Source organism: Amycolatopsis sp. NPDC004772 (assembly GCF_053601215.1).
On the sequence record NZ_JBSGBK010000069.1, the window covers coordinates 1 to 48,424 of the forward strand.

47 protein-coding genes and 1 tRNA gene are annotated in these 48,424 nt (G+C 71.5%); 20 read left to right on the forward strand and 28 right to left on the reverse strand.

Annotated elements, in window-relative coordinates:
• Positions 1 to 375 precede the first annotated feature (375 nt).
• Together ACWEF6_RS31480 and ACWEF6_RS31485 are read right to left on the reverse strand one after the other, a co-directional pair.
• Positions 376 to 1,851, reverse strand: coding sequence for a cytochrome ubiquinol oxidase subunit I (locus ACWEF6_RS31480; protein ID WP_449686269.1), 1,476 nt, complete (start codon positions 1,849 to 1,851; stop codon positions 376 to 378).
• Positions 1,852 to 1,922: 71 nt separating this feature from the next.
• Complete coding sequence (locus ACWEF6_RS31485) at positions 1,923 to 2,882, reverse strand: S41 family peptidase (RefSeq protein WP_449686270.1); 960 nt, start codon at positions 2,880 to 2,882, stop codon at positions 1,923 to 1,925.
• A gap of 187 nt (positions 2,883 to 3,069) precedes the next feature.
• Here ACWEF6_RS31485 and ACWEF6_RS31490 point away from each other — a divergent pair, with 187 nt between their 5' ends.
• Positions 3,070 to 3,657: a TMEM165/GDT1 family protein gene (locus tag ACWEF6_RS31490; protein ID WP_449686308.1), complete on the forward strand. Its 588-nt coding sequence runs from the start codon at positions 3,070 to 3,072 to the stop codon at positions 3,655 to 3,657.
• Positions 3,658 to 3,713: 56 nt separating this feature from the next.
• Positions 3,714 to 4,376: a DUF998 domain-containing protein gene (locus ACWEF6_RS31495; protein WP_449686271.1), complete on the forward strand. Its 663-nt coding sequence runs from the start codon at positions 3,714 to 3,716 to the stop codon at positions 4,374 to 4,376.
• Here ACWEF6_RS31495 and ACWEF6_RS31500 read toward each other — a convergent pair.
• Complete coding sequence (locus ACWEF6_RS31500) at positions 4,360 to 5,001, reverse strand: IclR family transcriptional regulator (protein ID WP_449686272.1); 642 nt, start codon at positions 4,999 to 5,001, stop codon at positions 4,360 to 4,362. The two genes, ACWEF6_RS31495 and ACWEF6_RS31500, sit on opposite strands and share 17 nt — an antisense overlap.
• Positions 4,998 to 5,852 (reverse strand): hypothetical protein, encoded by an 855-nt coding sequence (locus ACWEF6_RS31505; protein WP_449686309.1) that lies wholly within the window; start codon positions 5,850 to 5,852, stop codon positions 4,998 to 5,000. The genes ACWEF6_RS31500 and ACWEF6_RS31505 overlap by 4 nt, the downstream gene beginning before the upstream one ends.
• A gap of 85 nt (positions 5,853 to 5,937) precedes the next feature.
• Here ACWEF6_RS31505 and ACWEF6_RS31510 point away from each other — a divergent pair, with 85 nt between their 5' ends.
• The 3 genes from ACWEF6_RS31510 (at position 5,938) to ACWEF6_RS31520 (ending at position 9,738) form a co-directional block, all read left to right on the forward strand.
• Positions 5,938 to 7,110 carry a homogentisate 1,2-dioxygenase domain-containing protein gene (locus ACWEF6_RS31510; protein ID WP_449686273.1) on the forward strand — a complete coding sequence of 391 codons (1,173 nt, stop codon included), beginning with the start codon at positions 5,938 to 5,940 and terminating at the stop codon, positions 7,108 to 7,110.
• A gap of 80 nt (positions 7,111 to 7,190) precedes the next feature.
• Positions 7,191 to 8,999 (forward strand): substrate-binding and vWA domain-containing protein, encoded by a 1,809-nt coding sequence (locus tag ACWEF6_RS31515; RefSeq protein ID WP_449686274.1) that lies wholly within the window; start codon positions 7,191 to 7,193, stop codon positions 8,997 to 8,999.
• Position 9,000: 1 nt separating this feature from the next.
• On the forward strand, positions 9,001 to 9,738 hold the full coding sequence (locus tag ACWEF6_RS31520; protein WP_449686275.1) for a hypothetical protein: 738 nt from the start codon (positions 9,001 to 9,003) through the stop codon (positions 9,736 to 9,738).
• On the opposite strand, the gene ACWEF6_RS31525 is transcribed toward ACWEF6_RS31520, so the two are convergent.
• A complete protein-coding gene (locus tag ACWEF6_RS31525) occupies positions 9,735 to 10,949 on the reverse strand; it encodes an MFS transporter (RefSeq protein WP_449686276.1) in 1,215 nt (404 codons plus the stop codon). The genes ACWEF6_RS31520 and ACWEF6_RS31525 overlap by 4 nt on opposite strands.
• Positions 10,950 to 11,164: 215 nt before the next feature.
• Between ACWEF6_RS31525 and ACWEF6_RS31530 the strand changes: the two genes are divergently transcribed.
• Both ACWEF6_RS31530 and ACWEF6_RS31535 read left to right on the forward strand, forming a co-directional pair.
• Positions 11,165 to 11,332, forward strand: a complete 168-nt coding sequence (locus ACWEF6_RS31530) for a hypothetical protein (protein WP_449686277.1) — start codon at positions 11,165 to 11,167, stop codon at positions 11,330 to 11,332.
• Entirely contained in the window at positions 11,284 to 11,868 is a 585-nt protein-coding gene (locus tag ACWEF6_RS31535; RefSeq protein WP_449686278.1) for a LysR family transcriptional regulator substrate-binding protein, read from the forward strand. The genes ACWEF6_RS31530 and ACWEF6_RS31535 overlap by 49 nt, the downstream gene beginning before the upstream one ends.
• On the opposite strand, the gene ACWEF6_RS31540 is transcribed toward ACWEF6_RS31535, so the two are convergent.
• On the reverse strand, positions 11,865 to 12,893 hold the full coding sequence (locus ACWEF6_RS31540) for a hypothetical protein (RefSeq protein WP_449686279.1): 1,029 nt from the start codon (positions 12,891 to 12,893) through the stop codon (positions 11,865 to 11,867). The genes ACWEF6_RS31535 and ACWEF6_RS31540 overlap by 4 nt on opposite strands.
• A gap of 151 nt (positions 12,894 to 13,044) precedes the next feature.
• Here ACWEF6_RS31540 and ACWEF6_RS31545 point away from each other — a divergent pair, with 151 nt between their 5' ends.
• A complete protein-coding gene (locus ACWEF6_RS31545; RefSeq protein ID WP_449686280.1) occupies positions 13,045 to 13,839 on the forward strand; it encodes a DUF2470 domain-containing protein in 795 nt (264 codons plus the stop codon).
• Here the strand turns inward: ACWEF6_RS31545 and ACWEF6_RS31550 are convergent.
• Positions 13,831 to 14,292: a PPOX class F420-dependent oxidoreductase gene (locus tag ACWEF6_RS31550; RefSeq protein WP_449686281.1), complete on the reverse strand. Its 462-nt coding sequence runs from the start codon at positions 14,290 to 14,292 to the stop codon at positions 13,831 to 13,833. The genes ACWEF6_RS31545 and ACWEF6_RS31550 overlap by 9 nt on opposite strands.
• A gap of 22 nt (positions 14,293 to 14,314) precedes the next feature.
• Here ACWEF6_RS31550 and ACWEF6_RS31555 point away from each other — a divergent pair, with 22 nt between their 5' ends.
• From ACWEF6_RS31555 to ACWEF6_RS31565, 3 genes are all read left to right on the forward strand, one after another.
• A complete protein-coding gene (locus ACWEF6_RS31555; protein ID WP_449686282.1) occupies positions 14,315 to 15,127 on the forward strand; it encodes a CPBP family intramembrane glutamic endopeptidase in 813 nt (270 codons plus the stop codon).
• Between the two features lie 41 nt (positions 15,128 to 15,168).
• Entirely contained in the window at positions 15,169 to 16,353 is a 1,185-nt protein-coding gene (locus tag ACWEF6_RS31560) for an arginine deiminase (protein ID WP_206784521.1), read from the forward strand.
• Positions 16,354 to 16,498: 145 nt separating this feature from the next.
• On the forward strand, positions 16,499 to 17,053 hold the full coding sequence (locus tag ACWEF6_RS31565; RefSeq protein ID WP_449686283.1) for a ferritin: 555 nt from the start codon (positions 16,499 to 16,501) through the stop codon (positions 17,051 to 17,053).
• Between the two features lie 66 nt (positions 17,054 to 17,119).
• On the opposite strand, the gene ACWEF6_RS31570 is transcribed toward ACWEF6_RS31565, so the two are convergent.
• The 4 genes from ACWEF6_RS31570 to ACWEF6_RS31585 all read right to left on the reverse strand — a co-directional run bounded on the left by ACWEF6_RS31570 (position 17,120) and on the right by ACWEF6_RS31585 (position 20,050).
• On the reverse strand, positions 17,120 to 17,944 hold the full coding sequence (locus ACWEF6_RS31570; RefSeq protein ID WP_449686284.1) for a hypothetical protein: 825 nt from the start codon (positions 17,942 to 17,944) through the stop codon (positions 17,120 to 17,122).
• Entirely contained in the window at positions 17,941 to 18,453 is a 513-nt protein-coding gene (locus ACWEF6_RS31575) for a SigE family RNA polymerase sigma factor (RefSeq protein WP_449686285.1), read from the reverse strand. Before ACWEF6_RS31575 ends, ACWEF6_RS31570 begins: the two co-directional genes overlap by 4 nt.
• 210 nt (positions 18,454 to 18,663) lie before the next feature.
• On the reverse strand, positions 18,664 to 19,017 hold the full coding sequence (locus ACWEF6_RS31580) for a DUF952 domain-containing protein (protein ID WP_449686286.1): 354 nt from the start codon (positions 19,015 to 19,017) through the stop codon (positions 18,664 to 18,666).
• Between the two features lie 151 nt (positions 19,018 to 19,168).
• The gene (locus ACWEF6_RS31585; RefSeq protein ID WP_449686287.1) at positions 19,169 to 20,050 is read right to left on the reverse strand and encodes a DUF5926 family protein; all 882 of its coding nucleotides are present in this window, start codon (positions 20,048 to 20,050) and stop codon (positions 19,169 to 19,171) included.
• Positions 20,051 to 20,103: 53 nt separating this feature from the next.
• Between ACWEF6_RS31585 and ACWEF6_RS31590 the strand changes: the two genes are divergently transcribed.
• Positions 20,104 to 21,270: a cytochrome P450 gene (locus tag ACWEF6_RS31590; RefSeq protein WP_449686288.1), complete on the forward strand. Its 1,167-nt coding sequence runs from the start codon at positions 20,104 to 20,106 to the stop codon at positions 21,268 to 21,270.
• 133 nt (positions 21,271 to 21,403) lie between these two features.
• Here ACWEF6_RS31590 and mca read toward each other — a convergent pair whose 3' ends face one another.
• Both mca and ACWEF6_RS31600 read right to left on the reverse strand, forming a co-directional pair.
• Positions 21,404 to 22,246, reverse strand: coding sequence for a mycothiol conjugate amidase Mca (mca, locus tag ACWEF6_RS31595; RefSeq protein ID WP_449686289.1), 843 nt, complete (start codon positions 22,244 to 22,246; stop codon positions 21,404 to 21,406).
• Positions 22,243 to 23,595, reverse strand: coding sequence for a DHA2 family efflux MFS transporter permease subunit (locus ACWEF6_RS31600; RefSeq protein ID WP_449686290.1), 1,353 nt, complete (start codon positions 23,593 to 23,595; stop codon positions 22,243 to 22,245). Before ACWEF6_RS31600 ends, mca begins: the two co-directional genes overlap by 4 nt.
• 95 nt (positions 23,596 to 23,690) lie before the next feature.
• Between ACWEF6_RS31600 and ACWEF6_RS31605 the strand changes: the two genes are divergently transcribed.
• On the forward strand, positions 23,691 to 24,281 hold the full coding sequence (locus ACWEF6_RS31605; RefSeq protein WP_449686291.1) for a TetR/AcrR family transcriptional regulator: 591 nt from the start codon (positions 23,691 to 23,693) through the stop codon (positions 24,279 to 24,281).
• Here the strand turns inward: ACWEF6_RS31605 and ACWEF6_RS31610 are convergent.
• From ACWEF6_RS31610 to ACWEF6_RS31665, 12 genes are all read right to left on the reverse strand, one after another.
• The gene (locus tag ACWEF6_RS31610; protein ID WP_449686292.1) at positions 24,278 to 25,315 is read right to left on the reverse strand and encodes a DUF4328 domain-containing protein; all 1,038 of its coding nucleotides are present in this window, start codon (positions 25,313 to 25,315) and stop codon (positions 24,278 to 24,280) included. The genes ACWEF6_RS31605 and ACWEF6_RS31610 overlap by 4 nt on opposite strands.
• Before the next feature lie 2 nt (positions 25,316 to 25,317).
• Complete coding sequence (locus tag ACWEF6_RS31615) at positions 25,318 to 25,677, reverse strand: rhodanese-like domain-containing protein (protein WP_310968227.1); 360 nt, start codon at positions 25,675 to 25,677, stop codon at positions 25,318 to 25,320.
• A gap of 41 nt (positions 25,678 to 25,718) precedes the next feature.
• Complete coding sequence (locus ACWEF6_RS31620; protein WP_449686293.1) at positions 25,719 to 27,509, reverse strand: sodium/solute symporter; 1,791 nt, start codon at positions 27,507 to 27,509, stop codon at positions 25,719 to 25,721.
• Between the two features lie 31 nt (positions 27,510 to 27,540).
• Entirely contained in the window at positions 27,541 to 28,071 is a 531-nt protein-coding gene (locus ACWEF6_RS31625) for a hypothetical protein (protein WP_449686294.1), read from the reverse strand.
• Between the two features lie 15 nt (positions 28,072 to 28,086).
• Positions 28,087 to 28,920, reverse strand: a complete 834-nt coding sequence (locus ACWEF6_RS31630; RefSeq protein ID WP_310968230.1) for a LytR/AlgR family response regulator transcription factor — start codon at positions 28,918 to 28,920, stop codon at positions 28,087 to 28,089.
• Between the two features lie 82 nt (positions 28,921 to 29,002).
• Positions 29,003 to 30,391, reverse strand: coding sequence for a glycoside hydrolase family 16 protein (locus ACWEF6_RS31635; protein ID WP_449686295.1), 1,389 nt, complete (start codon positions 30,389 to 30,391; stop codon positions 29,003 to 29,005).
• Between the two features lie 293 nt (positions 30,392 to 30,684).
• Positions 30,685 to 31,146 (reverse strand): hypothetical protein, encoded by a 462-nt coding sequence (locus ACWEF6_RS31640; protein WP_449686296.1) that lies wholly within the window; start codon positions 31,144 to 31,146, stop codon positions 30,685 to 30,687.
• 43 nt (positions 31,147 to 31,189) lie between these two features.
• Positions 31,190 to 32,035 carry a S49 family peptidase gene (locus ACWEF6_RS31645; RefSeq protein ID WP_449686297.1) on the reverse strand — a complete coding sequence of 282 codons (846 nt, stop codon included), beginning with the start codon at positions 32,033 to 32,035 and terminating at the stop codon, positions 31,190 to 31,192.
• A gap of 19 nt (positions 32,036 to 32,054) precedes the next feature.
• Positions 32,055 to 33,371 (reverse strand): histidine kinase, encoded by a 1,317-nt coding sequence (locus tag ACWEF6_RS31650; RefSeq protein WP_449686298.1) that lies wholly within the window; start codon positions 33,369 to 33,371, stop codon positions 32,055 to 32,057.
• A 99-nt stretch (positions 33,372 to 33,470) separates the two neighbouring features.
• A complete protein-coding gene (locus tag ACWEF6_RS31655) occupies positions 33,471 to 34,331 on the reverse strand; it encodes an Fpg/Nei family DNA glycosylase (protein WP_449674154.1) in 861 nt (286 codons plus the stop codon).
• Positions 34,332 to 34,343: 12 nt separating this feature from the next.
• Positions 34,344 to 34,784 (reverse strand): DUF983 domain-containing protein, encoded by a 441-nt coding sequence (locus ACWEF6_RS31660; protein WP_086842855.1) that lies wholly within the window; start codon positions 34,782 to 34,784, stop codon positions 34,344 to 34,346.
• 114 nt (positions 34,785 to 34,898) lie between these two features.
• Positions 34,899 to 36,458 carry a sigma-70 family RNA polymerase sigma factor gene (locus tag ACWEF6_RS31665; protein WP_449686299.1) on the reverse strand — a complete coding sequence of 520 codons (1,560 nt, stop codon included), beginning with the start codon at positions 36,456 to 36,458 and terminating at the stop codon, positions 34,899 to 34,901.
• A 187-nt stretch (positions 36,459 to 36,645) separates the two neighbouring features.
• On the opposite strand from ACWEF6_RS31665, the gene ACWEF6_RS31670 reads away from it, so the two are divergent.
• A tRNA-Gly gene (locus ACWEF6_RS31670) sits at positions 36,646 to 36,718 on the forward strand.
• 112 nt (positions 36,719 to 36,830) lie between these two features.
• Here ACWEF6_RS31670 and ACWEF6_RS31675 read toward each other — a convergent pair.
• From ACWEF6_RS31675 to ACWEF6_RS31685, 3 genes are all read right to left on the reverse strand, one after another.
• Positions 36,831 to 37,229, reverse strand: coding sequence for an immunity 7 family protein (locus tag ACWEF6_RS31675; RefSeq protein ID WP_449674158.1), 399 nt, complete (start codon positions 37,227 to 37,229; stop codon positions 36,831 to 36,833).
• Positions 37,230 to 37,249: 20 nt separating this feature from the next.
• Positions 37,250 to 37,789, reverse strand: a complete 540-nt coding sequence (locus ACWEF6_RS31680; RefSeq protein ID WP_449686300.1) for a DUF2716 domain-containing protein — start codon at positions 37,787 to 37,789, stop codon at positions 37,250 to 37,252.
• 171 nt (positions 37,790 to 37,960) lie between these two features.
• A complete protein-coding gene (locus ACWEF6_RS31685; RefSeq protein ID WP_449686301.1) occupies positions 37,961 to 38,584 on the reverse strand; it encodes a hypothetical protein in 624 nt (207 codons plus the stop codon).
• Between the two features lie 257 nt (positions 38,585 to 38,841).
• Between ACWEF6_RS31685 and ACWEF6_RS31690 the strand changes: the two genes are divergently transcribed.
• From ACWEF6_RS31690 to ACWEF6_RS31715, 6 genes are all read left to right on the forward strand, one after another.
• Positions 38,842 to 39,975, forward strand: coding sequence for a hypothetical protein (locus tag ACWEF6_RS31690; RefSeq protein WP_449686302.1), 1,134 nt, complete (start codon positions 38,842 to 38,844; stop codon positions 39,973 to 39,975).
• 97 nt (positions 39,976 to 40,072) lie between these two features.
• Positions 40,073 to 41,284, forward strand: coding sequence for a hypothetical protein (locus tag ACWEF6_RS31695; RefSeq protein WP_449686303.1), 1,212 nt, complete (start codon positions 40,073 to 40,075; stop codon positions 41,282 to 41,284).
• 1 nt (position 41,285) lies between these two features.
• On the forward strand, positions 41,286 to 43,619 hold the full coding sequence (locus ACWEF6_RS31700) for a glycosyltransferase (protein ID WP_449686304.1): 2,334 nt from the start codon (positions 41,286 to 41,288) through the stop codon (positions 43,617 to 43,619).
• Entirely contained in the window at positions 43,616 to 44,884 is a 1,269-nt protein-coding gene (locus ACWEF6_RS31705; protein ID WP_449686305.1) for an alginate O-acetyltransferase AlgX-related protein, read from the forward strand. Before ACWEF6_RS31700 ends, ACWEF6_RS31705 begins: the two co-directional genes overlap by 4 nt.
• 24 nt (positions 44,885 to 44,908) lie before the next feature.
• Positions 44,909 to 46,027 (forward strand): hypothetical protein, encoded by a 1,119-nt coding sequence (locus ACWEF6_RS31710; RefSeq protein ID WP_449686306.1) that lies wholly within the window; start codon positions 44,909 to 44,911, stop codon positions 46,025 to 46,027.
• Positions 46,024 to 48,360, forward strand: a complete 2,337-nt coding sequence (locus ACWEF6_RS31715; protein WP_449686307.1) for a glycosyltransferase family 4 protein — start codon at positions 46,024 to 46,026, stop codon at positions 48,358 to 48,360. The genes ACWEF6_RS31710 and ACWEF6_RS31715 overlap by 4 nt, the downstream gene beginning before the upstream one ends.
• The last annotated feature ends 64 nt before the right edge of the window (positions 48,361 to 48,424 follow it).

Genomic DNA, 48,424 nt, shown 5'->3' on the forward strand with positions numbered 1-48,424 from the left:
ACGGCTCTCTCACAGATCATGGGCTTCGACAACCACATGATCACCAGAGCGGGCCGTGCCTGCCTGCAACGACACGACTTTGCCGGAACCCTGCCGGGAAGGGCGGGGGCTGCTTTTGGTTGGCGAGAGGCTGCTGCACAGCCGCTGAGCTGGGGATTTGGCATCTTCGGCCGCCTGACCGGAGCGGCGGTGAGACGCCGGAGCGGCGCCGAACCAGACCCTCGAGTGGGGCGAGATGTGCCGGGAAGGGCTCGCCTGATGCGTTGAAGACGTCCGGTCGGCCGCGCTGGTCGGTTGTTCCGACCGGCACTCGGTCGGCTTCCTGGGAGAGCTGCTGCACAGCCGCTGGTCTGGGAATTGGGCATCTCGGCCGCCTCAGTACGCGAAGGCGAGCGTGTCCTCGCCCGGTTTGTCGGAATCCTTGGGGTTCTCCGGGGGCATCACCGCTTCGACGCCGCCGCGGATGTACTTGCGCATCAGGTAGACCTCCACCACGCCGAGGGCCGCATACACCGTGGTCAGGGCGATCAACGATGTCCAGACCTCGCCCGTGGTCAGCCTCGACACCGCCTGGGCGGTGAACATCCACACGCCGTCGACGCCGGTGGGGTTGGGGGCCACCACGAACGGCTGACGGCCCATCTCGGTGAAGATCCAGCCCGCGCTGTTGCCGAGGAACGGGGTTGCGATGCCGCCGAGGACCAGCAGCGGGAACCAGCGGCCGCTGGGGATGCGGCCTCGGCGGGTCAGCCAGAGGGCCAGGAGGCCGATGCCCGCCGAGATCGCGCCGAAGCCGATCATCGTGCGGAAGCCCCAGTACGTCACCGGGAGGTTGGGGACGTAGTCGATCGGCTTGCCCGCCAGCGAACCCAGGGCCGGGTCGTCCGGATAGTTGGTGCCGTACTTCGCCTGGTACTCCGTCACCAGGTTCTCGACGCCCTTGACCTCGGTCGAGAAGTCGTTGTGCGCCAGGAACGACAGCAGCGCGGGCACGTTGAACGTCTTCACGTCCTCGCAGTTCGCGCCCGAGACGTCGCCGATCGCGATGATCGAGAAGCTGGCCGGCTTTTCCGTGTGGCACAGGGCTTCCGCCGATGCCATCTTCATCGGCTGCTGCTCGAACATCAGCTTGCCCTGCGCGTCACCGGTGATCGCCAGGACCGCGAACGCCGCCACGCCGACCCAGCCGCCGAGGCGCAGCGACGAGCGCCAGACGTCCTCATTGGCGCGACGCCGCCAGAGGTGCCAGCCCGCGACGCCCACCAGGAACGCCGCCGCCACCGAGAACGCGCCGGCCAGGGTGTGCGGGATCGCGGCCAGTGCCGTGTTGTTCGTCAGCACCGCCCAGATCGAGTTCATGGTCGGCTTGCCGTTCTCGAACGTCACGCCCACCGGGTGCTGCATCCACGAGTTCGCGGCCAGGATGAAGTACGCCGACGCCATCGTGGCCAGCGAAAACGCCCACGCGCACGCCAGGTGCACCTTCTTCGGCAGCCGGTCCCAGCCGAAGATCCACAAGCCGAGGAACGTCGACTCGACGAAGAACGCGACGAGCCCTTCCATCGCCAGTGGCGCGCCGAAGACGTCGCCGACGAAGCGGGAGTACGCGCTCCAGTTCATCCCGAACTGGAACTCCTGCACGATCCCGGTCACCACGCCCATGGCGAAGTTGACCAGCAGCAGCTTGCCCCAGAACTTGGTCATCTTCAGGTGCCGCAGCTCGCCGGTGCGGACCCAAGCGGTCTGCATCGCCGCGACCAGGATCGACAGCCCGATGGTCAGCGGGACCATCAGGAAGTGGTAGACGGTGGTGATGCCGAACTGCCACCGCGCTAGCTCAAGGACCTCCACGTGGTCCAGCCTGCTCCGGGGGGCCTGACCCGGCCAGATCAACTGGTCCCGTTCGCGGCGGGACCAACGTCCTACCGCTGGTCGAGGGCCTTCCGCGCCTCCTCGGCCACGACCCGCCGCGGCCCCTCGTCGCCCAGCTCGAGGACGTGCCGCAGCGCCAGCGCGTACGCGGTGTCGAACGCTTTGCCCGCCTCGACCGGGATGTTCGGCGCCACGCCGACGCCCTCCCAGTTCTCCCCCGAGTCCGGGTCGTACGAGCGGGCGATCGGCACGGTCACGTCCAGGTAGGTGTCCACTTTGTACCGATCGCAGGGGTGCGCGCCGCCTCGCGTCGTTTCGCCGACGGTTTTCGCGCGGCCCTGCCGCTGCAGCGAGAAGGCGAGGTCCTCGCCGCCGGAGAACGTCACCGGGCCGGTGAGCACCCAGATCGGCTTGGTGCCGCCGAACTTCGGGCCCGGGACGTACGGCAACGTCCACATCTGGGTGACGCGGTCGCCGTCGCGCTCGTAGAAGTCTAGGTAGTGGGTGCGCTCGTCGACGAGGTAGCTCTGCAGGAACGCGCTGGTCTCCGGGTCGCCGCCGCGGTTGTGCCGGACGTCGAGCAGCAGCGCGTCAGCCGAGGCGATCAACGTCATCGCCGCCGCGACCGACGGCGCGGCGAGGTCGATCGGGTAGAGCATGGTCGTGTCGAGGTAGCCGACGTTGCCCGCGAGCCGCCGTACCGACGCGATCCCGAAGTTCTCCAGCTCGCCGGCGCGCCGGAAGTGCTCAGACGCGTGCTCCGCGGCACCGTCCACGGCGACGGGGTCGAGGTGGTGACGCAGCCGGAGGTGCTTGTCGTCGTTCACCGACTGGAGGTCGGTTGTGACGGCCGTCGCGAATTCCGCTTCGCCGAGGTCCGCGTACGCGCCTTCGTCGAGACGCGCGCGAAGCACCTTCGCGAGCTTCGCGGCGACGTCCGGGAAGACGTAGTGCGTTTCCACCCGGCGGATGACCTCTTCGACCTGCGCAGCACGCGCCTGTGACCCCATGCCGGTGAACCTACCGCAGGCCGCAACCAAAAATTCGGCACACCGAAAAAAATTGTGTGACACCCCGGGATGTCAAATTCATGGCCGCCGATCGGGCAATTTCGCGATCGCCATCAGCTTGCAGCTTTCCTAACCTCCCCTTTATCGTTGCAGTGAAAGGGGCGAAAAAATACTCATGACTGCCGCTATGGTGGCGCTGATCAGCGCGTTCGGCCTGGTCCTCGCCGTGGAGCTGCCGGACAAGACGCTCGTCGCGACCCTGGTGCTGACCACCCGTTTCCGCGGCTGGCCGGTTTTCGCCGGGGTGTGCGCCGCGTTCGCCGTGCAATGCGTCATAGCGGTCGCGTTCGGCAGCGTGTTGACGCTGTTACCGGACGTCGTCCTTTCCCTGGTCGTCGCCGCGATGTTCGGCCTCGGCTCTTTCATGCTCCTTCGCGAGGGCTTCAGCGAAGCCGACGAAGCAGGCGAAGACGCTTCGCGCACCGGCCCCTCCGCGGCGTCCTTCACTCGCTCGGCGATGACGTCGTTCGGCGTGCTCTTCGCCGCCGAGTGGGGTGACGCCTCCCAGCTCGCGACGGCCAGCCTCGCCGCCCGCATCGGCAACCCGTTCGCCGTCGGCGTCGGCGCCTTCACCGCCCTCGTGGTGGTCGCCGGGCTCGCCGTGTTCATCGGCGCGAAGATCCGCAGCCGGATCAAGCCGAAGCTGATCCAGCGCTGCGCCGGGTTCGCCTTCGCCGGGTTCGCGGCGTTCGCCCTGCTCCAGCTCGCCTTCTGACGGCTGCCTCACAGGTTCGCCCGGTAACCTTTCGGGAACGAAAGGGGGAGCACCGGGTGAACTCGCCGAAGACGCACGCGGTCTCGCCGCTGCACGGCCGGATCGCGATCGGCGGCATCGGCCTCGCCGTGGTCATCTCGATCGACCTGCACCTGCGGCTGTCCGGGCAGGTCAGCCCGATCTGGCAGACGCTGTCGGAGTACGTCTACGGCAAGCTCGGCACCTCGTCGGCCGCTCCCCTGTTCAGCGTCATGTGCCTGGCCCTCTCGCTCGGCTCGGTTGCCCTGCTGGCCGGGATCGCCAAGGCCCACCGCCCCGGCACCACCGCCGTCTGCGTGCTGCTCGGCGTCTGGTCGGCCGGGCTGCTGGTCTGCGGCCTCGTCCCCGTCGACCCGGACGGCCAGGCGCGTTCGCTGGCCGGACAGGTCCACAACATCGCCGCGCTGACGGCGTTCGTCGCGCTGCCCGCGGCCGCGTTCGTGCTCACGCGGAAGGGCCGCGAGCGCTGCCCGTGGGAGCCCCGCCGGACGACGATCCGGCGCCTGGCCACGGCGAGCTTCGCCAGCGTCGGCGTGGTGCTCGGCGGCTTCGTCCTGACGCTCGTCCTCGGCCCGGCCCAGCAGGACGTCACGCTCGGCCTCTTCGAGCGGCTGCTGTTCACCGTCGACGTCGCCCTGCTGCTGACGATGGTCCGGCCGCTGCTCAGCCGTCCGTCTTGAGGATGTCGGCCAGCCGGGTGGCGGCCGCGACGACCTGCGGGCCCACTTCGGCCGCCTTCAGCGGCTCCATCGAGACGACGCCGACGCTCGCCCGCAGCCCCGGCACCCCGCGCACCGGCGCCGCGACGCCGGACGCGCCCGCCTCCAGCTCACCGGTCGACGTCACCCAGCCGTCACCGCCCGGCCGCAGGCTCATCGCCTTACCGGCCGCGCCGGCGGTCAGCGAGTGCCGGCTGCCCACCCGGTAGGCGACGTGGAAGTTGGTCCAGGACGGCTCGACGACGGCGACCGCAAGCGCTTGCGCCCCCTGCGCGACCGACAAGTGCGCGGTCGCGCCGACCTTCTCGGCCAGTTCGCGCAGCACCGGGCCGGCCGCGTCCCGCAGCTGCGGCAGCACCTGCCCGGCCAGCCGGAGCAGCCCGACGCCGAGCCGGACCTTGGTGCCGTCGCGCCAGACCAGCCCGCGCTCCGACAGCGGCACGAGCAGCCGGTAGACGGCCGCGCGGCTGGCCCCGATGGCCACCGCCAGCTCGGAGATGGTCGCCGCGTCGCCCCCGGCGTCGGCGACTGCCTGCAGCAGCGCCAAGCCCCGGTCGAGCGTCAGCGACCCCTCCCGGCCGGTCACAGCAAGCCGAGTTCGCCCAGGTCGGCGACCGGCTCCTCGAACGACGCCGCCGCATAGGACGCGAAGAGCGCCCGCACGGCCTTCGCGGCCGGCTCGGACAGCGCACGGGCCTCCTCGGCCAGCGCCTGGGCGTCGGTCGACTCCAGCGCGCCCCGAACGTCTCCGCCGGCCAGGCTGCGCGCGGAGGCCACGAGCAGGTTCAGGAAGCCGTGGTGCACGAACCCGGTGTCCGGGTCGGTGTGCCGGACCGCGCGGTGCAGGCTGTTCGTCGCCTTGAACGACGCCCCGGTGGCCCCGCTGACGACGGCGAGGAAGTCGGCCACCTCGTCGACGCTGGGGAAGTTCTCGCCCGCCTGCCCGCCGCAGCGGATCTTCGGCCAGCTGCCGTGCTCGATCACCTTCCGGACGCCGTCGAGCCAGCCGACGCCGCGCCGCGGCTCGACCACCCGGATGACGTCCTCCGGCACGAACTCCGAGACGCGCTCGAGCCACACCTCGTCGACGTCCGACGGCGCGGGCATCTCGACCATCCGCAGCGCGAGCAGCTCACTGCGCGATTCGACGATCGAGATGGCCTTCGGGACCCCGCCGAGGCCGGTGTCGATGATCAGCGAAAGCGGCAGCGGCTGCTTCGGCTTGATCTTGATCAGCTCGGTGATGAGCTCGGGCAGCCGCGACGCCTGGCAGAGGAAAACCCCCAGGACACCGGCGTGTTCGGAGCCCCGGCTGGCGAAGTGCGCACGGAGTGCTTCGGGCATGGCCGCATCGCCCGGAGGGAACAGCGCCGAGTCGTCGACGAGCCTCGCGAACAGGGGAGGAATTCCACGGGGGCCGGGGGGCGTGAGTTCCACAGCGCTTGACACGACTGACACGCTAGTAGCGTACGACATCAGGACAAAATCGTTCGCACAACGAACACGTCAGAAGGGGACGTCGATGCCTTACTACCGGCGAGTAGGCGAGATCCCGCACAAGCGGCACACCGCGTTCCGGAAGCCGGACGGCGGGCTCTACGCCGAAGAGCTGATGGGCGTCGAGGGCTTCTCCGCCGACTCGGCGCTGCTCTACCACCGCGGCCTGCCGACGGCGATCGTCGACGCCGTCGCAGTCGCGGAGGACCGCGGGTCGCTCACCCCGAACCACCCGCTCAAGCCGCGGTCGTTCCGGACCCGGGACCTCAAGTTCGGCGGCGAGGCCGACGCGGTGACCGACCGGCGGCGGCTGTTCGGCAACAACGACGTCACCATCGGGTTCGTCACCGCGACCGCACCCAGCCCGCTGTACCGCAACGCGGCCGGTGACGAGCTCTTCTACGTCCACGGCGGCTCGGCGACCTTCGAGACGATCTACGGCCGCCTCGAGGTCGGCGACGGCGACTACGTCGTGATCCCGACGTCGTGCACCTACCGGGTCGTCCCCGACGGCGAGGTCAACCTCTTCACCCTCGAGGCGCGCGGCCACATCGGGCCGCCGAAGCGCTACCTGTCCGCGAAGGGGCAGTTCCTGGAGCACTCGCCGTACTGCGAGCGCGACATCCGCGGGCCGGAGGAGCCGCTGCTGGAGGACGGCGAGGACGTCGAGGTGCTCGTGCGGCACCGCGCCGGGCTGACCCGCTACACCTACGCGACGCACCCCTTCGACGTCGTCGGCTGGGACGGCTGCCTCTACCCGTGGGTGTTCAACATCGACGACTTCGAGCCGATCACCGGCCGCGTGCACCAGCCGCCGCCCGTGCACCAGACGTTCGAGGGCCCGAACTTCGTCGTCTGCTCCTTCTGCCCGCGGAAGGTCGACTACCACGAGGGCGCGATCCCGGTGCCGTACAACCACGCGAACGTCGACTCCGACGAGCTGATGTTCTACGTGCGCGGCAACTACGAGGCCCGGAAGGGCTCGGGGATCGGCATCGGCTCGCTCTCGCTGCACCCGTCCGGGTTCACGCACGGCCCGCAGCCGGGCGCGGCGGAGGCGTCGATCGGCGCGGAGTTCTTCGACGAGACGGCGGTCATGGTCGACACGTTCGCGCCGCTGGAGCTCGGCGAAGCGGCCGAGGCGTCCGAAGACCCCGGTTACGCCTGGACGTGGTCCCGCCGCGGCCCTAAGTCATAGTCAAGATTCGGAAATACCGTCCCCTCCCCGTTCCGCCGGCCGGATAATGGAAATCCGGGTGGCGGAACGGGGAGGTTTTGATGATCAATTCCCAGCCAGCGCGTCGAAAGAGAAAAGTTCTCCCGTTCCTGGCCGCGATCGTGGTCGCGATCGCCTTGATCATCGGAATCCGGTACTGGACCAGCGATTCGAGCGACGAGGCCGACGCGCCGAAGTGCTCAGGCGCGGACGCGATCGCGCTCAACGTCGCTTCGTCACCGGAAAAGGTCGGCATCGTCCAAGAGGCCGCGAAGGCCTACTCCGGACGGACGGTCGCCGGGCACTGCGTCGACGTCGTCGTGAAGTCGAAGTCGTCCGGCGTCGCGATGCAGGCGCTGGCCAACGGCTGGAACGAAGCCGTCGACGGGCCGCGCCCGGACGTCTGGACACCGGCCGCCAGCGGCTGGGTCAACCTGCTGCGCGTCAACGCGAAGGGCGACACCGGTTCGCTCGTGCCGGACGGTGATCCGCCGTCGATCGCGAACGCGCCGCTGGTCGTGGCGATGCCGAAGCCGATGGCCGAGGCGCTCGGCTGGCCCGGTAAGGCGATCGGCTGGAAGGACCTCGCCGGCCTGGCCACCGACCCGGCGGGCTGGGCGAAGTACGGCCACCCGGAGTGGGGCAAGTTCCGGCTGGGCAAGACGAACCCGAACATCTCGACGTCCGGGCTGAACGCGACGATCGGTGCCTACTACGCCGCCACCGGCACGTCGTCCGACCTCACCGCGGCCGCGCTCGAGAAGCCCGACGCGAAGCGGTTCGTCACGAACATCGAGCAGGCGATCGTGCACTACGGCGACACCACGCTCACCTTCCTGACCAACCTGCAGAAGGCCGACGACAAGGGCGCGGCGCTGTCGTACATCTCGGCGGTCACCGTCGAGGAGAACTCGCTGATCGGCTACAACCAGGGCAACCCGACGAACGACCCGGCCAAGGTCGGGCAACACGGGCCGCCGAAGGTGCCGCTGGTGGCGATCTACCCGGGTGACGGGACGCTCAACTCCGACCACCCGTTCGTCACGCTGAACTGGGCGGACCCGGTGCGCAAGCAGATCGCCGCGGACTTCCTCGGCTACCTGCGCCTCGCCGAGACGCAGGCGAAGTTCGCCGCGCTCGGCTTCCGGTCGTTCGAGGGCAAGCCGGGCCCGCAGGCGACGCCCGCCAACGGCGTCCAGCCGGACGCGAAGATCAGCTTCCTGCGGCCGCCGTCGCCGTCGGTGCTGTCGAAGCTGCTGGCGTCCTGGACCGACCTGCGGAAGAAGGCGAACGTGCTGCTCGTCGTGGACGTCTCGGGCTCGATGGGCGACGAGGTGAAGGGCACCGGCAAGAGCAAGATCGACCTGGCGAAGCAGGCCGCGATCGACTCGCTCGGCCAGTTCGTGCCGCGCGACCAGGTCGGGCTCTGGCAGTTTGCGACCCACCTCGACGGCGACAAGGACTACCAGGAGCTGCTCCCGGTCCAGGCGCTCGGGAACAGCGGCAAGGAGACCCTGGCCATGCGGCTGAGCGGGCTGACTCCCCAGTCCGGCACGGGGTTGTACGACTCGTCGCTGGCCGCGTACGAGTACATGAAGGCCCACCTGGACCCGGCGGCGATCAACGCGGTCGTGGTGCTGACCGACGGCCGCAACGAGGACTCCGGCGGCATCGACCTCGAGCACCTGGTGCCGCAGCTGCGACCGGAGGGCAACGCGGAGTCGGTCCGGCTGTTCACCATCGCCTACGGCTCGGACGCCGACCAGGACGTGCTGAAGCAGATCGCCGAGGCGACCGCGGGTTCGGAGTACGATTCGTCCAAACCGGACTCGATCAACCAGGTGTTCACCTCCGTGATATCCAATTTCTGACATGAAGTTCGCCCGTGAGCTCGCCGAACCGTGGGGGCTGCTGCTCGCCGCCACGTCGGCCGGGGTGGCCTGGGCCGTGCAGCTGCCGGTCGTCGCCGCCCTCGGGGTCGGGGTGGCGGTGCTCGCCGCCCGGGCGGGCGTGGCGGTGGCAACCCGCGAGAAGGAGCCGCCACCGCGGGAAGCCCGCGTGCTGGACGTGGCACCCGGATCGGCCGAGGAGAACTGGCTGCATCGCGCGTCGGCCGCGGCGGAGGGCTTCGCCTCGCTGAGCGGCTCGCTCGAGTCCGGTCCGCTCGCCGACCGCGTGGCGGACATGGAGCCGGTGGTCCGGGAAACGCTGGCGACGCTCGAACGCCTGGCCGGCCGCGCGTCGGCGACGGGTCAGGCGCTGGCCAGGGTCGATCCGGACGCCGTCGCGCACGAACGGCGTCGGCTGCAGCGCGAGTTGCGCACGGCCCGGGCGGACGTGCGCGGCGACCTGGAGCAGGCCCTGACGGCGGTCCAGGCTCAGGCGGACGTGCACGCGCGGCTGTCCGGCGCCCGGGACAAACTGCTGGCGCAGCTGCAGTCCGGCGCACTCGGCCTGGACAGCCTGGTGGCCCGGGTCGCCGAGCTCACGGCGACGACGACGGACATCGCCGTCGACACCGGCGCGGTGCGCGAGCTGAGCGACCAGCTGGAGGGCATCCGCCAGGGCGTGCTGGAGACCGAGCAGGCGACGCGGAAGTCGCTGAGTTAGGCGGCCACCAGCGTCCGATCGCGGCGGGGCAGCAGCAACGGCGTCGCCAGCACCAGTACCCCGGCGATCCCGATGGCCCAGCGCGGCCCGACCAGACCGGCGAGCAGGCCCCAGAGCGCGGTCAGCGTGGCGATGGACGCCTTCGTGCTGATCGACCACGCCGACAGCGTCCGCGCGGTGCGGTCCGCCGGGAGCTGCTCGAGCCGGTAGGTCGCGAGCACCGGGTTGAAGACGCTGCAGCTGACGATCAGGCCGAGTTCGACGACCATGACGTAGGCGAGCCCGCCGGCGCCCGCCGGGATGAAGGCCAGGGCGAGCAGCCAGCACGCCCTGATCGCGCCGGACGTCACCAGGACCGGGTGGCGCCCGAACTTCGCGACCAGCCGCGGCGTCAGCCGTGAGCCGGCGAGCCCACCGAGGCACGGGACGGCGAACGCGAGCCCGTACTGCCACGGCGGGAACCCGAGCTGGTTGAGCATCAGCACGGCGAGCAGCGGCTCGGTGCCCATGACCAGGCCGTTGAACACCATCGCGTTGAACAGCAGCGGCCGCAGTCCCCGGTGCGCCAGCAGGAAGCGCCAGCCGTCGGCGAGGTCGCGCGGGCGCAGCCGGGCGGCGGTGCGCGGGCGCGGTTCGTCCCCGCCGATCGCGCGGATCCCGAGCGCGGAGAGCAGGAAGCTGACGGCGTTGGCGACCACCGACGTCACCGGCCCGAACAGCGCGAACGCCGCCCCGCCCAACGGCGGCCCGAGCGCGGTGGCGGTCCAGTTCGTCGACTCGAACCGGCCGTTCGCGAGGAGGAGGTCTTCGGGCGGCACCAGGCCCTTGAGGAAGGCCCCGCTCGCGGAGGTGAAGGTGATGTCCGCCGCGGCGACGACCACCGAGACGGCCAGCAGCTGACCGAAACTCAGCACGCCGAGGGCATAGGCGGCCGGAACGCTGACCAGCGCGCCGAACCGCACCAGGTCCATGGCCACCAGCACCGGCTGCTTCCGCCGGCGATCGACCCACGGCCCCAGCGGAACGGCGACGAGCGCCCCGACGGCCGGCCCGACCGCGGCCAGCGCCGAGACGGCCGCGGGCCCGGCGTGGAGGACGAGGATCGCGAGCATGGGGAAGGCGCCGAAGCCGAGCCACGTCCCGAAGGCGCTCACCGCATAGGCCGACCAGAGCCACCTGAACCGCGGCCCCAGCGACCGCCCGCGCATCACGTCGGAAATCAAAGCGGGGAACGGCCGTGCGCGGCAACCGACATGCCGTGACGCCACAAGTTGTCCACATCTGGCGCCGAGTGTGGACGACTTCGCTTGCGGTGTCGGCTTTCCGGCCTGTTGTCGGTTCCCGCCGATAGAATGGACCTGGGGACGCCCCCCTGGGAGCGGCGGGGGATGTTTGGTTCCGCTGGGGCGCCTAGCACACCACTCTGGTGTCGCCGAGCTGTGAGGTGTTCCTGCCGCACGCCCGCGAGCTGCTGTCGGGCGAGCTGCGCGCGCTGGCGTCGGTGCGCAGCGGCCCGCTCCGCGTCGACGTCATCGGCAGGCGGCTGTGCCCGGCCACGTTGCTGCGCGAGTTCCACCAGGCGCACCCGAGGTAGCGCTCGAGGTCGCGGCGATCCGGGATGGCTCGATCGACGCGTCCTTCCGCGCGGTCGTCGCGCTGCCCGAGGACCTCGACGCCCAATGGGTGCTCGACGAGCCGATCGAGCTGTTGTGTGGCCCCACGCACCCGCTGGCGAACTCGGCTGCGGTGACTCCCGCCGAGCTGGCCGGGCACCGGATCCGGTTGCCCGGCGTGGTGCCCGGGACCGAGTGGGGCGCGTACTACGCCGAGTTCGCGGCGGCGTTCGACCTGTGGATCGACGCCGCCGGGCCGAACTTCGGCATCGAGGTGGTATTGGACACGATCGCGGAATCGAGCGAGGTGGCGACGTTGCTCGGCGCGGGGAGCCGGGTGTTGTGGCCGCCGGGGCATGACCTGCGGCGCGTGCCGATCGAAGCTCCCGTGCCGGTGTACCCGCATTCGCTGGTGTGGCGGCGGGGCAACGCGCACCCCGGACTCGCGGCGCTTCGGCGTCACCTCGCGAAGGGCGAACGGGCGGCCGGTGGGTGGCGGCCGAGCTGGGCCGCCTAACCGAGCCAGACCGTGCCCAGCACCGGGTAGCCCGGGAGGCCGGTCTTGGCCGCGCCCGGGTGGGGGGCGCCCGCGATCCACAGGCGGCCCGTCGCCGCGATGTTGGCCGCCATCGAGGGGTCGACCTTGGGAAGGCGGAAGCGGACCACGCGGCCGTCGGCCAGCATCGTCAGGCCGCTCAGCCTGGCCGCGCCGTGGCGGGTCATGCGGACCGGGCCGTCGAGGACCGCGCGCAGCTCCGTCCAATGGTCCGCCGGGAGGGGCCTGCGGTAGGTGATCGCTCGCCACACGGCCGCGAGGGCGCCCAGGAGCGCGCCGGCGCCGCACGGCCACGCGAGCCATCCCACCACCGGGAAGTCGAGCGCGACCCAGACCGCGAATCCGGCCAGTACCAGCAGGAACGCCGCCGTCGTGCGCAGGTCGCGAGCCAGCTGGCGGCGGTGTGCGGCCAGCACGGGGTCGAGCCTCGGCGAGCGGGACCCGGCCGGTTCCGGCACCGGTACGGCACCCGGCGGCGGGCTGCCGTGGATCCGGGCGCGGCGGACCCGCACCACGCCGGAGAACCCGACGAACACCTTCGGGCCCCGGCCCAGCAGCCAGACCCGGCGGTGCCCGGCGACCAGCAACCGGTGGGCTTCGTCGAGCCGGACGCGCAGCCACCGGCCGTCCGGCAGGCGCACGCCCACCGTCCGGCCGGCCGCGACCAGGCCGCCGGCGGCGATGTCCACCTGCCGGAACGCTTCCCGCTTCAACCGCGTCTCGGGCAGGTGGGCGCGCGCGCGGTGGAGCCACCACGCCTCGATCGCGCCGGCCAGCGCGAACGTGCCGACCGGCAGCGCCACCCCCGCGCCGGCGAAGAACTGGGCGAACCCGAACACCACGAAGAACGCGGCCACGAGCCGCTGGTTCGCGGTGTCGCGGCCGAGGCGGTCGAGGTACTCGCCGAAGATCGGGAGGGCCCCGGACGGCATGGCGGGGTCGAGTTCGAACGCGCGGACGCGCTCGGGGACCGGGACGATCGGCACGCGGAACCCCCACGGGGTCGGGTTGTTAACCGCTTTTCGGCAAAGTGGGCACCGGCGTTACCGGATGCACCGATCAGCGGGTGGGACGTGAGCGCCGCGACTACCCAGACCGTCGAATTCAGGTTAGGCTCACCTAAGTAGGAGGTGAGCCGTGACCGAGGCACCCACAACCGTCCGCCGCCCGCCGGCGCCGAACCCCGCCGAGCGCGCCAAGACGATCGCGACCCGCAACGGCCCCGCGTCGTTGCTGCCGACCTGCGATCGCACGGACCTCGACGGCCGGCGGGTCGTGCCGGTGCTGCACCACGTGCACCACAGCGGCAGCGTCAGCGTGCTGCTGCCCGACGACCACCCGATGGTCGGCGCGGCGAAGCAGACCCAGCGCGGGGAGCTGGCCGTGATGGTCGAGCTCGCCGACCAGGCCCCGGTCGACCTGCGGGAACCGATCCGCGGGCTGCTGTGGATCACCGGCTGGCTGCGGCCGCTCTCGCCGGTTTCGGCCCGCGCGCGGGCGGTGGCGATCGCCGAGACGCGGCCGGACGAACGGCTCCTCGACGTCGGCCACGGCGTCACGCTGCTGCGGCTCACCCCGGCGTCGCTCGTGCTCGCCGACGCCGAGGGCACGCACTCGCTGCGCCCGCACATGTTCAGCGCCGCGCCGCCGGACCCGTTCCACGACTACGAGGCCCAGTGGCTGCGGCACCTGGAGAGCGACCACTCCGACGTCGTCGAGCAGCTGGCGAAGCACCTGCCGGCCTCGCTGCGCGGCGGCCGGATCCGCCCGCTCGGGCTCGACCGGTTCGGGCTGCGGCTGCGCGTCGAGTCCGACAGCGGCGACCACGACGTGCGGCTGGCGTTCTCGAAGTCCGTCGACAGCCCGGCGCAGCTCGCGGCGGAGCTGCGCCGGCTGGTCGGCTGCCCGTTCCTGCGCGGGCGGTCAGGCTAGTTCGGCCGGGAAGCCGCCCTTCGCGATCGGCCCCCAGCTCTCGATCGTCACGCGGATGATGCTCTTGCCCTGCTTGACCATGGCCTCGCGGTATTCGTCCCAGTCCGGGTGTTCGCCGGAGATGGCGCGGAAGTACTCGACGAGCGGCTCGACCGAATCCGGGATGTCCAGCACCTCGGCGGTGCCGTTCACCTGCACCCACCGGTCGTTCCACTCGTCGGACAGGATGCAAGCCGAAACCTTCGGGTTGCGCTTGACGTTCACGACCTTCGCGCGCTTCGGGTAGGTCGAGACGACCAGCCGGCCCTCGGCGTCGACGCCGCAGGTCACCGGCGAGAGCTGCGGGCCGCCGTCGGCCTTCGTGGTCAGCAGGATGGCGCGGTGGCGGGTCGACAGGAACTCGACCAGCGCGGCACGGTCGACGGTTTCGTTGGTGGCGATGCTCCTCGGCATACCCCGAAGGTAGCGTGCGTCCATGACGTTCACCGCGCGATCGTGGCTGGCCCCGGCCCGGCCGTCGTTCCCGGAGCCGATCGACGACCCGCGCGAGCGCCGCGCGATCAAGCTCGAGCTGCTGATCGTCTTCGGGATCACGCTGGGCATGTCCGGCGTGCGCAGCCTGCTGTCCCTTGTGGACTCGCTGCTGCAGCCGGTGCCGCTGGCCCAGCAGCAGACCCAGCTGAACGTGCCGCAGGCCGCGGCGAGCCTGATCGACCTGCTCAAGCAGCTGCTGTCGGCGGCGCAGCTGGTCGGCTGGGGCGCGCTCGGGCTGTACCTGCTGTGGCGCGCGGGCGTCAAGGTCGCGCAGATCGGCCTCGACCGGCGATCACCGGGCCGGGACGCGCTGCTGACCGTCGTGCTCGCCGCGCTGATCGGCATCCCGGGCCTGGCGCTGTACTTCATCTCGTACCACCTCGGCTTCAGCCTGGCCGTGCAACCGTCCACTTTGGGCGATACGTGGTGGCGGCCGATCACGCTGACGCTCTCGGCGTTCGGCAACGCCTTCGCCGAGGAAGTCCTGGTCATCGGCTACCTGCTGACGCGGCTGCGGCAGCTCGGCGTCCGGGAGAACGCCGCGGTGTTCGGCGCCGCGGTGCTGCGCGGGTCGTACCACCTGTACCAGGGGTTCGGCGGGTTCGTCGGAAACCTGATCATGGGCCTGGTGTTCGGGCGGCTGTGGCAGAAGACGAACCGGCTGTGGCCGCTGGTCGCCGCGCACACGCTGTTCGACTTCGTGTCGTTCGTCGGATACTCGCTGCTCAAGGGGCACGTTTCCTGGCTGCCCTGACTAGGATCTGGGGGGTGATCGACGAAACGGCACCTCCCCGGGTGGACAGCGAAGTCGGACCCCTGCGCGCGGTGCTGCTGCACCGGCCCGGCAACGAGCTCAAAAGGCTGACGCCCCGCAACAACGACCAGCTCCTGTTCGACTCCATCCCGTGGGTCGACCGGGCCCAGGACGAGCACGACGCGTTCGCCGAGGTGCTGCGCGGCCGCGGGGTGGACGTCCTGCTGCTGGCCGACGCCCTCCGGACGGCCCTGGAAGACGACCGGGCGCACGCGGCGGGCGTGCACGCGGCGGTCGACGACCGGCGGCTCGGCGGCGACCTGGCCGATTCGCTGCGTTCGCACCTGTCGGGCGTCGACGCGGCCGGCCTCGCCGAGGTGCTGATGGCCGGCATGACGTTCGAGGAGCTGCCGTCCGCGGAGGGCGCGTCGCTGGTGCGGATGATGAACCACCCGCACGACTTCGCCGTCGACCCGCTGCCGAACCTGCTGTTCACGCGCGACTCGTCGGTGTGGATCGCCGACCGGGTGGCGATTTCGTCCCTGAACATGCCTGCGCGCCGCCGCGAGACCGCGGTGCTCGACCTGATCTACGCCTACCACCCGCAGTTCCGCCACGCGGCCCGCGCCTACGGCGCCCATTCGGCGCCGATCGAAGGCGGCGACGTGATGCTGCTGGCGCCGGGCGTGCTCGCCATCGGCGTCGGCGAGCGGACGACGGCGGCCGGCGCGGAGTCCCTGGCCCGGTCGGTGTTCGCCGACGGCATCGCGCACACCGTGCTGGCGGTGCCGATCGAGCAGTCCCGCGCGACCATGCACCTGGACACGGTGTGCACGATGGTCGACGCGGACGCGGTGGTGATGTACCCGCTGGCGCGCGACTCGCTGACGGCGTTCACGCTGCGCCCGACCGGCGACGGCGGGGTGAAGGTGGCCGGCCCGGCGCCGTTCCTGGTGGCCGCGGCCGAGGCGATGGAGATCGACCGGCTGCGCGTCATCGACACCGGCCTCGACCCCGTGACGGCCGAACGCGAGCAGTGGGACGACGGCAACAACACGCTCGCCCTGGCGCCGGGTGTCGTCGTCGGCTACGAGCGCAATGTCGAGACGAACGAACGGCTGGAGGCGGCCGGCATCGAGGTGCTGCCGATCGCGGGCTCCGAACTGGGCTCCGGCCGGGGCGGGCCGCGGTGCATGTCCTGCCCGGTCCGGCGCGATCCGCTGTGATGGCAAGCCTTCCCTAAATTGCCGCGGCTTTTAGGGAAGGCTTACTTAAATTAGGCAAGTCTTCTTTAGGAATGGTAACCCTAATAGGGGCCGGATCACCAGTCCCGAGTGGAATTCCCGCCAATCTTGATCTATTCTGGTCTGCATGGCCCTCACCAAGAAGAAAGAGCCGCGCTCGAAGTTCTACGAACTGCTGCAGGCGCAGATCCACAACGAGTTCAACGCGTCCCAGCAGTACATCGCGCTCGCGGTGTGGTTCGACGCCGAGGACCTCCCGCAGCTGGCGAAGCACTTCTACAAGCAGTCCGTCGAGGAGCGCAACCACGCGATGGCGCTGGTGCAGTACATGCTCGACCGCGACCACCACGTCGAGATCCCCGGCACCGGGGAGGTGCGCAACGACTTCTCCGGCGTCACCGAGCTCATCGAGCTCGCGCTCGAGCAGGAGAAGGAGGTGGCCGTCGACATCTCCGCGATGGCGAAGGCCGCGCGCGCCGAAGAGGACTACATCAGCGAGCAGTTCACGCAGTGGTTCCTCAAGGAGCAGGTCGAAGAGATCTCGCAGATGAGCACGCTGCTGAACGTCGTCAAGCGCGCGAACGGCAACCTGTTCGAGGTCGAGAACCACCTGCACCGCGAGTCCGTCGGCGACGGCGGCGCCGACTCGCAGATGCCGCCGGTGGCCGGCGGGGCGCTGTAGTCCCGAAAACGGGAAACCCGGGCTCTCCCCCTGTGGACAGCCCGGGTTTCCGCATGCGCCCGGCCCTCAGCCGGCGCAGTCCTGGGCGCGGCTCGAAAGGCTCGTCTGCACGACCCCGGTCTCGCCGAGCCGGAAGCGGTATTCGGCGGCGGTGCCGGCCGGGGCGACGACGTCGCCGGACTCCTCCTTGGCCGCCGGGTAGGTGGCGAGGATCTGGTCCTTGGTGGCGCCGGCGCCGATGCCTTCGGCGGTGTGCGCGGCCACGTCGGGGGTGACGACGACCAGCCCGGCCGCCTTCGAAATGACGACGCTCGCGGCCACCGGCACCCCGCTGCCCTGTGCCTTGTAGACGGTGCAGCTCGCGCCGACCTGCGGTTCGCTGAGCGTCACGGCCTGCGCCGTCACGTCGGCCTCGGACATGCCGAGCTTGAGCTTGCCGAAGCCGTCGGCCGCGAGCAGCGGCCCGGTGGCCACACCGGGGAGCGTGGACGGCCGCGGGGTCGACGGCGGCCGCGGCGGCCGCGACGTCGACGCGCCCGGCGGCGCGGAAGCCTGGATGCTCTGGGTGCCGGTCGGCCCGGGCGTCGACGGCTCCGGTGACCGGCCCGCCGTGAGGTTCTCCGGCGGCTTGCCACTGGTTCCGGTGCCGTCGGCGGACATCACCGCGGTGCCGTCCTCGGCGTGGAACCGGATCATGGTCAGCCCGCCCGCCACGGCGACCACGGCGGCCGCGACCCCGGCCACGGCCTGCACGACGTGCCGGCGACGGCGGCGGCGGCGCGCCCCGGTGACGATGACGGTGCCGGCGTCCGGCGGCGGAGGCAGGTCCAGCCGCTCGTCGGCGAACAGGGCGCGCAGGCGCTGCTCCAGTTCGTCCTCGGAGATGTTCAACCCGCACCACTCCCTTCGCCTTCGCCGTCGACCGACTTCAGCTTCATCCGCAGCGACGCGATCGCCTTGCTGGCCTGGCTCTTGACGGTGCCCTGGGTGATCCCGAGGGCGCCGGCGATCTCCGCTTCCGAGAGACCTTCGTAGTAACGCAGGACCATGACGGCCCGTTGCCTCGGCGGCAGCGTCCGTAACGCACGCCACAGCGGCTCGTGCTCGAACGGGTCGGACGGCACGTGCGGGCTGGTGTCCGGCAGGTCCGCGACAAGGTTCTCCCGGCGCGTCCGCCGCCAGCGGCTCACGTGCGCGTTCGCCATCGAGCGGCGGACGTAGGCCAGCGGATCGCCGGTCTTCTCGTGGACGTACGTCCAGCGCGAGCCGATCTTCTCCAGCACGGTCTGCACCAGGTCCGCCGCGTCGTGCGGGTTGCCGGTGAGCGCGTGGCCGTACCGCAGCAAGCCGGGCAGGGTGGCCTGCACGAAGTCGCCGAAGTCGACGAACTCGCCAGCCAACGTCGCGGCCCTCCCTCGGCCTGCGCTGGTCACCCAGGTATCTCCCCCGGTGAAGACGGGTGCCGCAGCGGTCACCGTATCGCCTCCCCTCGGGGTCGGGTAGCCAGAAGCCGAGTCGCTTTCCTCCCCAACACGCATCACAGCCCCCTCAGGTTGCCCGCGTGCCCGGCCGAATTTCTTCTGGGTCGGCCGGGCGATGATCTGCCCACGTCAGCGGTGGGCGAGCGAGTCGGGCAGGCGGAAGCCGCCGCCCTCGGACTCTCGGAATTCGTGCACGCCGACGACCGCCGCACGCGGGATCGGGCCGTAGACGTGCGGGAACCAGATCCCCTCCGGGTGCGGCGGCAGCCCGTCCTCCCAGCGGACCGGCGCGTCGACCTTCGCCGGGTCGATTTCGAGCAGCACCAGATCGGTCCGGCCCCGGAACCGGATGTTGGCCGGCAGGTTCACCGTGCCCAAGTCGGAACAGTGGATGAACCCGACTTCGTCCAGGGACGGATCCCGGTACTCGCCGTCTTCCCCCACTTCGGCCCAGTCGGCCGCCCCGCAGATGTGAAGTATCACGCAGAGAATCGTCCCACCGGCGCGCTGCACCAGCGGTGTCTCTTCCGCCACATAGTGCCTGGTTGAACGCTCACCGAAGGGTGGAGGACCACCGGTGCGTACCGATGGTCCGGCACCCGCCGACGACGGTCGGCTGGCCTGCCGACGACGGTCAGCGCAGGGTCAGCTGCCGGCCGACGAGGCCGTCGCGCGCCCGCCGCTCGGCCGCGTTCAGCGGCTCGTCGTCGAGCGACTTCAACGCCGTCTCGAGCCGGGCGCCGAGGGCGTCCTTGGCGTCGGCCCACTCGCGGGCGTGGGCCTCGGGGTCGAGGTCCCAGACCGGGACGAGCAGGCCGTGCGCCCGGAACGAACCCGCGTAGCGCGAGCCCTCGCCGAGGCCGAGCTCGCCGGCCGCGGACAGCCGGGCGAGGGCCTGGAGCAGCAGGTTCTCCGGCTCCGGCCGGACCCAGCGCAGGTGCGCCTTCTCGCCGGCGAGGACCCAGTAGGCGCCCGAGCCGAGCCGTTCGGTGGGCATGATCGCGGCGTTCGCGCGCTCGAGCGACACGGCGACGTCACCGGTCGCGTCGGCGTCCTCGGGCAGCCACCAGCCGAAGTCCGTGTGCAGCGTGACGTCGAGTTCGGCACCCGGCGCCAGCAGGTCCTGCAGCCGGGCGTGCTCGTCGGCCGCGGGCGGGGTGGTGGTGTCCGGCACGCCGAGGACATCGCCCTCCTTGGCGTCCAGCAGCCACTTCAGCGAGCGGCCGAGGTCGCGGCTGATGTCGGACGAGCGGGTCTGGACCTGCAGGCCGAGGTAACGCCGGCCGTCCGAGCGGACGAACGCGGCGGCCGCCATCGGCAGCACGGTCCCGAGGATGACGTCACCACCGTCGGCAAGGGTGAGCTGGGCCGTCGCGGACGGCACGAACTCGCGCAGCGCGATCAGCTCGGGCTCCGCCGCCAGCCCTTCGAACGGCTGGCCGACGAAGACGTCGCGCACCTTCGGCTTGCGGTCCGACGCCTGCTTAGGACCCTTCTTGCGCGCGCCCTTGCCCACTGCTGCCTCCTCTGGCTCGGCTTCAGACGCTATCGAAGGGTTAGTCTCGCGACGTGTTCGACCCCCGCGATCCCGCCTTCCTCGAAGACCCGTACCCGGCGTTCGCTGCGCTGCGAACGCAGGGCGAAGTCCATTTCCACGAAGGGCTCGGCCTCGCCGTCGCGGTGTCGCACGCCTCGTCGTCGGCCGTGCTGCGCCACCGAGGCCTGGGCCGGATCTGGCAGGACGCCCAGCCGCTCGAGCGGTTCGCCTCGTTCAACCTGCTGCACCGCAACTCGCTCCTGGAGAACGAGCCGCCGGCCCACACGCGGCTGCGGCGCCTGATCGCGGGCGCGTTCGGCCGCGGCCACGTGCAACGGCTGCGCCCGATGGTCGCCGAGCTCGCCGCCCGCATGGTCGACGACCTGGCCGCCGCCATCGCCGCCGACGGCAGTGCCGACCTGCTGGAGCACCTCGCCCAGCCGCTGCCGGTCGCGGTGATCGCCGAACTGCTGGGCGTCCCCGGCACCGACGGGCCGCGGATGGTCCAGCTGTCCAACGCCATCGTGAAGATGTACGAGTACGACCTCCCGTCGGAGGACCGCGACGCGGCCGAGCGCGCCGCAGCCGAGTTCGTCGACTACGTCCGCTCGGTCGCCGCGGCCCGCACCGACGCACCGGGCGACGACATCATCAGCGACCTTCTGCGCAGCGAGCTGACGCCCGACGAGCTGGTGGCCACCGCGGTCCTGCTGCTGATGGCCGGCCACGAGGCGACGGTCAACGTGCTCGGCAACGGCATCACGGCCTTGCTCACCCACCGGGACCAGTGGGAGCGCCTGCTGGCCTCACCTGCCCTTCTGGATTCGTGCGTCGAGGAGCTGATCCGGTTCGACGCGCCTCTGCAACTATTCGAGCGGACGGCGACCGAGGACGTGTCGATCGGCGGGTATGTCGTGCCCCGTGGCGAGAAGATCGGCGCAATGCTGGGTGCCGCGGCCCGCGACCCGGAGGTGTTCGACGAGCCGGACCGCCTGGACATCGGCCGGACGCCGAACGCCCACCTCGGGTTCGGTCTCGGGATCCACTACTGCGTGGGTGCTCCTCTCGCTCGGGTGGAGGTCGCCGCTGCGCTGAGTGCGCTCGCGGAGAAGCTGCCGGGGCTGCGGTTGGTCGGGACGCCGCCGCGGCGGCCGGAGTTCGTGATTCGGGGGTTGCGGGAGCTCCGGGTTACCGCTTGATGGGGGCGCCCGCCCCGGTTTTGCTGTGCTTCCAGGCGGAACTCGTGTGACTGGACGCGGAACTCGCGTGATTCCGGACAGAACTCGCGTGATTGAAGGCGGAACTCGCGTACCTGGGTGGACGACACGGGGGTTAGGGGGTTACTCCGGTGAAGAGGTCGGTTTCTGGGGTTGGGGCGGGGGCGGGGTGGGCCAGGTGGTAGTCCTCGTGGGGCCAGGCTTGGCGTTCGATTTCTCTTGAGTGGGCGAAAAACGGGTGGGCTGGGTCTACTTGGGTTTTGTGGGCGAGGAGGGCTTGGTCTCGCGTCGCGAAGTAGGCCTCGCAGCGGATTTTGGTGGTCACCGGGAATTTGTCGGGTGGGAGCTCGCTGAGGACCTCGGACATGGACGACTCGAGGCCGGCGGCCAGGGTGGCGTCGTGGATGGCCTGGAACCAGGCGCGGCTCAGGGTTGCCTGGTAGTACAGCTTTTGGGGACGCCATGCCGCGCCCGCGCCGGGATAGCGGGCGGGGTCGGCGGCCGCGGTGAAGGCTTCGAGCGTCACCTCGTGGGTGCGGATGTGGTCCGGGTGCGGGTAACCGCCCGTTTCGTCGTACGTGATCACCACGTGGGGGCGGAACTCGCGGATCAGGGCCACCAGCGGCGCCGCCGCCTCGGACAGCGGCAGGGCCGCGAAGCAGCCTTCGGGCAACGGCTCGCCGGGGCCGGGCAGGCCCGAATCCACCATGCCCAGGAAGCGCTGGCGGACGCCCAGGATCTCGGCGGCCGCGGCCATCTCCCGACGGCGGATCGCCGGGAGGTCCGCCCACGTCTCGGCCGTGTCGAGGGCTGGGTTCAGGACGTCGCCGCGTTCGCCGCCCGTGCAGGTGGCGACCAGGACGTCTACGCCTTCGGCCGCGTAGCGGGCCAAAGTGGCCGCGCCCTTGCTGGACTCGTCGTCGGGATGAGCGTGGACGCTCAGGAGGCGGAGAGTCATCGGGTGCTCCTTCGAGGGAAGAACGGGGCCGGGATCAAGGTCAGGGCCGAGAGCGCGAGTGCCCACGTGAAGGTGGTAGCGAAGGCTGACGGGGTTGGGGCGGGGGTGGCTGTCAGCTCGTGGTGGAGGATTGCCGCCAGCAGGGCCGTGCCGAGTGAGCCGCCGATGCGGTTGATTACGTTGAAGGCGCTCGCCGCCCGGGGGATCTGGGACCGCTGCAGGGAGCCGTAGAGGGTTGTCATGCCGGGGGTTGTTGCCGCGCCCAGGCCGGCTCCGCGGATCAACAGGGACGCCATCAGCAGGGCGCTGTCGGGGGCCGTGGTGAGGCGGGTGAAGGCCAGCGTTCCCAGGAGGGACAAGGCTAGTCCGGCCAGCATCATGCGGCGGGGGCCGAAGCGGGACAGCAAGCGGCCGCCGGCCAGCAGTGCCGCTGCTGAGCCGAGGGCCTGGGGTGCCAGGAGGAGCCCGGCCCGCAGCGCGCTCGCGTGCTCGACCTGCTCGTAGTACAGCGGGAGCAGCAGCATCGAGCTGTACAGCGATGCTCCCAGCAGGAACGTGCTCACGCTCGCCACCGCGAACCCCCTGTTCCGGAACAACGCCAGGTCCAGCACCGGTGACGCCGCCCGGGATGCGTGGATGCCGTACGCCAGCAGCAGAGCGGCTCCGGACATCCAGGCCACAACCACTCCCTCGGCCAAGCCGTAGACGAACGCTCCGAGACCGGGCGACAGCAACGCGATGCCGCGGATGTCCAGCGGGGCGTGCGGGCCGCCAGGGGGCGGGGCCGGGAGGAGGCGGCGGGCGCAGAGGAACGTGGCCGCTCCCAGCGGGACGATGGCGAAGAACATCCAGCGCCAGCCGAAGTCCGCCACCAGGGCGCCGCCGAGCATCGGGCCCAGGACCGGGGCCACCGTTGCCGGGAGGGTGATCACGCCGATCATCCGGCCCAGGGCCGGACCCGCCGCCTGGGCGAACACCGCCTGCCCGACCGGCTGCATCAGCCCGCCGCCCAGGCCGTGGAGCACCCGGAAGGCCACCAGCGCCGGCGCGGACCAGGCGAAGCCGCACAGCAGCGTGCCCGCGGTGAAGATCGCCACCGCCGCCAGCCAGACCGCGCGGCCGCCGAAGCGGTCGGTCAGCCAGCCGGACAGCGGGATGGCCATCGAGGCCGCGAGCAGGTACGCGCTCGCCACCCACTGCACCGTGGTCAGCGGGCTGCCCAGGTCACGGGCGATCGAGCCGATCCCGACCGTCACGATCGTCGCGTCGAGGATCGACAGCACCGCGCCCATGATCAGGACTCCGCCCAGCCGCCACAGCGCCGCATCGGGCCGTACCGCCGTTGTCATGCTCACCCCCGGTTGATTGGGTCGGACCTCAGATTAGGTCGGACCTACTCAGTGGGTCAAGCACAAACTTGGGTTCGACCCAGTAGAGTGACGCCATGAGCGAGGGACTCCGCGACCGGAAGAAGCACGAGACCAGGAAGACCATCTCCGACGTGGCCACGCGCCTGTTCATCCTCAACGGTTTCGAGGACGTGACGATCGCGGACATCGCCGCCGAGGCGCGGGTCGCCAAGATGACCGTGACGAACCACTTCCCGCGCAAGGAAGACCTGGTCTTCGACATCCGCGCCGACTTCGCGTCCTGGCCCGCCGCCCTGATCCGCGACAGCGTCTTCCACGACACGCGCGAGCTCTACTTCGAAGCGCTGGGCGCCGAACACGCCCTGGTCGGCTTCTCCGGCCCCGGCTTCGTGCGGATGATCAAGGACAGCCCGATCCTGACGAACGCGCTGCACGAGATGCACCGCGAGCGCGAGACGGCGCTCGCCGACCTGCTCGTCCGGCGCCACCCCGAGGAAGAGCTCGAGCCGACGCTCGCCGCGGCGCACCTCGCCACGGTCCTGCGCGTGCTCTTCCAGGAGGTCTTCGACCGGACCCTCGAGAACGAAAAGGCGATCGTCGGCGAGCTCTGGCCCATCGCGGAACAGGCCTTCGACCGGCTGGAACCGGCCTACGGCGGCTACTAGCGAGCGGCGCCGGCCGGCCGCGAAGACCGCAGCTCCGGCTCGGGCGCACCCCGGACCTTCAGCACGCGCAGCTCGCGCACGGCCAGGGCCTCCGACGGCGCCAGCAGCGCGGAGAACCGCCGCACGACCAGGGCCGTCAGCACCGCCAGCCCGGCCGCGGACAGGTCGGTCAGCGCGACCAGGACGACGCTGTCGGCCATCGACTGCACGTCGTCGCGAAAGCGCCAGCCGATCGACACGCCGAGCAGGATCCAGTTCAGCAGCCAGGCGCCCCACCAGCCGAGCACCTGGCGGGACGGCTTCGGCCGGGCGTCCCGCGAGCGGCCCAGCACCGCGTGTTCCAGTTCGCCGACGACCGACAGCGCCAGCGGCAGGTTCGCCACCGGGACGAGGACGCCGACCAGCACCTGCCACACCGGCCGCGGCGGGGCGTCACCCGACACGTCCGCCGCCGCCTGGCGGGCGACCAGCAGCCACCAGAGCGACAGCCCGGCGGGCAGCAGCGCGAGGATCGAGGCGAGCAGGCCGGCGGTGAGCACGAAGCCGTCGGAGAACGCCACCACCGAGCGGGACAGCGCGGATTCGCGGCCCTGGACGAGCAGCACGTACCGCCAGATTTCCGCACTCGCGGCGGCCACGGCGAGCACCGCGAACGCGAACAGGACGACGACCAGGCTGCGGCTGAGCACCGGCACCCGGTCGATCGGACGGGTCTCGTCGGAGGCCGTGCCGGGCACCGTCGTCGGGCGCCGCCAGACCAGGTTCGGGAACCCCCAGCGCGGCGGGACCGGGTACGACGGCGGGCCGAGGTACGGCTCGGGCGCGACGACGCGGCGGCGTGGCCACGCTCCGGGCGGCGGGGTCGCCACCCAGCGCAGCTTCGGCCGGTGCGCCGGACGGCGGTGGTAGGGGTACGGCTCCGGCTGGGCGGCCAGCGTCCGGCCCTGCAGCTGCTGGGCGGACGGCGGCGGCGCCTGACGCGGCCAATACCCGTGCGGGTACGGCTGCCCGGCGGGAGGCTGCCCCGGGTGCAAGGTTAGATCACTTCGGGTTCGATGCCGGGGTGCTCGCCGACCATCGGACGGCCTTCGCGCTGCCACGCACCCATGCCGCCGGCGACGTTCACCGCGTCCCAGCCGCTCTGGTTCAGCCAGGCCGCCGCCCGCGCGGACCGGCCGCCGCTGCGGCAGATCACGTGGATCGGCTGGTCGTCGGGCAGATCGGCCAGTTCACCGACGCGGGCGGGCAGCTCCCCCATCGGGATGTGCACCGCGCCGGGCGCGTGCCCGGCGGCCCACTCGTCGTCTTCGCGGACGTCGAGCAGCACGAGGCCGTCTTGGGGCAGATCGCGGACCTCGGCGGTCGGCAGTTCAGCAGGGCTCACCACGATTCCCATGCTGCCATGCGCAGGCGTTGCCCGCGCGTGAGGTCAGCGCATCACTTGCGGTGCCGGCCGCGCCCGGTGACCCGGGCCTTCTCCTCGGCCTGGCCGAACCGGGCGACGGCCCGGTCGCGCATGAAGCCGAGCGGGTCCGGCGCGTGCAGCCGCAGCATGATGTCGTGGACGTGCTCCGGGCGGCCGTAGCCGGTGACGCGGCTGACCAGGTACGTCGTCACGAAGGCGACCGGGACGGTGATCAGCGCGGGCTGGTTGACGAACCAGGGCGCCCAGCCGCCGGTGTAGCCGCTCACGACGTTGACCACCAGCGCGGCCAGCACCAGGCCGCCGCCGACGAACATCCCGGCCAGCGCGCCCGGCCAGGACAGCTTGCGCCACCAGATGCCCAGCACCAGCAGCGGGCTGAAGGTCGACGCGGCGAGCGCGAACGTCAGCCCGATCGACAGCGAGATGTCCTCCGGTCGCAGCACGACCGCCAGCGCGATCGGGCACAGCGCGACCAGCGCGGCCGCCACCCGGAAGTCCCGCACCCGGCCGGGCAGCAGGTCGGTCGACACGACCCCGGCGACGCTCACCAGCAGCCCGGACGTGCTCGACAGGAACGCCGAGAAGGCGCCGGCCGCGGTGACCGCGCCGAGGATCTGGCCACCGACGCCCGGCAGGATCGCCGAGGGCAGCTGCAAGATCGCCGCGTCCGCCTGGCCGGTCACCAGCAGTTCCGGGACGTACATCCGCGACAGCGCGCCCAGCAGCGTCGGGAACAGGTAGAACAGGCCCAGCAGCAGCAGGACGTGCACGGTCGTGCGGCGCGCGGCCTTGCCGTCGGGGTTGGTGTAGAAGCGGACCAGCACGTGCGGCAGGCCCATGGTGCCGAGGAAGGTCGCGAACATCAGCGAGTACGTCTGGAGCAGGTCGGTGAGGCTGCCCGAGGCCGGGTGCAGCCAGTCCGCGTTGTCCGCGCTCGCGTCGCTGACCACCGGGACCGGGGTGCCGGCCATGAACTTCAGCTTGGTGCCCTCGGAAACCGTGTGCGGCGCCAGCGGTGTCCAGTGCGTCGGCCCGGCGGCCGGGCCGTTGTCGGTGCGGCCGTAGGCGTAGAGGTAGGTGTCCGAGGTGACGTGCAGGGTGACGTCGGTCTGCACGTCGACGGTGGTGTCGCTGACGAACACCGGCGGGGCGGGCGCGCCGAGCGGGCGGAACCCGTCCGGGCTGCCGCCGGTGAAGAACACCATGCAGAGCACGAACGCAGGCACCGAGATGGCGAATAGCTTGATCCAGTACTGCAGCGCCTGCACCACGGTGATCGCCCGCATGCCGCCGGAGATCACGTTGAACGCCACGAGGACCATCACCGCGATGGCGCCCGACCACACCGGCACCGGGAGGATCGTCGCCAGCGTCAGCCCGGCGCCCTGCAGCTGCGGGACCATGTAGAGGACGCCGATGAACACGACGAACGCCGTGGAGAACCGGCGCAGGCCCTGCGAACCGAGCCGCATTTCGACGAAGTCGGGCAGTGTGTAGGCCCCGGAGCGACGCAGCGGCGCGGCCACGAACAGCATCAGCGCCAGGTACCCCGCGGTGAACCCGATCGGGAACCACAACGCGTCGGCGCCGTCCTTCAGCACGATTCCGGCGATGCCGAGGAACGAAGCCGCGGAGAGGTACTCGCCGGAGATCGCGGCGGCGTTGCGGCGGGACCGCACGGTGCGCCGCGCGACCAGGAAGTCGTGCGTGCTCGTCGCCGACCGCGAGGAGCGGTGACCGAGGTAGGGCGTCACCACGGCGACCAGCACGATGCCGGTCAAGGCCCACGGGTTCAACTGCACGGGAGGAATCCTCGCACGAGTGAGTGCGAAACTAGTTTTCGATCATGTCCACGAACGCGCGTTCGTTGCGTTCGGCGAGCCGGTTGTACCAGATTCCGACGCCGAACAGGAATGGGAACGGCAGCACGCCGAGAATCAGCCAGGCCACCGGGATGCCGAGCAGGCTGGCCTGCGAGAACCCGGGCACCAGGTAGAACAGCACGGGCAGCGAGCCGAAGACGCCGACGACGAGCAGGGCGAGCAGCAGGGCCGTCCGCAGCTGCACCTTCACCAGGTGATCGCGGACGAGCAGCTTCCCCCAGCTCGTCTGCTCCTCCAGCTCGACGCGGGCGCGCAGGGTGCCGGCGCCGCGGCGCGGGTCGTTGAGGATCACCCGCTCGCGCTTGGGTTTCGCATGGTGTTCCGGCTTCGGCGGCGGCTCGTTCTCCGGCGCCGGCGGCAGGGACTCGACGACGGCCCGGTCGGCCGGCTGCGGCAGCGGCCGCTGCCGGGCGCGCCTGCCGAGGGTCGGATCCGGTTCGCGGACGCCGTTCGCGCGGCGCTCGTAGAAGTCGTCGGTCATGGCCGGTCCTCAGGCTCAGCCGTTCCGGCCCGAACCGACCAGCCGGTCCTTCAGCGCGCGGGTGTGCCGCCGGCTCACCGGCAGCACTTTCTCCTCGTTGCCGATGACGACCTGGTAGCCGCCCTGGCCCATGCGCAGCTCGGTGATCAGCGGCAGGGCGACCAGGAACGACCGGTGGATGCGGACGAACCCGGCCTTCTCCCAGCGCTCTTCGAGCTGGGCCAGCGGGATGCGGACCAGGTGGCTGCCTTCGGTGGTGAACAGCCGTGCGTAGTCGCCCTGCGCCTCGACCCAGCGGACCGAGGAACGCGGGATGAGCTTGGTGGTGCCGGCCAGCTCGACCGGGATGACCTCGTCGTCGTTCTTGACCGGCTCGCCGCCCAGCGCACCGGGCGGGGGCGCCGCGGCGGCGGCCAGCTTGTCCAGCACGCGCGTGATCGCGCGGTCGAGGCGATCCTGCTGGTACGGCTTGAGCACGTAGTCGAGGGCGCCGAGGTCGAAGGCGTTGACCGCTTCCTCGGCGTGCCCGGTGACGAACACCAGCGCGGGCGAGGGCCGCAGCGCGGCGAACACGCGCGACATCTCCATGCCGGACAGCCCGGGCATGTCGATGTCGGCGAAGACGGCGTCGACGATCGGCAGGCCGCGGTCCTTGCGTTCGCGTAGCCTCGGGTCGTCGGTGGACAGCAACCGCAGCGCCTCGGAGGCGTCGATCGCCGGGAACACCTTCGCCACGTGCGGGCTGTTGCGCAGGCAGTGGACGAGTTCGTCAAGACCGTTCGGCTCGTCGTCCACGGCCAGGACCACGAGTTTCCGGGTGTCATCGTGAGCACTCACAGTGAAACGCATCCTGCCCATTGCCGAGTGCAATGTCCAGCCCCCGTCCGCCTGATGTGAGAGGGCCCGCGGCCGGGGCCGCGGGCCCTTCCTCTCAATGCACGAAGGTGAACCAGTTCAGGTTCACGAAATCCGCGGGCTGGCCGCTGGTGAACGTCACGTAGACGTTGTGCACGCCGGTCACCGAGCTGATGTTCGCCGGGACGGTCCGCCAGCTCTGCCAGCCGCCGGTGTTGCCCACCGCGAAGCTGCCGATGGGCGCGTTGGACCGGCTGTCGAGCCGCACCTCGACGAGCCCGCTGACGCCGGACGCCGCGCCGGACGCGACGCGGGCCTGGAAGTTCGTCGCCGCGCTGCTCCCGAAGTCGACGTTCGGGTAGAGGACCCAGTCGCCGTTGGCCACCGCGCCGATGTTCTGCCCGCCGCCGGTGTCCGTGGTGGTCTCGGTGAGCACGCCGGACTGCTGGCCGAACGACTCGGCCTGGATGGTGCTATAAGCGCTGCTCCCGCCGCTGGGCGGGGTCGTCGTGGTCGGCGGGGTCGTCGTGCCGCCCCCGCCGCCGCGGGTGGTCACCGTGACGTAGTCGACGACCATCGGGCGGCCGGGCACGATCCCCGGTCCCGGCGTGGTCGTGCCGGAGTTGTTGTTCGGGAACGCGCCGCCGATCGCGACGTTCAGCAACACGAAGTAGCCCTGGTGGGTGGTCATGTTCGCCCACGTCGTCGCGTCGAGCTGGTTCTGGCTCACGGAGTGGAACTGCTGCCCGTCGACGAACCAGCGCAGGACCTGCGGGCTGGTGCTCGCGTCCCATTCGAAGCGGTAGGTGTGGAAGGCCGACTGGCAGCTGCTGCCGGGGCAGGCCCGGTTGTTCGGCAGGCCGGTGGTCTCGTTGCACGGGCCGCCCGGGTTGACGCCGCAGTGCAGGACGCCCCAGACGGAGTTGATCCCGTTGACGTTCTCCATGATGTCGAACTCGCCGATGGCGGGCCAGTTCCAGTAGTTGCCGCGGTACGGGCCGCCGAGGGCCCAGAAGGCGGGCCAGTAGCCGAGCGCGGCCGCGCCGGTGACGTTCGGCATCTGGATCCGGCTTTCGATCCGCATTACGCCGCCGGCCGGGGGCTTGAAGTCGGTGCGCTGGGTTTCGATGCGGGCCGACGTCCAGGTGCCCGAGCCGTCGCGCAGCGGCGTGATGCGGAGGTTGCCGGCGCCGTCCTGGGAGAGGTTGCTGGTGCTGGCCGTGTAGTTCTGGATCTCGCCGGTGCCCCAGTTGCCGGGGCCGCCCGGGTAGCCGTGGCCGGTGTCGATGAGCCAGTTCGCGCTGCTGGGGAGGGTTCCGGAGCCGCCGGTGAAGTCGTCGGCGAAGACGGTGGTCCAGCCCGATTCGGGCGGCGGGATGGACGCGGCGGCGGGAAGGGTGAGCGGGACGGTGATGAGTGCGGCGCCGAGCACCGCGCCGAGAGCGAGTCTGCGGGAGTGGGGCATCGGGTACGACCTCCTTGTCGACCGGATTTGTTGCCGTTCACAACAAAGCCCGTCGACAAGGAGACCTGACGACTTGCGGTGGTTCCAGAGGCGTTACCAGGGTTAGGTGATCTGGGTCACAAAGTCTGCCCGGAAATACCCGAATCGGACATCGGACTAGTCGGTCTGCTTGGCTTCGCCCCCTGGCAAAGAGCCTCCCAGCCCTTTGCCGCTTCAGTGGTCACGAAGCGCGCTTCCCAGCCACCGGGACGCGCCGGAGGCGCGACACGATCGCCACGTTTGGCCGGCATCGATCAGGCGTCCACAGGTCCCGGCACCGGACCGAAGTCTTCGTCGATCGGGCCGGTGAGCTTGCCACTGAGTCTCGGGTCGGCGTGAATAGCAGCGGTGCTGCGCCATTCGGTGATCGTCTGCGCCAGAACCGACCACTGCCCCAGCTCCGCGGAAGCCTGGAAGGCGCGTGCGAAGTCCCGGACGAACTGAGCCTGCTCAGCCTCTGGCAGGACGTCCACCCACGGAAACTCATCGAGGAGCGCGCTCGCCGCGACGTCATGCGGCAAATGAGCCAGCACGTTGCGCAGCGCCCGCGCCGCCACGATGGAACCTTCCGAAGCCGAACTCGCCCGATCTTCCCTCGTCAGCAATAGGGCAGCGCCGTCGCGGCGACGAACCCGGACGTCGCCCTCATCGGCAAGGGCAACGACACTCTTGGGGTCGCGCTGCAACTCGCTCCACTGCACCTCGGTGGTGACCATGCGCCAGTTCTGAACTTTTTCAGAAGTTTTGGCAAGTTGCCCCTCAGAGGCCGAAGCGGGACCAGGCGGCCTTCTGGGTCACCGCGTCCAGGACCGCCGACGCGGCCGCCGGTGCGCCGATGCCCAGGCGGGCGAGGAGGGGCTTCTTCGGCTCGGCCACCGAGATCTCGGCGTCCGGGTAGCGCTCGGTGATGACCTGGCGGAGGCTGCCGAGGCCGTCGGCCAGGCCGAGCTCGACCGCCTTCGCGCCGAGCCAGACGTCGCCGGTGAACAGGTCCTCCGCGTCCGTCAGGCGGTCGCCGCGGCGTTCCTTGACCCAGTTCACGAACAGCTCGTGGAGCTGGGTGTGCATCTTCTTCAGCCACTCGACGTCTTCGGGCTTCTCGGGCGAGAACGGGTCGAGCCGCGACTTGTTCGCGCCCGCCGTGTGCAGCCTGCGCTCGATCCCGAAGCGCTCCAGCAGCCCCGTGAAGCCGAAGCCGCCGCTGATCACGCCGATCGAGCCGACCATCGACGTGCGGTGGGCGTAGATCTCGTCCGCCGCGCAGGCCAGCCAGTAGCCGCCCGAGGCGGCGACGTCCTCACAGAACGCCAGGACCGGCACGTTCTTCTCGTCGGCCAGCTGGCGGATCCGCTCGGCGACCAGCCCCGACTGCGTCGGCGCGCCGCCCGGGGAGTTCACCAGCAGCGCCACCGCCTTCAATCGCTCGTGGCCGAACGCCCTGGTCAGGGCCGATTCGACGGCGGCGAGGTTGATCGCGCCCCTGGCCAGCGGGGACGGCGACGGCGTGATCACGCCGTGCAGCTTCACCACGGCCACGACGTCCTTGCGCTCGACCCGGTCGGCGAGCACCGGGATCCGCGAAGCCAGTTTGTCCGTAACGCTCATGCAGCCAGGCTAGCCGGATTCAGCCCATGGGGAGGATGCCCGAGCGGGTGCCGTTGACGCCGTTCACCTCGGCGCCGTTGACCTGGGCGGGGCCGCCCTGGGCGGGGACGTCGGCCTCGGCGTCCGAGCTGTAGTCCGGCATGTTCGGGCGGACGCCCGGGACGAACTTCGGCACCCGGAGCGTCACCTTCATGCCGGCGCCGGGCGCGGTCTCGACCATCACCGCGTAGTCGCTGCCGAACACCTGCTGCATGCGCTGGTTGATGTTGCCGAGCCCGACGTGCGCGCCGGTGCGGTGGGCGCTCTTGAGGTCGTTGAGCCGCCGCGGGTCCATGCCGATGCCGTCGTCTTCGACGCTGATCAGCGCCTCGGTGCCGTAGTCCTGCGCGATCACCGTGACGCAGCCGCCGCTGGGCTTGCTGGCCAGCCCGTGCTTGACCGCGTTCTCCACCAGCGGCTGGATGATCAGGAACGGCACGACGACGCTGAGCACCTCGGGCGCGATCTTCATCCGCACCTCGAGCCGGCCGCCGAAGCGGGCGTTCTCGATGGTCAGGTAGCGGTCGATGTTGCGCAGCTCCTCGGCGAGCGAGGTGAACATGCCCGACGTCCGGAACGAGTAGCGCGTGAAGTCGGCGAAGTCCTGAAGCAGCTCTCGCGCCTCTTCGGGGTCCGTGCGGATCAGCGCGGAGATCGTGTTCAGCGCGTTGTAGACGAAGTGCGGCGAGATCTGCGCCCGCAGCGCCTTGATCTCGGCCTGCTGGAGCTGGTGCTTCGACTCGTCGAGCCGGGCCAGCTCGAACTGGGTGCAGACGAACTGGGCGACGGCGTCGGCCATCTGCACCAGCCGGCCGCGGGTCCGGCCGACGACGATCAGCGCCGCCTCCGTCTCGCCCTCCACCAGCAGCGGCACGATGACCGCGGTCTTCATCCGGCAGGTGCCGCGGTGGTTGCACGGCATCCGGTCGTGCGCGACGACCTCGCGGCGGTGCTTGCGGATCGCCGCCCCGATCGCCTCGACCAGGTCGACGTAGTGCTCGTTCGCCTCGCCGTCCCAGGACAGGAGCGTGCCTTCGCTGTCGGTGATGCCGACGGCGACGCAGTCGAGCATCTGCAGCAGCTGGGTGGTGATCTTGTCGGCGGCGTCCTCGTCCAGGCCGGAGCGCAGGTTCGGCGCCGCCTTCGACATCCGGTGCACCGCCTGCAGCATGGCGTCCTCGACCTCGCTGCCCGGTTTGCGCAGTTTCACGACCAGGACGATCACGGCGACGCCGAGCAGCGCCACAAGACCCCACGGGACGATCTGCGCAAGCGGGAACCCGGACACGGCGTCCATGCTCTGCGCTCGAACGACCGGGTGCAAGGCCTGATCCCACTTTCTGTCCAACTGCGCTGACCGAGGGTGGAGAAGACCCTACCGAGCGTCCGGAAGCCGCTACTTCAGCAGCCTGGACATCCGCCGGTCGGCGAGCGGCTTGCCGCCGGTCTGGCAGGTCGGGCAGTACTGGAACGACTTGTCGGCGAAGGATATTTCGCGGATCGTGTCGCCGCAGACGGGGCACGGCAGCCCGGTGCGCGCGTGGACCCGCAGCCCCGACCGCTTCTCGCCCTTCAGCCGGGCCGCCTTCTGCCCCACCGACCGCTCGACGGCGTCGGTCTCGATCTCGCGGATCGCCTCGGCGAGGGTTTCCAGCGCGCCCTCGCCGAGCTTGCCGATCGTGGCGTACGGCGAGAGCTTCGCGCGGTGCATGATCTCGTCGGAGTAGGCGTTGCCGATCCCGGCGAGCAGCGACTGGTCGGTGAGCGCCCACTTCAGCCGGGTGTTCTTGCCGGCGAACAGTTCACGCAGCTGGGCGGCGTCGACGGCGAGCGCATCCGGGCCCAGCCGCGCCACGCTTGCGATCTCCTGCGGGTCCTTCACGATCCACACCGCGAGGCCCTTCTTCGTGCCCGCTTCGGTGAGGTCGAAGCCCGGCCCGGTGGCGGACTCGAGGTGCACGCGCAGCGAGATCGGGCCCTTGCCCGGCTTCAGCGGCGCCGCGGCGAGGCCGTCGGACCAGCGCAACCAGCCCGCGCGGGCCAGGTGGACGACCAGGTGCAGGTCGCCGGCCACGACGTCGAGGTGCTTGCCGTGCCGGGTCGCGCCGGTGATCTCGCGGCCGTGCAGCTCGGTCCACGGCGGTGTCGCCGTCTTGAGCACGCTCAGCGATGCGACATCGATGCGGAAGATCGTCCGGCCCACGGCGTTCTCGCGCAGGTGGTGAGCCAGTGCTTCGACCTCGGGTAGCTCGGGCATGGCTCCAGTGTCCTACTCGACCGGGTGAAGCGGCCCGTCGAAGTCCGGCAGCGAGTGCCGCTGGATGGTCTTGGAGATCTTCTTGACCTCGCCCTGCACGGTGAACATGCCGCGGATGGTGCCGACCCAGCGCTCGGACGGCCGGTCCCCCGTCACGTCGCCCTCGGTCTCCGCGACCACGGTCCACGGGCGGCGCAGGATCCACCGCAGCGGGAAGAACAGCACCACGAGCAGCAGCGCCAAGAGCACCCACGCGGGCACGTTGACCTGGTCGGGCGTCCACACGATGAGGATCACCGCCAGCAGCGCGGTGACGACGATCATCGCGATCCCGGGCCCGTAGCTGCCCGCCACGTCGTGCTCGAAGTCGTCGGCGGTCGCCGGTGCGCGCCATTCCATCTGGGCACGGACCACCCAGTCGCGGCCGTCTTCGCCGCGTACCAGCCGGTTCATTCAGTTGCCTCCCGGGGCGCCCGCAGGGTGAGCGTCCTCAACGTTACCGTGCCGCGGCGCGCCCGCGCGAGGGAGGAATCGGACATCTCGCCCGCCGGAGGAGATCACCGCTGATCAAGAACCCGACGGCGGGGCCGCGGTCGCGTCCGCCGGTTCGCCCGACCCGGTGACGGACGACGCGCTGCCCGGGCACGGCTTCTCCGATGTCGGTGTCACGGTCGTCGACGGTTCGGGCGGTGTCGTTCCGGTCTCATCGTCCTTCGGCGCCGGCTTCTCCGCCTCGTCCGACGACGGGACCGGCTTGCCGGGCCGGCCGGTCGGCGACAGCTCGGGCCCCTTGGCGTCCTCCGGCACGGGCTCGTCGGTGGACTCGGTCGTGATCGTCATCTCCGGCCTCGACGTGTCCAGCCGCGGCGAGGTCGGCGGCGGCTGGTCGGACGCCAGGTACGTCGTCGACGTGAGGTCTTCGCGCGGGGCCGGCTGCGCACCGGCACCGCCCACTTCGGAGACCGGGACGTCCCCGGCCACCGGCACCTGCGGGACTTCGTTCGCGGCGACCTGGCGCTCCCCGCCCCGCGACCGGGCCGGGACCGCGGCCCCGGTGCCGCGCCCGTTCAGCACGCCGATGCCGATCCGCGGCTCCGGCGGCGCCTGGGGTGGCGGCTGGTGGTGGGTCTCCGACGGCGGCACCACGACGAGCTCGGGCGCCCCGCCGGACAACCCGACGTCCTGGACCGGCCCGGACCCGAACAGCACCGGCCCGGCCGCGACGCCCACGGCACCCACCGCGGCGGTCGACGCCAGCGCCAGCCCGATCTTCACCTTCGACCCGACCAGCACGCCCTTGACCGTCGCGCCCAGCCCGGCCAGCACCCCGCTGCCGCCCAGCGAAGCGGCGGCCGGCACCAGCAGCACCAGCACGCCGGCGTGCGCCCGCAGCGACGAACAGACGTCCCGGAGCTCGTCCTGCGTCGCCCGGCACGACGCGCAGCCGTGCAGGTGCGCCTTGATCCGCTCGGCCTCGGCACCGGTGACGCTGCCCGCGGTGAACCCGCCGAGCTTTTCGACGACCGCCCGGCACGAATCCGGCCCGCGGCTCACCGAGAGGTGCGCCTGCAGGTACGCCGCGCGCAGCCCCTGCCGGGCCCGGCGGGCCAGCGCGGCGGTCGCGTTCGCGCTCAACCCGAAGTGGGGAGCGACCATCGCGGGCTGCTCGCCCTCGACCTCGGTCTGCCACAACACCGTCCGCCACCGCTCCGGCAAGCTGGTGAACGCCGTCGTGATCAGCGAATGCTCGGCCGTGCGGGCGTGCGTGTCCGCACCCGCCCCGGCGCGGAAGGTCAGCTCGTCGTCGGACACCGGGACGTCCCGGCGGGCACCGTGCCACTCCCACGACACCCGGCGGGCGACGGTCAGGAGGTAGGCGCGGACGTAGTCACGGGGACCGGCGCCCCGGCGGAGGGCCTGCAGCACGCGGAAGAACGTCTCCGCGGTGATGTCCTCGGCCTCGGACCGATCGGCCGCCAGGCTCTGCGCGAGCCGGCGGACCGCGGCGGCGTGCAGCTCGAACAGCTCCCCGAACGCGGCGTCCTCGCCGTTGCGGAGCCGTTGCAGCAGTGCCTGCTCGTCGGATTCCGAGGCCGCTGGTGGCGGCACCGTGCCCAGCTCGGTCATCCGGCCCGGCACCTCCTCCCCGAAGGTCTCCCCATTCGGTCGAATGGAGACACCATACGGAGCGAATCAGCCGTCGTCACCCCTTGTACGCCAGCTGTGACACCGAAGCACCGGTCCGGGAACGGGGGGACCCGGTGACAACCCCCTCACACGGAGGGTATAGAGTTCTTCCCATCAGCAAGGCAGTGCGGATGTAGCGCAGCTGGTAGCGCATCACCTTGCCAAGGTGAGGGTCGCGGGTTCGAATCCCGTCATCCGCTCAGGAACAAGGGGCCGTGCGTCCGGGAAACCGGACCGCGGCCCCTTGTTCATTTCACCCGGACGGGCCGAGCTCCCGGGCCTTCGTCAGGCCGCAGGGGGGCTGCCGCGGGTTCAGAGCTCGTAGGTGTCGAGGATCGTGGGGGCCACCGGCGTCAGGTGGGGGTCTTCGCGCTCGGTTACCTGGCCCCGGGCCATCCGGTAGACGCGGAAGTTGTTGTCGTTCTCCGTGTCCTGGTCGTCCCAGGTGAAGAGCAGGCCGTACGAACCCGGGGCCAATTCGCCCGCTCGGGTGAAGAGCGTCAGCAGTTCGGCGGCTTGGGCGCCGTGCTTGTCGAACCCTCCGAAGTGGAGCATCGGGATGCCCGCGCTCCAGCGGAGGTCGACCAGGTCGAACTCGGCCGCGTCGCGGATCGCGCGGTGCACGCGGTCGACCAGGCGCTCCAGGAGCGCCGCGTCGTCGTCGCCGCTCGCGGTCGCCTGGATGGTCACCCAGCCGTGATATTCGAACACCCGCAGAACGGTAGCAAGGCTCAGCGGGCCAGCGCCGACGGCTTCCCGTCACGGCGCAGCACGTTCGACAGCACCCCTTCGCCCAGCCGCTCGAACGCCGGCACCAGCTTCTCGCCGAACACGCACAGCGTCCGCTCCCACGGGTGGCCGAGCGTGCCGTACGAGAAGTCCGAGGCCAGGAACAGGTGGTAGTCCGCGCGCGGGAACACCGGCACCGGCCACCGGGCGCTCCCGGACATCAGGTGCGGGCGGACGCGGTAGGACTGGTGCTGCCAGTGCAGCGCCCACATCCAGTCGTCCGGGCCGCAGACCTCGCGGAACGCGGCCAGCGCGATCGTGGCGACCTGGTGCTCCTCGACCGCGTACGGGCCCAGCCGGAACTCCGCCGAGGCGCGGTCCAGGTTCCCGGGCGAAAGGTCCCACGTCCGCGACGGCGCCGGCTCGCGGAAGCCCGGCCAGGCGTGCGCGTAGGTGCTCGGCCAGAACGCCAGCTTGTCGTACACCCAGTACCAGGCGGGCTCGTCGACGACGCGGGAGACGGCTTCCCAGGCAGCATTCACTTGAGACCTCGAGTCGGCCAGGCGCGGAAGAACACGCGAAAGCTTCGTGTTCGGCCTCCGGTTTGTCCAGTCCCGGCCGGTCCGCCGCGAGGTGTGTCACTCATCCGGGTGGGTTCGGCCAATTGGTCACGACGGGGGAGGCGCCGGGACGACTCCCGGCGCCTCCCCGGGTCAGGCCGCGTCCCAGAGGGTGAGGAACGCCGAGGCCTCGCTGCGGGCCCACGGCCGCATCCGGGCCCGGTCGCGCGCCGACAGCTGGTACTCCTTCCCGCGGCGGACGTCGATCACCAGCGCCTCGCCGCCGGGGAGGATGTCCGGCATCGCCTCCTCCAGCACCCACAGCGCGAGCTGCGCCGACGCCTTCGCCAGTGGCTCCTCCTTGAAGTAGAGCCAGGTCGCGTACCGGCGGCCGTCGCTCTTGCGCAACCCCATCTGCGGGCTGACGCCGATCTCCAGCTCCCCGATCCGGCACCGGCCGCGCCCGACCTCGACCAGCTTCGGCGACTTGCGGCCGAGGTACTGCAGCCAGCCCTCGGCGATCGCCGCGTAGTGCGGCTTCGTCCGCTCGTCGGCGGCGTTGACGAGGGCGCGCAGTGCCACCTCGTCCTGGTTGGCCGCCCGGCCGGAGCGGACCGCGTTGGCCGCCCGCCGGTAGTAGTTGAACGCCGCGCGCGCCGGATCTTCGTACTGGCGGCGCTGCCGCCGGACGAACGACGACCGCGACGGCCCGGAACTCGCGCTGTAGCCCACGAACGTGGACAGGGTGATGTAGGCCATGGCCCTGCCTTCCTCCATCACGCCACCCGCGGTCGCGGGCGGCATCTCCCCTGGACAACGCCAATTTTAGAACACATGTACGACAGTTTCCGGGTCCTGACGGGTGACGGCGGCACGTCCCGGTGCCCCCGCGGCGACGATTCGGGATCGTCCGCGCGGAGGACTCCCGAAACGGCGTCCCGTGCGCTACGTTGCCGATCAACCTCGAACAGCAACTTCTCAGGTCGGCCGCGCGTGCCAGACTGATGCCCCGAACGGTGGATGGGGGTCTACTCATGAGCTGGCAGGACGACCTGCGCCGGCTGGACGCGGACCTGGCGGCGGGGCGCATCGAGCCCGCCGCCCACCGCAAGCAGCGGGACGAGCTGCTCGCGCAGGCTTCCGGTTCGACGGTGGCCTCGCCCGTCCCGTCGCCCCTGCGCCGGCCCGCGACCGCGTGGCAGAGCAAGAACCCCGCGGCGCCGACGGAGGCCCTGCCGGCGCAACGGCAGGAACCGCCGTCGAACCCGCAGGGCTACCAGCCGTCCCGGCCGCAGGTCCGCCCGCCGCTGCCCGCGCCGCCGTGGCAGCGCACCGGGCCCGGCGTGCCCGCCGTCGCGGACCACCTGACCACGGCGCCGAGCCCGGCGGACATCAACCCGACGCGGTACCTGAGCGTCGAGGGCCCGCTGCCGGACCGGCCGCAGCTCAGCCGGTTCCCGCCGACGCACCCGCGCGGGGAGCAGGCACCGCCCCGGCCGGAGGCGCCGCCGCCGGACGAGGCGGGCAAGCACCGCTGGGACGAATCGGCCGGCCGCCGGCGTCCGGTCCGGCTCTTCCTCGCCCTCGGCGTGCTGCTGGTGCTGGCGATGATCGCCGGCGGGATCGCGTGGCTCGGTTCCGGTTCCGGCTCGGACCAGGCGGCCTCGCCGTCGAGCGCGCCGTCGTCCGGCTCCGACGCCGTCCGCACCCCGCCGCTGGACGAGCGGGTGCCGCAGATGCCGGGCAAGCAGAACCCGAACAACTCGACGATGTCCGTGGCCAAGGGCCTGGAGCTGGGGCTCTACCCGGCGTCGACGGCGGACCTGCTGAGCGCCAACGGGGCGGGCAAGGTGATCTACCGGGGCGCCGCCGACGGCGACGTCTCGTACCTGGTCCTGGTCGTGCCGACGGGCAGCCCGGCCAACGCGCAGGCCGTCGTCGAGAAGCTCTACCAGGACGCGCTGGCGGGCGGCTTCCGGTCGGTCCAGTCGGCGTTGCGCACGGTGTCGGGGAAGGATCGCGACACCTTCCTGAACACCACCTGGTACGGCTCCGGCAACAACGTCGTCAGCATCGGGATCGCCGAGCCGGACCGCGGGCAGGCCGGGCTGAGCAGCGAACTGGACAAGGCCGTGGACGCGCTCGAGGCGGTCCTCCCGGTCAGCTGACCCCGAACCGACCCTTCCGACCTCGGCGGGCCGGGCTGAGTGCACAATGATGCGGGAGCTGGCTGGGCTGGCAACGCTGACGAGAAGGGGGCCCGGTTTGTCCTGGCAGGAGCAACTACGCCAGTTGGACGAAGAGCTGGCCGCGGGTCAGATTTCGGCCGACGACTACCGGCTGCGGCGGGACAGCGTGCTGTCCGCGGCGGTCAACGTCGATCCCCAGGCGAGCCAGACCGGGTCCAGTGAGTCGGAGAGCACTCACATCATCGCCCCGGTGACGCCGCCTCCCGGCCAGCCGCAGGCCCCGGCCGCGCCGTCGGGCGACCAGACCCAGATCGTCAACACCTCCTTCGACGGCGAACGCACCCAGGCCGTCCCGCAGGGTCCCCCGCCGCAGGGCTGGGCGCCGGCCGGCCAGGGCGACGCCGAGCGCACGCAGGTCGTGCCGGGCGTGCCGCCGCAGGCCACCGCCGGCGGGTACCACCCGGGCGGCCACGGTTCGGGCGGGTTCCCGGCCCAGCAGCCGCAGTACGCGCCACCGCCGCACCTGTCCGGTCCCAACCAGCAGATGCCGTGGGCCGCGCCCGCGCAGAACACGAACACCCCGTGGGGCGGTTCGGACTTCCCCGCCGACACGAGCTGGGTCGGCCAGGGGCCGGAACCGTCGTTCGAGACGACCCCGGCCAAGGGCGGCAAGAAGATCATCGCGATCGTCGTCGCGGTCGTCGTGCTGGCCGGGCTCGGCGTCGGCGGCTACTTCCTCTTCTCCGGCAACGGCAACGAGCCGACGCCGCCGGCCGCGCAGTCGTCCACCGCGCCGCCGCCCCCGACCCAGAAGCCGAAGGACGACCTCGAGATCGCCAAGCTCCCCGGCGACGTCAAGGAGACCACCGACTTCGCGAAGTTCGACGACTTCGAGGCGCGCAAGGTCCTCACCGACGAGGAGAACGACGCCCTCTCCGCGGCGAACCCGACCACCGCGCGGATGTCGGTGTCGAACCTGCCCTCCGGCGTGACCGTCGTCGTGGTCACCGCGAAGACCTCCGGGGCGTCGGCCGCGGCCAACGCGGTCGAGAAGCTCGGGACGCTGCAGGCGAAGTACAAGCTCACGAAGTACACCGGCACGACGCCGCCGAACGTCGACGTCGTGCAGCTCGTCAAGGAAGACGGCAGCGCCCTGATCCGGGCCCACTACGTGCACAAGCAGACCGTGGTCCGCGTGCAGGTGAACGGGGCGGACATGGCCGGGGTCTCGCAGGCCTTCGACGAGATCCTCGCGAAGCAGCTGGCAGAGCTGCCCGCCAACGGCTGACATGGCGGCTCGCCGGTTCGTCGCCTGCACCGTGGTCACCCGGGAGCGCCTGGGGGCCGCCGAGGTGCTCGCCGCGTCGTACCGCGCGCACCACCCCGGGCACGAGTTCACCGTGCTCGTGGCCGACGACGGCGCCGCACCCGGCGAGCTGGACCTCGATCCGGAGGAGTACTTCCGGCTGGTCACCTGCCACGACGGCGCCGACCTGGTGGACGTCCTGCGGCCGCTCCTGCTGCGCAGCCTGCTCGAGCGGTTCGATGTCGCGGTCCTGCTGGACGCCGACATCGAGGTCCACGCGCCGTTCGAGGACGTCAGCGCGCTCGCGGCGGACCACGGTGTCGTCGTCGCGGCGGCGCTGCTGGCCCCGCTCCCGCGGGACGGTCTCGAACCCGAGGACGTCCCGGGCGTCTACGACGGCTTCCTCGCCGCCGGGCCCGCCGCGCGGCCGTTCCTCGACCACTGGGCCGACCGGGCCCGCCGGCGGCCACCGCACCGGACGGCGGCGACCTGGCGGTGGCCGGACCTGCTGCCCGGTCCGTTCGAGCACCTGGTCGTCCGCGATCCCGGGCTCGCCGTCGGCTACTGGAACCTGCACGAACGCTCGCCGTCCGAAAGCCGGTTCCTCGCCTTCCGCGGCTACGACCCCGAAGCGCCCTGGCTGCTGTCGGCAGACTGCGCGACCCAGCCACGGGTGCGGCTCTCCGCGGATCCGGTACTGCGGCGGATGTGCGACGCCTACGGCGACCGCGTCGGCCCGGGCCGGCCCGGCGAAAGCCGGTTTTCCGCGCTGCCGGACGGTTCGCCGCTCACCCCGCAGATGCGGCAGCTCTACCACGACGCCTGGGTACGGACGGAAACACCGGGCCAGCCGGCCGAAAAGCTGCCGCCGCACCCCTTCGGCGACGACGGGGGCCGCGCATTCCGGGAGTGGCTGACCGAGCCGGCGAACCCGGTCGACGCCGCGGGCGGGATGACGCGGCTGGCGGCCGAGGTCTGGCGCGCCCGCGTCGACCTGCAGGCGGTGTTCCCCCACCCCCGCGGCGAAAGCGCGCCCGGCTTCCGGCAGTGGTGCGCGACCCACGGCGTCGCCGAAGGCCTGTTGCCCGAGTGGGCGCTTCCGGTCCCCGCCGCGGCACCGCTGGCGCCGGTCGGCGACTTCGGCGTCAACGTCGTCGGCTTCCTCACTGCCGAACTCGGGCTCGGCGAGATGGCCCGGCTGATCCAGCGGATGATCGTCCGGGCCGGCATCCCGATGGTGTCGGTCGTCGAAGAGCGGTCCATCGCCGGCTCGGTCCGCACCGGGCTCGCCGCGCCGGACAGCGTCGGCCCGCCGCGGTTCGGGGTCAGCCTGCTGACGGTCAACTCCGACTTCACGCGGGTGGTCGTCGACAGCCACCCGGACGCCACCGCCGGTCGCTACCGGATCGGGCTGTGGGCCTGGGAACTCGAGGACTTCCCGGCCGGGATGCACGACGGGTTCGCCTTCGTCGACGAGGTCTGGACGCCCAGCGAGTTCGCCACCCGGGCGATCGCGGCGCACTCGCCGGTCCCGGTCCGGACCATTCCGGTGCCGGTGCCCGACCCCGGCCCGGCCACCCGGGAACCAGATGGGACCACCCGGTTCCTGTTCGTCTTCGACTTCAATTCGACCGGCGGCCGGAAGAACCCGTGGGGGGTCGTCGAGGCCTTCCGCCGCGCCTTCCCGGGCCGCGAAGACGCCCGGCTCGTGCTGAAGGCGACCAACGGGCGGCGGAACACCGCGGCGGTCGAACGGCTGCGGCGCGCGATCGACGGCGACGCGCGGATCGAGCTCGTGGAGCGGTACCTCACCGTCGCCGAACTCGACACGTTGTATGCCAGGACCGACGCCTACGTGTCACTGCACCGGAGCGAGGGGTTCGGGCTGACGGTGGCCGAGGCGATGGTCAGGGGGCTGCCGGTGATCGCGACGGACTACTCGAGCACGACCGAGTTCTTCGGTCCGGAGTCCGGCTGGCCGGTGCCGTTCACGATGACCGGCGTCGGCCCGGGCTGGCCGCCCTACCGCAGTGACGGCCGGTGGGCCGACCCGGACCTCGACGCGGCCGCCGAGGCCATGCGCGCCGTCGCGGACGACCCGGCCGAAGCCCGCCGGCGCGGGGCCGCCGCCCGGGCACACCTCCTGCGCACGCACCCGGAGGACGTCACGGTGGCGTGGCTGCGCGAGCGGCTGGGCGAAGCGCACCGGACCTGGCTCGCCCGGCAGGCACCCGAGCCGCCGCCGCGGTCGCCGCTGGCCGCCCGCGCCCGCCGCCTGCTGCGGCCGGTGGCCCGCCGGATGCGGGTGACGTCGTGACGCGGCCGGGCGGTCCGCAGCAGACGATGCTGCCGGTCTACGAAGCCTTCCTCCCCCGCGAGCACGCGCTCTACCGGCCACGCCACGGCGGGAAGCAGCTCGTGGCGCTGATCTGCGCGACCGTCTTCTTCCTGACGCCGAACCTGTCGGTCGTCTTCGGCGCGCGGCCCGGCGAGTTCGAAAACCGGGCGCTGACCCCGTTCCCGAGCCTCGGGCAGGGCTGGTCGTTCTTCCCGCAGCTCGGCAACTGGGCCACCGACCACCTGGTGCTGCGCGAGCAGGCCGTGCACACCGCCGACGGCATCAGCCGCGGGGTGTTCGGCGAACCGCCGCCGCTGAACCAGGAACACCAGCAGGGCCCGCTGCAGGTGCCGGGCGACACGAAGCTCGACCCGCGGCAGTTCCCCACCGTGATCGAGGGCAAGAACGGCTGGCTGTACCTCGGCGACGAGGTCACCAGCCACTGCGTGCCGACCGAGAACCTGGACACAACGTTCGACCGGCTGCGCCAGTTCCGGGACGGGATCGAGGCGTCCGGCCGCCAGCTCGTCGTCGTCATCGCGCCGGACAAGGCGACCATGGTCCCGGAGCACCTGCCGGACAACTACCTCGGCAAGGACTGCCACGACAGCGTCCAGAACGACTTCTGGCGCCGGGTCGACGCCGAGAACTTCATGGTCGACCTGCGCAAACCCCTCCAGGACTGGGCCAACCGCAAGGGCCAGCCGCTCTACGGCCCGCTGGATGCCCACTGGAACGACGAAGGTGCGATCACCGCGGTCCGCGAGGTCACCGAAAAGCTCCGGCCGGGCATCACGTCGAGCTGGCGCGTCCAGCCGAAGGAGAACTGGGAGCTGCCGGCCGACCTGCCCCGGCTGATCGGCCGGACCGGGCTGACCGACGGCACGCACTACGCGCTGATGCCCGACGGCCGGACCGACCTGACCCGCACGATGCCCGGCGACTACATCCCGCCGGTGCACACCGACACCGCGTCCGGGACCGGCACCTACGGGCTCCGCACGGCCTGGCTCGGCGACTCCTTCACCATCCGCACCTTGCCGTACATGGCCGCCACCTTCCGCGACCTGACCGCCATGCACTACAGCACGTCCGACTCCGACAGCGGCGCCGCGATCGCCGACCTGCTCGAGCGCAGCGACGTCGTGGTGGTCGAGTTCGCCGAGCGCGGGCTGATCGCCGGGGCCGCGTCGATGCTGACGCCGTCCGTGCAGCAGAACATCTTCCGCGAGCTCAACCGATGACCGCGCCGAACTGTGGGATTGTGCATGTCTTCTGACCAGCTGGCCGCCGCGCTGGCCCGCCTCGACGAACACCGCGAGCTGCACCTGCCGCTGCGCAGGACCGACCTGCTCGGCCGGCTGGCCCTGCGGTTCCTGTGGAAGCGCCAGGTGAAGTGGCAGATCGAGGCCAACCTGGCCATCCGGGACGCGCTCGCCGCCGTGCACCACACCCAGCGCGAGCTGCCGGCCGACGCCGTCCGCCACGCCGAGCTGGCGCACGAGGTCGAACTGCTGCGGCAGCAGGACAAAACCATGACCGCGGGCCTGAACCAGCGGCTGTACGCGGGTCTCGGCCGGATCGAATCGCAGCTGTCCGAGCTGAAGCTGCAGCAGGCGGAAACGGCCGAGCAGGGTGACGACGCCGAGCTGCGGCTGAAGGCCCTGGAAGCGCAGGTCGCGGCGCTGACCTCGGCGGCGGCCGATGCCCGGCTGCGGCACGCCCAGCTGGACGTCGCGCTCGACCGCGTCCGGGCCGGGCAGCCGGTCACCGAGGTCGCCACGGACGTCGCCGACCGCGAATCGTTCCTCGAACTCGCGCTTTCGCAGCTGCTCGACGGGCCGGAAAGCCGCGTGCGCGAAGCCCGCAAGACGCACCTGCCGCTCATCACGGCAGCGCGGGAGGCGGGCGCCAACGGCCCCGTGTTCGACGTCGCACCGGGCCGCGGCGAATGGCTCGAGGTGCTTCGCTCGGCGGACCTGCCGTCCCTGGCGGCGTCGGACAACAAGTTGGTCCGGCAGCACTGCGCGGGGCTCGGCCTCGACGTCGCCGCGCAGGAGCCGCTGGCCGCGCTGGCGGCCGTGCCGGCCCGCTCGCTCGGCGCGGTGACCGCCTTCCGGTTCGCCGAACGCCGGACGCCGGACGCGCTCGCGCGCTTCGCCGACCTCGCCGCGACAGCGCTGCAGCCCGGCGGCGTGCTGCTGGTCGAGACGCCGGGCGCCGGCGCGGTCACCGAGTTCGAGCTGGATCCCTTCGCGCGCAAGCCGTTGCACCCGGTCTACCTCCGGTTCGTCGCCGAGGCGGCGGGCTTCCCGGAGGTCGACGTCCGCGAGGTGGCCGCCGCGGACGGTCTCGGTGAGCGCCTGTGCCTGATCGCCCGTCGATGACCGCCCGGGCCACCATGTGGACCCCGCTGCCGCCTCGGACCAGCGGGATCGCGGACTACAGCTACCACCTCACCGAGGCCCTGTCCGAGCTGTTCGACGTCGCGGCGATGACCGACGCGCCGGGCGCCCGGGTGCCGGCCGGCGTCCGGCTGCTGGAGGCGGACGAGCCGTCCGAAGGCGTGCCGGTCTACCACATCGGCAACCACGCCGGCGTCCACGGCGAGATCTACCGCCGGGCGATCGCGGACCCGGGGGTCGTGGTGCTGCACGATCCGTCCCTTTTGGACTTCCACGCGGGGATCCTCGGCAGCGTCGCCTCCGAGGCGTTCCGCGAAGAGGTGCGGTACGCGCACGGGCCGATCTGGGGCCACCAGCACGATCCGGCGCTGCTGCACGGCCTGCCGGCGATCGAGGTCGACGGGGTCAAGACCCTCGACCACGGCACGCTGACCCTGGAACGCCGGCTCGTCACGACCAGCCGCGGGGTCGTCGTGCACGACCCGCAGACCGCGGAGTTCCTGCGTGCCCGGTACCCCGGGGTTCCCGTGCACGCCGTGCCGCACGGCGCCCTGCTGCCGGACCCCGCGCGCCGCGAGCCGGTGCGGGCCGGGCTGGGCTGGACCGACGACCAGGTCGTCTTCGGCGTCTTCGGCAGCCTGGCCGGGCACCGGCGGGTGACCGCTGCCGTGCTGGCCTTCGCCGAGCTGCGCCGCCGCTGGCCCAACGCGCGGCTCCTGATCGCCGGGCACGCCGGGGACGCCGGGGTGCTCGACCAGGTGCGGCAGGTGGTCGAAGCGAGCGGGTTCCCCGACTCCGTCCACTTCGAACTGTCGCCGTCCGAAGACCGCCTCGACGACCTGATCCTGGCCGCCGACGCCGTGGTCAGCCTGCGGTGGCCGACCGCGGGCGAGACCAGCGGCACGATGCTGCGGGCGTTCGGCGCCGGGCGCGTGGTGATCACCAGCGACCTCCCGCAGCACCGGCACTACGACAGCGCGTTCTGCTGGACCGTGCCCGTGTCACCAGCGGCAGAGGCGGCCGAGCTGTACCGGCTGCTCGAACGCGGCATGTGCTGGCCGGAGGAGCTGCGCGCGGCCGGGGAGCTCGCGCAGAAGTGGACCGGGGAGAACGCCACCTGGGCGATCGCCGCGCAGGGCTACGCCGACGCGATCGCCGCCGCGGAGAACTTCGTGGCGCCGCGAGAAAAGCGGCGGCCCGGCGTGAACGTCTTCGCCGACGTCCGCGCCACCACCGGCCTGTCCGAGGCGGCTCGCCGGTACGTCCAGGCGATGGCCACGCACGGCACCGAGCTGACGTTCACCGAGTTCAACAGCCAGGCGCCGTTCCGCACGATCGAGGTGCCGCCGGAGGTCGCCGCCCTGCGCCGGGGCAAGGAGTTCGACGTCGACCTGTGGCTCGTCAACGTCAACGAGTGGCAGCTGATCCCGGAGCACGCGCTCGACCGCTACACGATCGCGGTGTGGGCGTGGGAGCTGCCGGAACCGCCGGTGCACGCACTGCCGCACCTGCCGGGCATCGACGAGCTCTGGCTGATCTCCCAGTTCGTCTCGGACTCCTTCCGCACGGTGACCGACATCCCGATCACCGTGGTGCCCAACGTCGTCCCCCAGGCGCCCGACGTGACCGGGGACCGCGCGAAGTTCGGCCTCCCCGAGGACGGCCTCATCGTGCTGTTCACGTTCAGCGCGTCCTCGAGCGACGCCCGGAAGAACCCGTGGGCGGTGCTCGAGGCGTTCCGCCGGGCGTTCCCGCCGGAGGAGCGCGGGACGAAGGCGCACCTGGTGTTCAAGGTGAACGACCTCCAGCGGTTCCCGGAGCTGGACGCCTCGCTGAGCGCGGCGGTCGCGTCGGTGGGCGGGACGCTGCTGCGGCGCGAGATGTCCCGCACGGACATGGACACGCTGCTGGCCACCTGTGACGTCTACACGTCCCTGCACCGCTCCGAAGGCTTCGGGCTCGGCATGGCCGAGGCGATGGCGATGGGCAAGCCGGTGGTGGCGACCGGGTTCGGCGGCAACGTCGACTTCATGCCCCCGGGCGCGGCGGCGGTCGTCGGGTACGAGCCCCGCGCGATCGGCCCGAACGACCACCGGTTCGGCGGCGGCTTCGGCGATTGGTACACCGTCGGGCAGCTGTGGGCGGACGCGGACGTCGACCAGGCCGCGCGCTGGCTGCGCAAGCTCGCCGACAGCCCGCGGCTACGCGCGGAAATGGGCGCGAAGGCGATCGAGGCGATCCGCGACTTCTGCAGCCCCGCGGCGGTCGCCAAGGTGATCAACCGCCGGCTGGCCGAGCTGGCCCGGCGCCGCTGACCCCACGCCTCAAACGCCCCAATGTGGCGTTGGGGGGGGGGGGGGGCCCCCCCCCCCCCAGGGA

Bases quoted from the DNA above. Each gene is read 5' to 3' on its own strand.
- ACWEF6_RS31485 (WP_449686270.1), bottom strand. From the start codon at position 2,882: ATGGGGTCACAGGCGCGTGCTGCGCAGGTCGAAGAGGTCATCCGCCGG.
- ACWEF6_RS31490 (WP_449686308.1), top strand. From the start codon at position 3,070: ATGGTGGCGCTGATCAGCGCGTTCGGCCTGGTCCTCGCCGTGGAGCTG.
- ACWEF6_RS31510 (WP_449686273.1), top strand. From the start codon at position 5,938: ATGCCTTACTACCGGCGAGTAGGCGAGATCCCGCACAAGCGGCACACC.
- ACWEF6_RS31515 (WP_449686274.1), top strand. From the start codon at position 7,191: ATGATCAATTCCCAGCCAGCGCGTCGAAAGAGAAAAGTTCTCCCGTTC.
- ACWEF6_RS31520 (WP_449686275.1), top strand. From the start codon at position 9,001: ATGAAGTTCGCCCGTGAGCTCGCCGAACCGTGGGGGCTGCTGCTCGCC.
- ACWEF6_RS31550 (WP_449686281.1), bottom strand. From the start codon at position 14,292: ATGCCGAGGAGCATCGCCACCAACGAAACCGTCGACCGTGCCGCGCTG.
- ACWEF6_RS31555 (WP_449686282.1), top strand. From the start codon at position 14,315: ATGACGTTCACCGCGCGATCGTGGCTGGCCCCGGCCCGGCCGTCGTTC.
- ACWEF6_RS31565 (WP_449686283.1), top strand. From the start codon at position 16,499: ATGGCCCTCACCAAGAAGAAAGAGCCGCGCTCGAAGTTCTACGAACTG.
- mca (WP_449686289.1), bottom strand. From the start codon at position 22,246: ATGACTCTCCGCCTCCTGAGCGTCCACGCTCATCCCGACGACGAGTCC.
- ACWEF6_RS31600 (WP_449686290.1), bottom strand. From the start codon at position 23,595: ATGACAACGGCGGTACGGCCCGATGCGGCGCTGTGGCGGCTGGGCGGA.
- ACWEF6_RS31605 (WP_449686291.1), top strand. From the start codon at position 23,691: ATGAGCGAGGGACTCCGCGACCGGAAGAAGCACGAGACCAGGAAGACC.
- ACWEF6_RS31615 (WP_310968227.1), bottom strand. From the start codon at position 25,677: ATGGGAATCGTGGTGAGCCCTGCTGAACTGCCGACCGCCGAGGTCCGC.
- ACWEF6_RS31625 (WP_449686294.1), bottom strand. From the start codon at position 28,071: ATGACCGACGACTTCTACGAGCGCCGCGCGAACGGCGTCCGCGAACCG.
- ACWEF6_RS31630 (WP_310968230.1), bottom strand. From the start codon at position 28,920: ATGCGTTTCACTGTGAGTGCTCACGATGACACCCGGAAACTCGTGGTC.
- ACWEF6_RS31635 (WP_449686295.1), bottom strand. From the start codon at position 30,391: ATGCCCCACTCCCGCAGACTCGCTCTCGGCGCGGTGCTCGGCGCCGCA.
- ACWEF6_RS31640 (WP_449686296.1), bottom strand. From the start codon at position 31,146: ATGGTCACCACCGAGGTGCAGTGGAGCGAGTTGCAGCGCGACCCCAAG.
- ACWEF6_RS31645 (WP_449686297.1), bottom strand. From the start codon at position 32,035: ATGAGCGTTACGGACAAACTGGCTTCGCGGATCCCGGTGCTCGCCGAC.
- ACWEF6_RS31650 (WP_449686298.1), bottom strand. From the start codon at position 33,371: ATGGACGCCGTGTCCGGGTTCCCGCTTGCGCAGATCGTCCCGTGGGGT.
- ACWEF6_RS31655 (WP_449674154.1), bottom strand. From the start codon at position 34,331: ATGCCCGAGCTACCCGAGGTCGAAGCACTGGCTCACCACCTGCGCGAG.
- ACWEF6_RS31660 (WP_086842855.1), bottom strand. From the start codon at position 34,784: ATGAACCGGCTGGTACGCGGCGAAGACGGCCGCGACTGGGTGGTCCGT.
- ACWEF6_RS31665 (WP_449686299.1), bottom strand. From the start codon at position 36,458: ATGACCGAGCTGGGCACGGTGCCGCCACCAGCGGCCTCGGAATCCGAC.
- ACWEF6_RS31685 (WP_449686301.1), bottom strand. From the start codon at position 38,584: ATGGAGGAAGGCAGGGCCATGGCCTACATCACCCTGTCCACGTTCGTG.
- ACWEF6_RS31690 (WP_449686302.1), top strand. From the start codon at position 38,842: ATGAGCTGGCAGGACGACCTGCGCCGGCTGGACGCGGACCTGGCGGCG.
- ACWEF6_RS31700 (WP_449686304.1), top strand. From the start codon at position 41,286: ATGGCGGCTCGCCGGTTCGTCGCCTGCACCGTGGTCACCCGGGAGCGC.
- ACWEF6_RS31710 (WP_449686306.1), top strand. From the start codon at position 44,909: ATGTCTTCTGACCAGCTGGCCGCCGCGCTGGCCCGCCTCGACGAACAC.
- ACWEF6_RS31715 (WP_449686307.1), top strand. From the start codon at position 46,024: ATGACCGCCCGGGCCACCATGTGGACCCCGCTGCCGCCTCGGACCAGC.